The organism is Tepidiphilus sp. HLB4 (assembly GCF_054823945.1).
Genome location: NZ_JSYB01000014.1, coordinates 1 through 55,963 on the forward strand (window position 1 = coordinate 1; position 55,963 = coordinate 55,963).

At 66.5% G+C, this 55,963-nt stretch carries 51 protein-coding genes and 1 pseudogene (1 of these 52 cut by a window edge); 19 read left to right on the forward strand and 33 right to left on the reverse strand.

The annotated features are described in order from the left end of the window. Window positions 1-1,496: chromosome segregation SMC family protein (locus OA56_RS03450; protein ID WP_461583460.1), on the reverse strand; the 1,496-nt coding region annotated here is incomplete at its 3' end. Between the two features lie 90 nt (window positions 1,497-1,586). Between OA56_RS03450 and dapD the strand changes: the two genes are divergently transcribed. Genes dapD through prmB form a run of 4 tightly spaced genes read left to right on the forward strand, consistent with a single transcriptional unit; the run spans window position 1,587 to window position 5,670 of the window. Then, window positions 1,587-2,417, forward strand: a complete 831-nt coding sequence (dapD, locus tag OA56_RS03455) for a 2,3,4,5-tetrahydropyridine-2,6-dicarboxylate N-succinyltransferase (protein WP_461583462.1) — start codon at window positions 1,587-1,589, stop codon at window positions 2,415-2,417. Window positions 2,418-2,430: 13 nt separating this feature from the next. Then, window positions 2,431-3,609 carry a PilT/PilU family type 4a pilus ATPase gene (locus OA56_RS03460; protein WP_461583464.1) on the forward strand — a complete coding sequence of 393 codons (1,179 nt, stop codon included), beginning with the start codon at window positions 2,431-2,433 and terminating at the stop codon, window positions 3,607-3,609. Continuing rightward, window positions 3,606-4,757 carry a succinyl-diaminopimelate desuccinylase gene (gene dapE, locus OA56_RS03465; protein ID WP_461583466.1) on the forward strand — a complete coding sequence of 384 codons (1,152 nt, stop codon included), beginning with the start codon at window positions 3,606-3,608 and terminating at the stop codon, window positions 4,755-4,757. The genes OA56_RS03460 and dapE overlap by 4 nt, the downstream gene beginning before the upstream one ends. Continuing rightward, window positions 4,744-5,670, forward strand: a complete 927-nt coding sequence (prmB, locus tag OA56_RS03470; protein ID WP_461583468.1) for a 50S ribosomal protein L3 N(5)-glutamine methyltransferase — start codon at window positions 4,744-4,746, stop codon at window positions 5,668-5,670. The genes dapE and prmB overlap by 14 nt, the downstream gene beginning before the upstream one ends. A 55-nt stretch (window positions 5,671-5,725) precedes the next feature. Here prmB and OA56_RS03475 read toward each other — a convergent pair whose 3' ends face one another. From OA56_RS03475 to OA56_RS03510, 8 genes and pseudogenes are all read right to left on the reverse strand, one after another. Beyond that, window positions 5,726-6,049: a HesB/IscA family protein gene (locus tag OA56_RS03475; protein WP_055422756.1), complete on the reverse strand. Its 324-nt coding sequence runs from the start codon at window positions 6,047-6,049 to the stop codon at window positions 5,726-5,728. Between the two features lie 71 nt (window positions 6,050-6,120). Next, window positions 6,121-7,263 (reverse strand): annotated as a pseudogene (locus OA56_RS03480) (IscS subfamily cysteine desulfurase); the annotation flags it as partial. Between the two features lie 12 nt (window positions 7,264-7,275). Continuing rightward, complete coding sequence (locus OA56_RS03485) at window positions 7,276-8,439, reverse strand: cysteine desulfurase family protein (RefSeq protein WP_055422757.1); 1,164 nt, start codon at window positions 8,437-8,439, stop codon at window positions 7,276-7,278. A 4-nt stretch (window positions 8,440-8,443) separates the two neighbouring features. Beyond that, window positions 8,444-8,923: an Rrf2 family transcriptional regulator gene (locus OA56_RS03490; protein WP_055422758.1), complete on the reverse strand. Its 480-nt coding sequence runs from the start codon at window positions 8,921-8,923 to the stop codon at window positions 8,444-8,446. Between the two features lie 102 nt (window positions 8,924-9,025). After that, window positions 9,026-9,802 (reverse strand): serine O-acetyltransferase, encoded by a 777-nt coding sequence (gene cysE, locus OA56_RS03495; protein ID WP_461583471.1) that lies wholly within the window; start codon window positions 9,800-9,802, stop codon window positions 9,026-9,028. Between the two features lie 41 nt (window positions 9,803-9,843). Further along, window positions 9,844-10,587, reverse strand: a complete 744-nt coding sequence (locus tag OA56_RS03500) for an RNA methyltransferase (RefSeq protein ID WP_461583473.1) — start codon at window positions 10,585-10,587, stop codon at window positions 9,844-9,846. A gap of 31 nt (window positions 10,588-10,618) precedes the next feature. Next, window positions 10,619-10,897: a type II toxin-antitoxin system RelE/ParE family toxin gene (locus OA56_RS03505; RefSeq protein WP_461583475.1), complete on the reverse strand. Its 279-nt coding sequence runs from the start codon at window positions 10,895-10,897 to the stop codon at window positions 10,619-10,621. Next, window positions 10,894-11,169: a CopG family ribbon-helix-helix protein gene (locus tag OA56_RS03510; RefSeq protein ID WP_028874176.1), complete on the reverse strand. Its 276-nt coding sequence runs from the start codon at window positions 11,167-11,169 to the stop codon at window positions 10,894-10,896. Before OA56_RS03510 ends, OA56_RS03505 begins: the two co-directional genes overlap by 4 nt. Window positions 11,170-11,428: 259 nt before the next feature. On the opposite strand from OA56_RS03510, the gene OA56_RS03515 reads away from it, so the two are divergent. After that, window positions 11,429-12,232 (forward strand): inositol monophosphatase family protein, encoded by an 804-nt coding sequence (locus tag OA56_RS03515; protein WP_055422761.1) that lies wholly within the window; start codon window positions 11,429-11,431, stop codon window positions 12,230-12,232. A 14-nt stretch (window positions 12,233-12,246) separates the two neighbouring features. Beyond that, the gene (gene mutS / locus OA56_RS03520) at window positions 12,247-14,883 is read left to right on the forward strand and encodes a DNA mismatch repair protein MutS (RefSeq protein WP_461583478.1); all 2,637 of its coding nucleotides are present in this window, start codon (window positions 12,247-12,249) and stop codon (window positions 14,881-14,883) included. Here the strand turns inward: mutS and dnaQ are convergent. The 3 genes from dnaQ to OA56_RS03535 are packed head-to-tail and all read right to left on the reverse strand — an operon-like array spanning window position 14,873 to window position 16,770. Next, window positions 14,873-15,577: a DNA polymerase III subunit epsilon gene (dnaQ, locus tag OA56_RS03525; RefSeq protein WP_461583480.1), complete on the reverse strand. Its 705-nt coding sequence runs from the start codon at window positions 15,575-15,577 to the stop codon at window positions 14,873-14,875. The genes mutS and dnaQ overlap by 11 nt on opposite strands. 3 nt (window positions 15,578-15,580) lie before the next feature. Further along, window positions 15,581-16,051, reverse strand: coding sequence for a ribonuclease HI (rnhA, locus tag OA56_RS03530; RefSeq protein WP_055422764.1), 471 nt, complete (start codon window positions 16,049-16,051; stop codon window positions 15,581-15,583). Further along, complete coding sequence (locus tag OA56_RS03535; protein ID WP_055422765.1) at window positions 16,048-16,770, reverse strand: class I SAM-dependent methyltransferase; 723 nt, start codon at window positions 16,768-16,770, stop codon at window positions 16,048-16,050. The genes rnhA and OA56_RS03535 overlap by 4 nt, the downstream gene beginning before the upstream one ends. On the opposite strand from OA56_RS03535, the gene gloB reads away from it, so the two are divergent. Beyond that, entirely contained in the window at window positions 16,769-17,545 is a 777-nt protein-coding gene (gloB, locus tag OA56_RS03540) for a hydroxyacylglutathione hydrolase (protein WP_461583483.1), read from the forward strand. The two genes, OA56_RS03535 and gloB, sit on opposite strands and share 2 nt — an antisense overlap. Before the next feature lie 7 nt (window positions 17,546-17,552). On the opposite strand, the gene OA56_RS03545 is transcribed toward gloB, so the two are convergent. Beyond that, complete coding sequence (locus OA56_RS03545) at window positions 17,553-18,614, reverse strand: GGDEF domain-containing response regulator (protein ID WP_461583485.1); 1,062 nt, start codon at window positions 18,612-18,614, stop codon at window positions 17,553-17,555. Beyond that, window positions 18,577-19,056, reverse strand: a complete 480-nt coding sequence (locus tag OA56_RS03550; protein ID WP_055422767.1) for an FKBP-type peptidyl-prolyl cis-trans isomerase — start codon at window positions 19,054-19,056, stop codon at window positions 18,577-18,579. The genes OA56_RS03545 and OA56_RS03550 overlap by 38 nt, the downstream gene beginning before the upstream one ends. A 164-nt stretch (window positions 19,057-19,220) precedes the next feature. Between OA56_RS03550 and OA56_RS03555 the strand changes: the two genes are divergently transcribed. Continuing rightward, window positions 19,221-21,320, forward strand: a complete 2,100-nt coding sequence (locus OA56_RS03555; RefSeq protein WP_461583488.1) for a methyl-accepting chemotaxis protein — start codon at window positions 19,221-19,223, stop codon at window positions 21,318-21,320. A 19-nt stretch (window positions 21,321-21,339) separates the two neighbouring features. Here OA56_RS03555 and OA56_RS03560 read toward each other — a convergent pair whose 3' ends face one another. Then, window positions 21,340-23,112 (reverse strand): M61 family metallopeptidase, encoded by a 1,773-nt coding sequence (locus OA56_RS03560; protein ID WP_461583490.1) that lies wholly within the window; start codon window positions 23,110-23,112, stop codon window positions 21,340-21,342. Window positions 23,113-23,186: 74 nt separating this feature from the next. On the opposite strand from OA56_RS03560, the gene OA56_RS03565 reads away from it, so the two are divergent. After that, the gene (locus tag OA56_RS03565) at window positions 23,187-25,226 is read left to right on the forward strand and encodes a putative bifunctional diguanylate cyclase/phosphodiesterase (RefSeq protein ID WP_461583492.1); all 2,040 of its coding nucleotides are present in this window, start codon (window positions 23,187-23,189) and stop codon (window positions 25,224-25,226) included. On the opposite strand, the gene radA is transcribed toward OA56_RS03565, so the two are convergent. Genes radA through OA56_RS03615 form a run of 10 tightly spaced genes read right to left on the reverse strand, consistent with a single transcriptional unit; the run spans window position 25,220 to window position 33,690 of the window. Then, window positions 25,220-26,608 (reverse strand): DNA repair protein RadA, encoded by a 1,389-nt coding sequence (gene radA, locus OA56_RS03570; RefSeq protein ID WP_461583494.1) that lies wholly within the window; start codon window positions 26,606-26,608, stop codon window positions 25,220-25,222. The two genes, OA56_RS03565 and radA, sit on opposite strands and share 7 nt — an antisense overlap. Next, on the reverse strand, window positions 26,608-27,549 hold the full coding sequence (locus OA56_RS03575; RefSeq protein WP_141056565.1) for a LysR family transcriptional regulator: 942 nt from the start codon (window positions 27,547-27,549) through the stop codon (window positions 26,608-26,610). The genes radA and OA56_RS03575 overlap by 1 nt, the downstream gene beginning before the upstream one ends. A gap of 6 nt (window positions 27,550-27,555) precedes the next feature. Continuing rightward, window positions 27,556-28,467, reverse strand: coding sequence for a 23S rRNA pseudouridine(2605) synthase RluB (gene rluB / locus OA56_RS03580; RefSeq protein ID WP_461583496.1), 912 nt, complete (start codon window positions 28,465-28,467; stop codon window positions 27,556-27,558). Then, window positions 28,448-29,029, reverse strand: coding sequence for an SMC-Scp complex subunit ScpB (gene scpB, locus OA56_RS03585; protein ID WP_055422772.1), 582 nt, complete (start codon window positions 29,027-29,029; stop codon window positions 28,448-28,450). Before scpB ends, rluB begins: the two co-directional genes overlap by 20 nt. Then, window positions 29,026-29,853 carry a segregation and condensation protein A gene (locus OA56_RS03590; RefSeq protein ID WP_461583499.1) on the reverse strand — a complete coding sequence of 276 codons (828 nt, stop codon included), beginning with the start codon at window positions 29,851-29,853 and terminating at the stop codon, window positions 29,026-29,028. The genes scpB and OA56_RS03590 overlap by 4 nt, the downstream gene beginning before the upstream one ends. An 11-nt stretch (window positions 29,854-29,864) precedes the next feature. Further along, window positions 29,865-31,067 (reverse strand): tryptophan--tRNA ligase, encoded by a 1,203-nt coding sequence (locus OA56_RS03595; RefSeq protein ID WP_055422774.1) that lies wholly within the window; start codon window positions 31,065-31,067, stop codon window positions 29,865-29,867. 28 nt (window positions 31,068-31,095) lie between these two features. Continuing rightward, complete coding sequence (locus OA56_RS03600) at window positions 31,096-31,755, reverse strand: site-2 protease family protein (RefSeq protein ID WP_055422775.1); 660 nt, start codon at window positions 31,753-31,755, stop codon at window positions 31,096-31,098. Further along, a complete protein-coding gene (locus OA56_RS03605) occupies window positions 31,752-32,378 on the reverse strand; it encodes an L-threonylcarbamoyladenylate synthase (RefSeq protein ID WP_055422776.1) in 627 nt (208 codons plus the stop codon). Before OA56_RS03605 ends, OA56_RS03600 begins: the two co-directional genes overlap by 4 nt. A 9-nt stretch (window positions 32,379-32,387) precedes the next feature. After that, window positions 32,388-33,227, reverse strand: coding sequence for a 3',5'-nucleoside bisphosphate phosphatase (locus OA56_RS03610; RefSeq protein ID WP_141056568.1), 840 nt, complete (start codon window positions 33,225-33,227; stop codon window positions 32,388-32,390). 31 nt (window positions 33,228-33,258) lie between these two features. Then, window positions 33,259-33,690 carry an FKBP-type peptidyl-prolyl cis-trans isomerase gene (locus OA56_RS03615; RefSeq protein ID WP_055422778.1) on the reverse strand — a complete coding sequence of 144 codons (432 nt, stop codon included), beginning with the start codon at window positions 33,688-33,690 and terminating at the stop codon, window positions 33,259-33,261. A 167-nt stretch (window positions 33,691-33,857) separates the two neighbouring features. On the opposite strand from OA56_RS03615, the gene OA56_RS03620 reads away from it, so the two are divergent. Beyond that, on the forward strand, window positions 33,858-34,241 hold the full coding sequence (locus tag OA56_RS03620) for a glycine cleavage system protein H (RefSeq protein ID WP_141056570.1): 384 nt from the start codon (window positions 33,858-33,860) through the stop codon (window positions 34,239-34,241). A 3-nt stretch (window positions 34,242-34,244) separates the two neighbouring features. Beyond that, window positions 34,245-35,804: a glycoside hydrolase family 17 protein gene (locus tag OA56_RS03625; protein WP_072247889.1), complete on the forward strand. Its 1,560-nt coding sequence runs from the start codon at window positions 34,245-34,247 to the stop codon at window positions 35,802-35,804. Here OA56_RS03625 and OA56_RS03630 read toward each other — a convergent pair. After that, entirely contained in the window at window positions 35,725-36,129 is a 405-nt protein-coding gene (locus OA56_RS03630; RefSeq protein WP_055422780.1) for a hypothetical protein, read from the reverse strand. The two genes, OA56_RS03625 and OA56_RS03630, sit on opposite strands and share 80 nt — an antisense overlap. Before the next feature lie 176 nt (window positions 36,130-36,305). On the opposite strand from OA56_RS03630, the gene OA56_RS03635 reads away from it, so the two are divergent. From OA56_RS03635 to OA56_RS03645, 3 genes are all read left to right on the forward strand, one after another. Continuing rightward, window positions 36,306-38,954 (forward strand): glycosyltransferase, encoded by a 2,649-nt coding sequence (locus OA56_RS03635; protein WP_082438348.1) that lies wholly within the window; start codon window positions 36,306-36,308, stop codon window positions 38,952-38,954. Between the two features lie 22 nt (window positions 38,955-38,976). Next, window positions 38,977-40,641, forward strand: coding sequence for an energy-dependent translational throttle protein EttA (gene ettA, locus OA56_RS03640; RefSeq protein ID WP_055422782.1), 1,665 nt, complete (start codon window positions 38,977-38,979; stop codon window positions 40,639-40,641). 112 nt (window positions 40,642-40,753) lie between these two features. Further along, window positions 40,754-41,269: a hypothetical protein gene (locus tag OA56_RS03645; RefSeq protein ID WP_055422783.1), complete on the forward strand. Its 516-nt coding sequence runs from the start codon at window positions 40,754-40,756 to the stop codon at window positions 41,267-41,269. Here OA56_RS03645 and OA56_RS03650 read toward each other — a convergent pair. Next, window positions 41,264-42,520, reverse strand: a complete 1,257-nt coding sequence (locus tag OA56_RS03650) for a sensor histidine kinase (protein ID WP_461583505.1) — start codon at window positions 42,518-42,520, stop codon at window positions 41,264-41,266. The genes OA56_RS03645 and OA56_RS03650 overlap by 6 nt on opposite strands. Beyond that, window positions 42,498-43,190, reverse strand: coding sequence for a response regulator transcription factor (locus OA56_RS03655; RefSeq protein WP_055422785.1), 693 nt, complete (start codon window positions 43,188-43,190; stop codon window positions 42,498-42,500). Before OA56_RS03655 ends, OA56_RS03650 begins: the two co-directional genes overlap by 23 nt. Before the next feature lie 215 nt (window positions 43,191-43,405). Between OA56_RS03655 and OA56_RS03660 the strand changes: the two genes are divergently transcribed. From OA56_RS03660 to OA56_RS03670, 3 genes are read left to right on the forward strand one after another with little or no spacing between them, the layout of a single operon-like run. Next, a complete protein-coding gene (locus tag OA56_RS03660; protein ID WP_461583507.1) occupies window positions 43,406-45,013 on the forward strand; it encodes an ArnT family glycosyltransferase in 1,608 nt (535 codons plus the stop codon). Window positions 45,014-45,018: 5 nt separating this feature from the next. Continuing rightward, on the forward strand, window positions 45,019-45,747 hold the full coding sequence (locus OA56_RS03665; RefSeq protein WP_461583509.1) for a glycosyltransferase family 2 protein: 729 nt from the start codon (window positions 45,019-45,021) through the stop codon (window positions 45,745-45,747). After that, a complete protein-coding gene (locus tag OA56_RS03670) occupies window positions 45,744-46,043 on the forward strand; it encodes a lipid-A-disaccharide synthase N-terminal domain-containing protein (protein WP_055422788.1) in 300 nt (99 codons plus the stop codon). Before OA56_RS03665 ends, OA56_RS03670 begins: the two co-directional genes overlap by 4 nt. 26 nt (window positions 46,044-46,069) lie before the next feature. Here the strand turns inward: OA56_RS03670 and OA56_RS03675 are convergent, their stop codons facing one another. Both OA56_RS03675 and OA56_RS03680 read right to left on the reverse strand, forming a co-directional pair. After that, window positions 46,070-48,241 (reverse strand): putative bifunctional diguanylate cyclase/phosphodiesterase, encoded by a 2,172-nt coding sequence (locus tag OA56_RS03675; RefSeq protein WP_461583512.1) that lies wholly within the window; start codon window positions 48,239-48,241, stop codon window positions 46,070-46,072. Continuing rightward, entirely contained in the window at window positions 48,238-49,002 is a 765-nt protein-coding gene (locus tag OA56_RS03680) for an oxygen-binding di-iron domain-containing protein (RefSeq protein WP_055422790.1), read from the reverse strand. Before OA56_RS03680 ends, OA56_RS03675 begins: the two co-directional genes overlap by 4 nt. 171 nt (window positions 49,003-49,173) lie before the next feature. On the opposite strand from OA56_RS03680, the gene OA56_RS03685 reads away from it, so the two are divergent. Then, window positions 49,174-49,968, forward strand: coding sequence for a thymidylate synthase (locus OA56_RS03685; protein WP_461583514.1), 795 nt, complete (start codon window positions 49,174-49,176; stop codon window positions 49,966-49,968). Continuing rightward, window positions 49,965-50,459, forward strand: coding sequence for a dihydrofolate reductase (locus OA56_RS03690; RefSeq protein WP_461583516.1), 495 nt, complete (start codon window positions 49,965-49,967; stop codon window positions 50,457-50,459). Before OA56_RS03685 ends, OA56_RS03690 begins: the two co-directional genes overlap by 4 nt. Here the strand turns inward: OA56_RS03690 and OA56_RS03695 are convergent. The 3 genes in view from OA56_RS03695 to OA56_RS03705 are tightly spaced (at most 53 nt apart) and all read right to left on the reverse strand, a layout consistent with a single transcriptional unit that may run on beyond the window. Next, on the reverse strand, window positions 50,456-52,552 hold the full coding sequence (locus OA56_RS03695) for a putative bifunctional diguanylate cyclase/phosphodiesterase (protein WP_461583518.1): 2,097 nt from the start codon (window positions 52,550-52,552) through the stop codon (window positions 50,456-50,458). The two genes, OA56_RS03690 and OA56_RS03695, sit on opposite strands and share 4 nt — an antisense overlap. 10 nt (window positions 52,553-52,562) lie before the next feature. Further along, entirely contained in the window at window positions 52,563-53,882 is a 1,320-nt protein-coding gene (locus OA56_RS03700) for an ABC transporter substrate-binding protein (protein WP_461583520.1), read from the reverse strand. Between the two features lie 53 nt (window positions 53,883-53,935). Further along, window positions 53,936-55,963, reverse strand: partial view of an arginine/lysine/ornithine decarboxylase gene (locus tag OA56_RS03705; RefSeq protein WP_141056195.1) — the 3' portion only. Its footprint extends 207 nt past the window's final position; the window shows 2,028 of its 2,235 coding nt (coding positions 208-2,235); its start codon lies beyond the right edge, outside the window — the gene reads right to left on this strand; the stop codon is at window positions 53,936-53,938.

The window sequence follows — 55,963 nt, forward strand, 5'->3', positions numbered from 1 at the left end:
GTTTCGGCGAGCGCCCGGCGGCGTGCTTCGAGCCGACCGAGCTCGGTGTCGAGCCGGCGGAATTCGTCCTGGGATGCGTCATGCTGCGCCTGCGCCTCGCGCAGCCGGGTTTGCGCGGCCTCGAGCGCCTCGCGCAGCGCTTCGACCCGCCCGGCGAGCGTCTCTTGCCGCGCGTGCTCGCGCTCGAGCGCCTCCTCGTCGCCGCCAGCGAGCGACGAGGCTTCCTGCGCCAGGCGCTCGAGCCGGGCCTCGCCCGCCTGCAGCGAGCGCTCCAACGCGGCGATCCGGGCGCGTTCGACGGCGATCTGCCGCTGGGCGTCGTGCCGCTCGCGCTCGGCGATCGCCGCGCCGTGGCGGGCATCTTCCAGGGTGCGCTCGAGCGCTTCCAGCACCTCGTCGAGCGCTTCCAGCCGTTCCTGCAGCGTCTCGCGCCGAGCCTGGGCGAGCGCGTCGAGCTCGTCCCAGCGCGCCCGCTCGAGGCGGGCCTGATCGCCCTCTTCCTGCCAGCGTCCTGCCTCCTCGCCGATGCGCTCGAGCCGCTCGGCAAGGGCAGCGAGCGTCTCCTCGCGATGGCGCCGCTCGCCGATCACGCGTTCGAGCCGGGCGCTCGCCTCGAAATAGACCTGCTGGGCGGATTCGAGCGCCGCGGCGGCCGCTTGCGCCTCGGCACGGGCCGATTCGAGTGCCGCTTCGAGACTCGTTCGTTCCTGCCGCTGCCGTTCCAGCTCGGCTTCGAGCGCGGCGATGCGCTCGTCTCCGGCGGCAAGCGCCGCGGCCGCCTCGCGCCGCCGCAACGCCCAGGATTGCTGCCGCGCCAGGCGCAGGCGTTTTTCCAGCTCACGATAGCGCCGGGCACGTTCGGCCTGGACGGCAAGCGTCTCGGCCTGGGCGGCGAGCTCGGCGTGCAGGTCGGCCAGCCGCTCGAGGTTAGAACGCGCCTCCTTCAGCCGCGCCTCCGTCTCCTTGCGCCGTTCATGGTAGCGGGTGACGCCAGCCGCCTCTTCGAGGAAACGGCGCAGTTCCTCGGGCTTTGCCTCGACGATACGCGAGATCATCCCTTGCTCGATGATGGCGTAGGCGCGCGGCCCCAGTCCCGTGCCGAGGAAGAGATCGACCACGTCGCGGCGGCGCACGCGCTGCCCATTGAGGAAATAGCTGGATTCGCCGCCGCGGACGACCACGCGCTTGACCGAGATCTCGGAGAATCGCCCCCAGGGGCCGGGCACGCCGCCGTCGGCGTTGTCGAAGACGAGCTCGACGCTCGCGCGCGCCAGGGGCTTTCGCTTGTCCGAGCCGTTGAAGATCACGTCGGCCATCTGCTCGCCGCGCAGGGCGGAGGCGCGCATCTCGCCGAGCACCCAGCGCACGGCGTCGATCACGTTCGATTTGCCGCAGCCGTTGGGCCCGACGATGCCCACCAGCGCGCCCGGGAGCACGAGCGTGGTCGGCTCGACGAAGGTCTTGAAACCGGCCAGTTTGATCTTGATGAGTCGCACGGCGTGAAAGGAAGACCAATGAAGGCTTCGAGCCGCGCATGATACCATTTCGCGTTAGGTGAAACTGGAATCATCTCCACGGAGGATCTCATGGCCAACTGGCAAGGCATCGCATCGCTGATCGACGCCGCGTTCGAAGAGCGCACGCGCTTCTCCCCCGGCAACGCGCCCAAGGAGGTATTCGACGCAGTGGAGGCGGTGATCGACGGGCTCGATCGCGGCGCGATCCGCGTGGCCGAGAAACGCGAGGGCGATTGGCACGTCAATCAGTGGATCAAGAAAGCGGTGCTGCTCTCCTTCCGCCTGCGCGACAACCGCCTCATGGAAGGCGGCGAGACGCGCTATTTCGACAAGGTCGAGCCGAAGTTCGCCCGCTACGGCGAGGCGGATTTCCGCGAAGGCGGGTTTCGCGTGGTGCCGCCGGCGGCGGCGCGGCGCGGCTGCTACATCGCCAAGAACGTGGTGCTCATGCCTTCCTACGTAAACATCGGCGCCTACGTCGATGAGGGCACCATGGTCGATACCTGGGCCACGGTGGGCTCCTGCGCCCAGATCGGCAAGAACGTGCACCTCTCCGGCGGCGTGGGCATCGGCGGCGTGCTGGAACCGGTGCAGGCCGGGCCGGTGATCATCGAGGACAACGTCTTCGTCGGCGCGCGCTCCGAGATCGTCGAGGGCGTGATCGTGGAAGAGAACGCCGTGATCTCCATGGGGGTCTATCTGGGCATGAGCACCAAGATTTACGACCGCGAAAGCGGCGAGATCCTGTACGGGCGCGTGCCCTCCGGTGCCGTGGTCGTGCCCGGCAGCCTCCCCTCCCCCGACGGCAGATACAGCCTGTACTGCGCCGTGATCGTCAAGCGCGTGGATGCGCAGACGCGCGCCAAGACCGCGATCAACGAACTGCTGCGCGGAGCCTGAGGAGGCGACCATCATGCCCATCGTCACGCCGGTGCTGGAAAAGCTCTTTCGCGCGATGCACGATCGCAACGCCTCCGACATCTTCATCACGGCGGGGGCGCCGATCCACATCAAGATCAACGGGTTCGTGGCACCGATCAACCAGCAGGTGATGAAGCCCGAACAAGTGCGGCGGATCTTAGAAGAGGCCATCGCCAGCGAGGCGCTGTGGCAGCGCTACGTCGAACGCAAGGAGCTCAATTTCTCCCTGGGCTTGTCCGATGTCGGCAACTTCCGCATCAACGCCTTCTGGCAGCGCAACAGCCCGGCGGCGGTGATCCGCTACGTGAGCCGCGACATCCCCTCGTTCGAGGCCCTGGGGCTGCCGCCCGTGCTGGGCGAGATGGCTTTGGGCAAACGCGGGCTCATCCTGGTCGTCGGCCCCACCGGTTCGGGCAAATCGACCACGCTCGCGGCGATGATCGATCACCGCAACGCGAACCTGCCGGGGCACATCCTCACGGTGGAAGACCCGATCGAATACCTCTTCCGCCACAAGAAATCGCTCGTCAACCAGCGCGACGTGGGGATCGACACCCTCTCCTGGGGCGAGGCGCTCAAGAGCGCCATGCGCCAGGCACCGGACTGCATCCTCATCGGCGAGATCCGCGATCTGGAAACCATGCAGGCGGCGATCGCCTATGCGCTCACCGGACACCTGGTGCTCGCTTCGCTGCACGCGAACAACACCTATCACGCGCTCAACCGCATCGTGAATTTCTATCCGCTGGAGAGCCGGGGGCTGCTCTTCTCGGATCTGAGCGTGGCGCTGCGCGCCATCGTGGCCCAGCGCCTGGTGCGGCACGTGAAGGGGCAACGCATCCCGGCGGTCGAGATCCTCGTCAATTCGCGCCTTATCGCCGAGATGATCGAGAAAGGCAACCTCTCCATGATCAAGGACGCGATGGAGCGCTCGCTCTCCCCGGGTGTGCAGACTTTCGACCAGGATCTGGTGCGACTCTACCGCAGCGGTGCCATCACCCTGGAAGAGGCGATCGCCCAGGCCGATTCGCCCACCAACCTGCAGTGGGAACTGCAAAACGCAGGGGTGCAGACCACGATCCAGGATGGCGGCATTCCCACCGCCGACGTCGACCTGCCCTCGCAGATGACCGAAATCGAGTTTCCTTCGCTGGCCAGCACCAAGACATGAACGTCCTCGCACTCGCCCAGGCGCTCATCCGCCGCCCTTCCGTCACGCCCGCGGAAGCCGGCTGCTTGGCACTCCTCGGCGAGCGGCTCGCCGCGCTCGGCTTTACCCTGGAGCGGCTCGATGCGGGCGGCGTGGCCAACCTCTGGGCGCGGCGCGGGGAAGAGGGGCCGCTTTTCGTCTTCGCCGGACACGTCGACGTCGTGCCGCCCGGCCCCGAGGATCGCTGGCGCTTTCCGCCCTTTTCTGCCACGGTGGCCGAGGGCAGGCTCTACGGGCGCGGCGCCGCCGACATGAAGAGTTCGCTCGCCGCCATGGTGTGCGCGGTGGAAGCCTTCCTCGCGGGGTGCCCCGCGCATCGCGGCTCCATCGGCTTTCTGCTGACCTCCGACGAAGAAGGGCCGGCGGTGCACGGCACACGCCACGTGGTCGAGGTTCTGCGCTCGCGCGGCCTGCGCTTCGACTACGCCCTGGTGGGCGAGCCCACCTGCGAGCGCGTGCTCGGAGACACGATCAAGAACGGCCGGCGCGGTTCGCTCACTGGCCGGCTCACGGTGCATGGCAAGCAGGGTCACGTCGCCTATCCCCATCTGGTCGATAACCCGGTGCATCGCCTGGCGCCGGCGCTCGCCGAACTCGTGGCCACCGAATGGGATCGGGGCAACGAACATTTTCCGCCCACGTCGCTGCAGGTGACCGACCTGCACGCCGGGGTGGGTGCGACGAACGTGGTGCCCGGCGAATGCCGCATGACCTTCAATTTCCGCTTTTCCTCCGAGCAGACGCCGGAGGGCCTGCAGGAGTGGGTGGAGGCGATTTTGCACCGCCACGGCGTGCCCTTCTCCCTTTCCTGGGAGCTGGGCGGGCGCCCCTTCCTCACGCCCCGGGGCGAACTCGTCGCGGCGCTATCGGACGGCGTCGAAGCCGCCTGCGGGATCAGTCCGCGGCTCTCCACCAGCGGCGGCACCTCCGACGGACGCTTCATCGCCGCCATCTGTCCGCAGGTGGTGGAATTCGGACCGGTCAATGCCACCATCCACCAGATCGACGAATGCGTGGCGCTCGAAGAACTGGAGCCACTCGCCGCCGTCTATCGCGGCGTCCTGGAACGCTTGCTGCCCCCTGCCGGAGAAGCCCATGCACGAAGCTGAAGACGATCCGATGTTCGAAGCCCACGAGCACGACGAGACCGAGGCGCTCATCACGGTGCGCGACTGGGTACGCTACGCCGTCACCCGGCTCGAGAGCGAAGAGGCGTTCTACGGCCACGGTTGCGAGGACGTGCTCGATGAGGCGGTGTGGCTGGTGAGCGGCGCCTTGAAGCTGCCGCGCGAGCGCTTCGAGTGGTTTCTGGACGCAAGCCTCACCGAGTCCGAGCGCCAACGCCTGGCCGAGCTGGTGGCACGCCGCACCGTCGATAAAGTGCCGACGGCCTATCTGCTCAACGAAGCCTGGCTGGGACCGTTTCGCTTCTACGTGGACGAGCGCGTGATCGTGCCGCGCTCGTTTCTGGCCGAGCTGCTCGAAGAGCGCTTCTCGCCCTGGCTCGAGCAGCCGGAAAGAATACAGCGGGTGCTCGATCTGTGCACCGGCTCGGGCTGCCTCGCGATCATGGCCGCCTATGCTTTTCCCCAAGCGGAGATCGTGGCGGCCGATCTCTCGGACGAGGCGCTGGAAGTCGCGCGGATCAACGTCGAAGCCTATGACCTGCAGGATCGCGTACGGCTACTGCGCTCGGACGTATTCTCGGCGCTCGGAGGTGAAACGTTCGACTTGATCGTGAGCAACCCGCCCTACGTCACGGCGCAGGTCATGGCCGAATTGCCGCAGGAATACCGCCACGAGCCGGCGCTCGCGCTCGCCGCGGGAGAAGACGGGCTCGACGTGGTGCGGCGTATCCTCTCCGAAGCGAAGCGCCACCTCACGCCGCAGGGCTGGCTCGCCGTGGAAGTCGGGCACAACCGGGCACTGGTGGAAGCGGCCTTCCCCGAGCTCCCCTTCACCTGGCTCGCCACGGAGACGGCCGAGGACAAGGTGTTTCTCCTGCCCGCCTCGGCGCTATGAGCACCGCCCAACGACGCAATCGGACCGCGCAGTAGATTGATTCCCCGGCGCTCTCTCAGACGGCGAAACTCTCGCCACAGCCGCAGGTCGCCTTCACGTTGGGATTGTCGAACTTGAAGGATTCGTTCAAGCCTTCGCGGCGGTAGTCGATCACCGTGCCGTCGAGCTTGGGCAGATCCTCCTGCGCCACCACCACGTTCACGCCGTGGCTCTCGAACACGAGATCCTGTGGCCCCGCCGCGTCGGTCACGTCGAGCTTGTAGGCAAAGCCCGTGCAGCCGGAAGGGGTCACGCCCAGGCGCAGGCCCAGGCCGTGGCCACGTTTTTCCAGGATCCGCCGCACCTGGGCAGCGGCGCGTTCCGTCAGGGTGATCGTCATGGTCTTCGTTTCCTTTGCTTGCAGTAGATGAAATGACGCCGCTCGTGCGTCGGGGTTCCGCTTCAGCGCCCGCGCAGGGCAAGGATGCGCTCGCGCAGCAGGCGGATCGCCGTGTCGATCTCCTCGGCGGTGGTGAAGCGCCCCAGGGTGAGGCGCAATGCACTGCGGGCGAGCTCTGGCGAGCGGCCCAGCGCGCGCAGCACGTAGGAGGGTTCGAGGCTTGCCGAGGTGCAGGCCGAGCCGGCCGACACGGCCAGTTCCTCGCCCAACGACAGGAGCAGCGCATCGCCCTCGATGCCCTCGACCGAGACGTTCAAGTTGTGCGGCACGCGATGTTCGAGGTCGCCATTGAGGTGGATGCCCGGCAGTTCCTGCAAGGCGGCGAGCAGCCGGTCGCGCAGCGCCCGGATGCGCGGCAGCTCATCGGACATCTCCGCGCGCGCGAGGCGATAGGCTTCCCCCATGCCGACGATCTGGTGCGTGGGCAGCGTCCCCGAGCGAAAACCGCGTTCGTGCCCTCCTCCGTGCATCTGCGCTTCCAGCCGCACCCGCGGGCGACGGCGCACGTAGAGCGCGCCGATCCCTTTGGGGCCGTACGTCTTGTGGGCGGAAAAGGACATGAGCGAGACGTCGAGTTTTTGTAGGTCGATCGTCACCTTGCCGGTGGCCTGCGCCGCATCGACGTGAAAGAGGATGCCGCGCTCGCGGCACAGCGCCCCGATCTCCTCGATCGGCTGGATGACGCCGATCTCGCTGTTGACGAGCGCCACCGACACGAGCAGCGTGTCTGGCCGCAGGGCGCGTTCGAGTTCGTCCACGTCGACCAGACCGTTTTCCTGCACCGGCAGATAGGTGGCGGTGAAACCGCGCGCTTCCAGCGCCTTGACGCTGTCGAGCACCGCCTTGTGTTCGGTCTGCAGGGTGATGAGATGCCGTCCCTGGTCGCGGTAGAACTCGGCCACGCCCTTGATGGCGAGGTTGTCGGCCTCGGTCGCGCCCGAGGTCCACACGAGTTCGCGCGGTTCGCAGCCGACGAGCTCGGCCACACGGCTGCGCGCCTCTTCCACGGCTTTTTCCGCCTCCCAGCCGTAGGCGTGGGTGCGGCTCGCCGGGTTGCCGAAGCGCTCGGTGAGCCAGGGAATCATGGCATCGCGCACGCGGGGGTCCACCGGCGTGGTGGCGGCGTAGTCGAGATAGATCGGTCGTCGCTGCATGAAGGAATCCTTTCAATCGGCACACAGGGCCGCGAGGCGCCGCAGATCGCCTGCCGCCTGCGCGAGCGCGGCGAGAAACCCGTCGATGTCGGCTTCGGTCGTGCTGCTGCCGGTACTCACGCGCACGGCCCCACGGGCGAGCGCCTCGGGTACGCCCATGGCAAGAAGGCTGCGCGGTGCGCCAGGCTCACCGCTGGAACAGGCCGAGCCGGTCCCCACCGCGAAACCGGCGCGATCGAGCCGGCTGGCGAGCGCCGCCCCCTCCAGCCCGGGCAGCGCGAAAAAGGTGGTATTGGGTAGCCGCGTCGCCCCGGCGCCAAAGATCACCGCCCCCTGCGCCGCGAGCCCCGCTTCCAGCCGCTGCTGCAAGGAGCGCAGGCGGGCGTGCCAGGATTCTCTGGCTTCGAGCGCTTCGACGAGCGCCGCGGCCATGGCCATCGCGCCGGGCACGTTCTCCGTGCCCGAGCGCCGTCCCGCCTCCTGCCCGCCACCGGTGATGAGTGGCTCCAATGCCACCTCACGCGCGAGCACGAGGGCGCCGATTCCTGGCGGCGCGCCGAACTTGTGCCCCGACAGCGTGATCGCATGCACGCCCAGGCCGCGCCGCGACAACGGCATTTTTCCGGCCGCCTGCACCGCGTCGCAATGCACCAGAGCGCCGGCCTCGCGCGCTGCTCGGGCGAGCGCCGCCACGTCCTGGATCACGCCCGTTTCGTTGTGCGCCAACATCACCGAGACGATCGCCGGGCGCTCGCGCAGGATGCGCTCGAAGGCAAAAGGGTCGATTCGGCCTTCGGCATCGACGGGGATCTCGACCAGGCGCCAGCCGTGCGCGGCAAGGAGCCTTGCCGTTTCGTAGACGCTGGAGTGTTCGACGGCGCTCACGGCGATGAGGCCGGGTTCCAGGCGCGCCGCCGCCCCGCGCAGAAAAAGCGCGTTGGCCTCCGTGCCGCCACTCGTGAAGACGATCTCCTCCGGCGAGGACTCCAGGCATTCAGCCAAGGTACGCCGCGCCTCTTCGAGCAACGTACGGGCGCGGCGCCCTGCGGCGTGCAGGCTGGAGGGGTTACCGAGCCGCTCGTCATCGAGGCAGGCGTGCAGCGCGGCGCGCGCCGCCGCGGCGAGCGGCGCGGTGGCGTTCCAATCGAGATAGACGCCACCTGCGGCGAAGGTCATCGCCTCAGCACGCCTCGCAGGCGGTGAGCTCGCTCGCCTCGCCCGCCTTCTTGCGGGGACGGCGACGGGAGATGACACGCTTGATCTCGCCGCGCACCACCGCCCCCAGGGTGACGGAATCGAGATACTCCATCATGCGCACGTTGAGGTTGCTCCACAGGTGGTGCGTGGAGCAGATGTGGTCGTTCTGGCAGTTTTCCTTGCCGCCGCACTGGGTGGTATCGAGCGGCTCGTCCACCGCTTCGACGATCTCGGCGATGGTGATCTCGTCCATCGGCCGCCCGAGGCGGTAGCCGCCGCCGGGTCCGCGCACGCTCGACACTAGCCCCTCGCGCCGCAGGCGGCTGAAGAGCTGTTCGAGATAGGACAGAGAAATGTCCTGGCGCTCGGCGATGGTCGCCAGCGCCACCGGCCCCTTGTCCTGGTGCTTGGCCAGATCCACCATCGCGGTGACCGCGAATCGCCCTTTCGTCGTCAGTCGCATCGTCCATCCTCCCGCCGGGTCGTGGCCGACGTGCCGTAAGCAAGATAACTTACCCTACTGAAAAAGTCAACTATTCGGGCGATGCGTTTCTGCTATCCCGGGCTATTCCACCCAGCGCGAGACGCGCTGCGGGTCGAACTCTCGATCCTCGCCGGGCAGATCGGGCAAGGCGATGCCGGCCGCTTCCAGCCGGCGCACGAGTTCGGCGAAGCGCCGGTCGGATTCGACCGCGTGATCGAGCAGCGCATGCACCGCCTTGGCGAGCGGATCGTCGAGATCCTTGGTGAGCCCATAGGCGGTGAACCCGATCTCCTCGGCCTTGCGCCGACGGGCTTCGTCGCGCGACTCTTCTTTTTCCGGCTCGAGGATGCGCGCGAGCGTCCCCACCGCCGTGGCCCCAGCCGGAACCGGCTTGACGACGACCGCGTTCGAGCCGATTTTTGCCCCCGCTCCGACGGTAAAGCCACCCAGCACCTTGGCCCCGGCCCCCACCACGACGCCGGCTTCCAGGGTGGGATGGCGCTTGACGCCGCGATAGAGCGACGTGCCACCCAGCGTCACGCCTTGATAGATGGTGCAATCGTCGCCCACCTCGGCGGTCTCGCCGATCACCACCCCCATGCCGTGGTCGATGAACACGCGCCGGCCGATCGTCGCGCCAGGATGGATCTCGATGCCCGTGAGCCAGCGCGTGAGGTGGCTGAGGAAGCGCGCGAGCCAGCGCCAGCGCTTCGTCCACAAAAAATGCGCCAGCCGGTGCAGCCAGAGGGCGTGCAGGCCCGGATAGCAGGTGAGCACTTCCCAGCGCGAGCGCGCCGCCGGGTCGCGTTGCAGGATGCTGTCGATGTCTTCACGCAGGCGTTCCAGCCAGGAGGGCATGAAGGGGTTCCTTTCTCGGTTGCGCCGCAAGGCGGATCATTTTACGGGATTTTACGCGCCACCGCCTTGAGCATGCCACGCAGGATGTCGAGCTCGGCCCGTTCGAGCCGGGCGCGCGCAAGCAGCCGCCGCAGCCGCGCCTCCAGCCGTTTCGGCGAAGCTGGATCGTAAAAATCGAGCCGCTCGAGCACGGCGAGCCACTGCGCGAGCAGACCTTCGACCGCCTCGTGTGAAGCAGGCACGAAATCGGGCGCGTCCGCGATGGCGCCTGCCTGCGGCGCAAAGGCTTCGCAGGTGCGGGCGAGCACGTAACAGGCCACCTGCACCGCCGCCGCGAGGTTGAGCGAGGAATACGCGGGATTGGCGGGGATCGTCGCCGGGAAGGTGCATTGCCACACTTCCTCGTTCGCGAGGCCATTCGTCTCGTTGCCGAAGACGAGCGCAGCCTGGGTGTCGGGTGCGGCCTGCAGCGCCTGCAGCACTTCCCGGGCGCTCTCTTCCGGCGTGCGAAAAGGCTGAACGTAGGTGCGCGAGCGCGTGGTGAAGGCCACGCTCACGACGGTTCCGGCGAGCGCCTCGGCGAGGGTATCCACCACCATGGCGCGCTCGAGCACGTCGACCGCGCCCGAGGCGAGCGCCGTGGCCTGGGGATCGGGAAAACGCCGCGGTGCCACCAGCACGAGCCGGGACAGCCCCATCGTCTTCATCGCCCGGGCCGCCGCACCGATGTTGCCCGGATGCGAGGGGCGGCACAGCACGACGCGCACATGGGAAAGCAATCGCATGCCCTCGTGATCTAGCGTAAGCGACAACAATTCAGCGTTGCTCCCGTGTATGCCATATGCGCAAAACGAAGATACCCGAGTCACAGAGCTCGTATCGCATCTCGTAATCGCTTATGAGCAACCGACGAACCTCGCGCGGCGCGAACTGAAAAAGCTGCTCCCCGATCCGGGGATTCGTCACCAAGATATTCGGCGCCGAAATCAGGGTTTTCAGCACCCTCTTGGCCGCCTGCTCATTCTTCGGGGCAAGAAAAGCGTAGAGACGCTCCAAGTCGGACAAGCCCTTGCCCGTCCAGCGTATTTCCCTCATCGCGGCTCGGGCATCGGCAAGGGTTGATCGGTACCGATTCGTTCGACCCATTCCTGAACGACCCGATGCTCCACCACGTACCCCGCATCGACGTCTTCGAGTGCTTCCCTCGTGAGACGATCCTTTTCTTCCTCTTGGGCGATCCAGGCCGCAAGTGCCTGTTTCAAGATCCAGCCCCGCGACCGCTCCATGCGCCGGGCGAGATCATCGACTTTCTCGGCCAAAGGGACAGGCACGTGGACTGTCAGAACTCGAGTCTCGGTTTTCGACATCTGTAGTCTCTTCATGTTCTGAATCAATGTGATTCATTCTAAATCGCCATTGAGAAAAACTCAACGCACGGCAGAAGAACTGATGCTTGCCGCACATCAAGTCTGCCCCTTCTCCAATGCCGTGCACGGCAACATCGATGTGTGCGGGAGGACTGAAACGTACGACCTTGGCCGGTTTTCCGTCCGCCGGCTCCGTCGCCCTTTACGGTAAAATTCAAGGTTGGCCCGCAGGGGCGTTTCACCACCGAGGATTTCGCCGATGATCGTCCATCCTACCCTCAACATCGCCATCAAGGCCGCCCGGCGCGCCGCCGCCATCATCAACCGCGCGGCGTTGCAGCTCGAGCGGCTCACCATCGAAGCCAAGGCGTTCAACGACTTCGTCACCGAGGTCGACCGCGCGGCCGAAGAGGCGATCATCGAGACGATCCGCGAAGTGTACCCGGAACACGCCATCCTCGCCGAGGAATCGGGCGCACTGGCCGGGGAAGGGTTCGAGTGGATCATCGATCCGCTCGACGGCACGACGAACTTCATCCACGGCGTGCCGCAATACGCCATCTCCATCGCCGTGCGCAAGGACGGCGTCTTGGAGCACGCGGTGGTCTTCGATCCCCTACGCAACGAACTCTTCACCGCCTCGCGCGGCGGCGGAGCCTATCTCAACGAACGGCGCATCCGGGTGAGCCGCACGGTGAAGCTGCACCAGGCGCTCATCGGCACGGGCTTCCCGTTCCGCGAGTTTCGCCACATCGACACCTATCTAGCGATCTTCCGCGATCTGGCGCAAAAGACCGCCGGCATCCGCCGCCCGGGCGCGGCGGCGCTCGATCTGGCCTACGTGGCGTGCGGCCGCTTCGACGGTTTCTGGGAATTCGGTCTCAAGCCTTGGGACATGGCCGCCGGGGCCTTGCTGATCCTGGAGGCGGGCGGCCTGGTGAGCGACCTCTCCGGCGAGGGCGGCTTTCTCGAGAGCGGCAACGTCGTGGCCGGCACCCCCAAGGTTTTCGTGCCGCTGCTCGGCGTGGTGCGCGAGCATCTGCCGGCGGAGCTTCCCCGCTGAGGGCGGTTTGTGTCATGCCGGCCGTAGCCGATCTCTCCGCCCACACCCCCATGATGCAGCAGTACCTGCGCCTCAAGGCGCAGCATCCGGAGTGCCTGCTGCTCTTTCGCATGGGGGATTTCTACGAGCTCTTCTATGAGGACGCCGAAAAGGCGGCGCGGCTGCTCGATCTCACGCTCACCACCCGCGGCCAGTCGGCCGGAGCTCCTATTCCCATGGCTGGCATTCCGTTCCATGCCCTGGAGACCTACCTGGGGCGGCTGATACGCGCCGGGCTGGCGGTGGCCATCGCCGAGCAGCAGGGTGAGCCGGGCGCGCAAAAGGGACCGATGGAGCGGGTGGTGACCCGCATCGTCACGCCGGGCACGCTCGTCGATGCGGCGCTGCTCGACGAGCGCAGCGATGCGCCGCTTGTCGCCCTTTTTACCCGCAAAGGGAGGACGGGCGTGGCGACACTGACTTTGGCGAGCGGCGACTTTCGCCTGCTGGTGTGCGACACCGCCGAGCTGGAAGCCCAGCTCGAGCGCCTGCGCCCGGCCGAAGTGCTCGTGCCCGAGGAACTGCCCTTGCCGCCGGTGCTGGAGACGGGGCGTGCGCCGCTGCGCCGCCTGCCCGGCTGGCAGTTCGATGCGACGATCGCGCGGCGGCTGCTGACGGCCCATTTCGGAGTGCAGGATCTGGCCGCCTTCGGCGTGGAAGTGGCGCACGAGCCGGCGCTCGCCGCGGCCGCGGCGCTTTTCGAATACGTGCGCCAGACGCAGAAGAGCGAGCTCGCCCACGTGCGCACGCTGCGCCTCGAGCGCGACGACGACTATCTGTGGCTCGACGCCGCCACGCGCCGCAACCTCGAACTCACCGAGACGCTGCGCGGCGAATCCGCCCCTACCCTCTTCTCCACGCTCGATTTCACCCGCACGGCGATGGGCGCGCGCTGGCTGAAGCACGCCCTGCACCATCCGCGGCGCGATCCCGCAGCGGCGCGCGAGCGCCAGGCGGTGATCGGAACCTTGATCGCGCAACCGCGCACCTTCGCCGCGATCCTCGAGCGGCTCGACGGCCTGGGCGATCTGGAGCGGATCGCCGCGCGCATCGCACTCGGTACGGTGCGCCCCAGGGAACTGGCGGCGCTACGCACCTCGCTGCGCCGCCTGCCCGAGCTGCGGGCGCTGCTTGAACCGCACCGCGAGGTGCCGCGCCTCGCCGCGCTGAGCGACGCCCTGGCCGTGCCCCCCGAGGCACTCTCGCTCCTGGAGCGCACGCTCGCGGACGAACCGCCGACGCTGGTGCGCGACGGCGGCGTGATCGCCCCGGGGTTCGACGCCGAGCTCGACGAGCTTCGCGCCCTGCAAAACGACTGCGGCGCCTTCCTGCTCGAACTGGAAGCGCGCGAGCGGGAGCGCACCGGTATCGCGACGCTCAAGGTCGAATACAACAAGGTGCATGGCTTCTACATCGAGGTGAGCAAGGCGCACGCCGACAAGGTGCCGGCCGACTACCGCCGGCGCCAGACGATGAAGAACGCCGAGCGCTTCCTCACGCCCGAGCTCAAGGCCTTCGAAGACCGGGCGCTGTCGGCGGCCGAGCGGGCGCTCGCGCGGGAGCGTTTCCTCTATGAGGACCTGGTACGCCAGCTGCTCGCCTGGGTGCCGGCGCTGCAGCAGGCGGGGCGCGCGGCCGCCGAGCTCGACGGGCTTTCCTCGCTGGCGCAGGCCGCCGAGCGCTACGGTTACGTGGCACCGGAATTCGCCGAAACGCCGGGGCTCGCGATCGAGGGTGGGCGACACCCCGTGGTGGAGCGCCAGGTGGAGACGTTCGTAGCCAACGACGTGCGGCTCGACGGCGAAACGCGGCGGCTCTTGGTGATCACCGGCCCCAACATGGGCGGCAAATCCACCTTCATGCGCCAGACGGCGCTCATCGCCCTGCTCGCCTACGTCGGTGCCTGGGTGCCGGCGCGGCGCGCCGTCATCGGGCCGCTCGATGCCATCTACACCCGCATCGGCGCAAGCGACGATCTCGCCTCCGGCCGCTCCACCTTCATGGTGGAAATGACGGAGGCGGCCTACATCGTGCACCACGCGAGCGAACGCAGCCTCGTGCTGATGGACGAAATCGGCCGAGGTACCTCGACTTTCGACGGCATGGCGCTCGCCTGGGCGATCGCGCGCCAGCTGCATGGCAAGAATCGCGCCCTCACCCTCTTCTCGACGCACTATTTCGAGCTCACGCGCCTGGCCGAAGAGCTGCAAGCCTGCGCCAACGTGCACGTGGAAGCAGTGGAGCACGAGGGGCGGGTGGTCTTTCTCCACTCGGTACGCGAGGGGCCGGCAAGCCGCAGTTACGGCATCCACGTGGCCGCGCTCGCGGGCATGCCGCGCTCCGTGCTCACCCAAGCCCGCCGGGAACTGGCGCGACTGGAGGCCCGCGCGATGGAGGAAAGTCGCCAGCCGCAGCTCTTCGCCTGCGAACCGGGCGAGGACCTGCCGCCCGAACCCGAGCCGCAGTGCATCGAAGTGCTGCCGGCCTGGCTCGCGCCGCTCGCCGACGTCGATCCGCGCACCCTCACCCTGGGACAGGCGATCGAGTGGTTCGAGCGCCTGCGCGCGGCGCTGCGTGCAGCCGAAAACGAAGCGCCCCGCCTTACTCGGTGAGCGTGCGCCACAGCGTCTTGCCGCCGCTCGCTTGGTCGATCTCGGCGAGCACCGCTTCGTGGGCGACGAGTTCTTCCTCGCTCGCCCGCAGCACCCGCAGCGCCGGCCGAGGGGCGCCGTCGCGCCGCGCGCCACCTTGGACCCTCGCCGCGGGCGCTGCGTCCAGCATCAGGGTTTCCTGCCCCCGGGTCATCGCCAGATAGACTTCGGCGAGCAGTTCCGCGTCGAGCAGCGCGCCGTGCAGGGTACGGTGGCGGTTGTCGATGCCGTAGCACTCGCACAGCGCGTCGAGCGAGGCCTTCTTGCCCGGGGCGATCGTCTTGGCGAGCTTGAGGGTGTCGATCACGCCGCTGACCACCGTTTCGATCGGGTCCCGCCCCAGACGGGAGAGTTCGGCGTTGAGGAACCCCAGGTCGAAGGCGGCGTTGTGGATGATGAGTTCGGCCCCGCGCACGTAGTCGAGGAATTCGTCCACGATATCGGCAAAGCGCGGCGCATCGCGCAGCATCTCGTCGGTGATGCCATGCACCTCCACCGCCCCGGCGTCGATCGAACGCTCAGGATTGAGATAGCGGTGGAAGCGGTTATCGGTAAGGCGCCGCGCCAGCAGCTCGACGCAGCCGATCTCGATGATGCGATCCCCGTTCTTCCAATCGAGCCCCGTAGTCTCGGTATCGAGCACGATCTGATGCATGGCTCACTTCTCCTGCGTCTCGGCGGCTCCCCGCCGCACTTCCTCGATGCCGCGGCGCGCGAGCTCGTCGGCCCGCTCGTTGCCCTCGTCCCCGGAATGCCCGCGCACCCAGTGCCATTCGACGGGAAAACGCGCCGCGAGCGCATCGAGCTCCTGCCACAGATCCTGATTGGCCACGGGCTTGCCAGCAGCGGTGCGCCAGCCGCGGCGCTTCCACTGCGGCAGCCACTCGGTGATGCCCTTTTGCACGTACTGGCTGTCGGTGTAGATCGCCACCGGCACGGCCCGGCGCAGCGCGCGCAGCGCCTCGATCACCGCCCGCAGCTCCATGCGGTTGTTGGTGGTGGCGGGTTCGCCGCCCCACAGTTCCTTGCAGTGACCGTTCCAGCGCAGCACCGCCCCCCAGCCGCCGGGGCCGGGATTGCCGGAACAGGCCCCGTCGGTATGGATCTCTACCTTGCGCGTTTCGCTCACGATTCCCTTTTCAGCTTCGTGCACTCGGCGATCGCCGCGAGCCGCTCGGCGCGCTGTTTCTTGCGGTTTTGCCAGTCCGGCTGGATGATCCGCATGCCGGGCACGCGCTTGACCGCGTCGAGCACGTAGACGCCGCCAAAGAGCGGCCACCAGCGGTCCCCCGCCGCCTCGAACGCGCGACGCGCGCGCGGCAGCCGCTCGCCGGGCGGAGCGTACATGCCAAAACGCCCACCGCGCGGCTCGAATCCAAGCACGAGCAGCCGGTCCTTGAGGCGCGGTACCGTCATGCTGCCCGGCAGTCGCGGCCAGCGTTCGTGCCGTGACAGCAGCCGCCAAGGATACCAAGGGTTGAAGCCGAAGAACAGCGCATGCCCTTCCGGCACCAGCACGCGCTCGAGCTCGCGCAGCAGGGCGTGCGGATCGGCACTGCGATCGAGTGCAAACGGGGCCACCACCAGGTCGAGCGCGTTCGACTCGAACGGCAGCTCGTCCCAGGCGGCGCGTACTTCTCCCCCTTCGGGGTCGCAATGCCAGCGCCAGGGAATACGGCTGGAGGCGAGCAGATCGCGCTGCGGCAGGCCGAGCTGGATGGCGTAGAATCCGAAGACGTCGGCGACGAAACGCCCGACGACCTCCTCGCACCACGCCCAGACCCGCTCGCCGCCTGGAGAATCCAGCCAGGAGGAAAACGCCGATGCTTGCCTCTCAGGAGAAGTCATGACCCAAACGTTCCTCGAACCCATCGCCGCTTTGAGCGATAACTATATCTGGTTGTTGCACGATGGCCGCCACGCCGTGGTGGTCGACCCGGCCGAGGCCGCCCCGGTGCGCGCGGCGCTCGCCGCCCGCGGCCTGAACCTGGCCGCCCTCCTCGTCACGCACCATCACGCCGACCACACCGGCGGCGTGCCGGCCCTGCGCGCCGAATACGAAGTGCCTGCGTATGGGCCCGCCGCCGAGGACATCGCCTGCCTCACCCATCGGCTGCGCGAGGGCGAGGTGGTGGAAATTCCCCAGCTCGGCCTGAAACTCGCCGTGTGGGAAATCCCCGGCCACACCCGCGGGCACCTCGCCTATGTCGGCGCGGACTTCGCTTTTTGCGGCGATACCCTCTTCTCCGCCGGCTGTGGCCGCCTGTTCGAAGGAACACCGGCGCAGATGTACGCTTCGCTGCAGCGCCTCGCCGCGCTTCCCGAGACGACGCGCGTGTGCTGCGCCCACGAATATACCCTTGCCAACCTGCGTTTCGCCGCCGTGGTCGAGCCGGATAACGCCGATCGCATCGCCTACCAGGGCCGCTGCGAAGCAAAACGCGCCGCGGGCGAACCGACGCTGCCGAGCACGATCGGCCTCGAGCGCGCGGTCAACCCTTTTCTCAGGGTGCATACGCCGACGGTGGCTGCGGCGATTGCGCAGCACTACGGATACTGCCCCGCCGATCCGGTCGAGCGCTTCCGTCTGCTGCGTCAATGGAAGGACGGCTTTCGCGGTTGAACCCGGTTCAGGAAGAAGCACAGGGAGGCGCGGGCGAAGCAGGGTTAATGGCATCCGCATCACAGATGACGACCCGATTCCTGCCCGCTTTTTTCGCCTGATAAAGGGCGGCATCGGCAAAGTCGATGAGGCGGTTCGCCGGCATGGCAGGCAATTTTGCCGGATGCGCCACGGCACCGCCCACCGAGATCGTCACATGCTCCGCCGTGCCTTGGGCCGGGTGGGGAATGCGCAGTTTCTCTACGTTCTCGCGGATGCGCTCGGCGATGTGGCGCGCTCCGGCAAGGTCGGTGTTGGGCAGCACCACGGCGAACTCCTCGCCACCATAGCGCGCGGCCATGTCGCCGGGACGCTGCAGGGAGCCGGCGATGGTGGCAGCCACGATCTTCAAGGTGTCGTCGCCGGCCAGATGCCCGAGGCTGTCGTTGAACGCCTTGAAGTGATCCACGTCGATCATCAAGAGGGCAAGCGGCCGCTCCTCGCGGCGGCAGCGGGCCCACTCGCGCGCGAGCTTGTCGTCGAAGCCGCGGCGGTTGGCGATGCCGGTGAGACCGTCGAGATTGGTGAGCCGGCGCAGTTTCTGGTTGGCCTCGTCGAGCCGGCGGGTGAGCAGAAGCAGGTTCTGCTGGGCGTGCGCCAGGCGTAGCATGGCCCGCAGCTTGGCTGCCAGCACCACGAAAGAGACCGGCTTGGCGAGATAGTCGTCGCCGCCCGCCTCGATTCCCGCCTCGATGGCGCGATCGTCGCTGCGGGCGGTGAGAAAGATGATGGGGGTCCACTCGCCCGGGCGCTCGGACTGGCGGATGCGCCGGGCCACCTCGATGCCGTCGATGCCGGGCAAAATCACGTCGAGCAGTACGACATTGGGATTTTCCCGGAAAAAGAGCTCCAACCCTCCCTCGCCGTCGTGCGCGAGCAAGGGGGTGCAGCCCATTTTTTCGAGGTGGCGTGCGAGCACCGCGGCGCTGGTGACCGTATCCTCGATCACCAGCACCTTGGGCTCGCTACCGGGAAGCCTGCCGGTGGACGCCTCAGTGCGCGTGCCCGCCGGCTCCGTGAGGATGTCCATGGGCGATCTCTTCGGGCGTGGCGGGACGCACATCGGCGACTTCGAGCTCGAACACGAGCGCCATACCCGCGAGCGGGTGGTTGCCGTCGACCACCACCTTGCCTTCAGCGATGTCGGTGATGCGATAGAGGATGTCGTCCTCGCCGTCCTCACCCACGCGCTCGAAGGCCATGCCGACCTCGATGTTCTCGGGAAAGAGGCTGATGTCCTCGATGAAGACGAGCTCTTCGTCGTACTCGCCGAACGCTTCTTCCGGCTGCAGCTTCAGGCGCAGCGTGTCGCCCACGCTCTTGCCCTGCAGCGACTCCTCGATCTTGGGGAAGATCCCGTCGTAGCCGCCGTGCAGATAGACCAGGGGTTCCTTGCCGTCGTCGATCAATTCGCCATCGCTGTCGCGCACCGTGTAGCGCAGCGTGACCACCGTGTTTTTTGCCACTTCCATGGAACGAACTCCGTACAATCAAAGTAAGATGACACCGCCCGAGGACACCCCCGTCCGATGCCGAGCCATTGTAGCAGCATGACCGCCGGCACGGCAGGAGGTTCCTAAAGTTTTTGTCGCGCTCGCCGTAATCTTACGAAATCCATCGAGCAGAGAGTCCGACCATGCGGATCAACCAACCCGTGACGCAGCAAGAATACCCCGTGCGCGACGACGTGGTGATCGTCTCCCACACCGACAAGGAAGGCGTCATAAAATATGTGAATGACGACTTTTGCGAATACGCCGGGATGACGCGCGAAGAGCTCATCGGCCAGCCGCACAACGTCATCCGCCACCCCGACACGCCGCCCGAAGTGTTCCGCGACCTGTGGGAAACCATCCAAAGCGGTCATCCCTGGCAGGGCGTGGTCAAGAATCGGCGCAAAAACGGCGATCACTACTGGGTCAAGGCCACCGTGGCGCCGCTACCCGACGGCTCGGGCTACATGAGCATCCGGCTCAAGGCCTCGCCGGAAGAGATCGCCGCCGCCCAGGCGCTCTACGCCCGCCTGAACGCCGATCCCTCCCTGCGGCTCGAACGCGGACAGCTGCGCCCCCCGGCGCCGGTGCGCCTGCTGCGCCGCATCACCCTCAAGGCCCGCTTCTGGACCACGGTGGTCGTGGCGATGCTGCTCTTCACCGGCATGGGATATACCGCCGTGCAAACCCTGCAAAGCGAGATCGGCACGATGGGATCCATCTACCAGGATCGGGTGCTGCCGCTTGCCGACCTCGCCACGGTGAAGCACCTCATCGAGCGCAAGGGATCGATGCTCTACCGCGCGTTTGGCGAGGCAGCCACCCAGTACGGCAGCGGCGAGTATTACCGCGAAGAGTGGCAGGAGATGGACCGGGCAGCGGCCGAGATCGACCGGCGCATCGCCTCCTACCTCAAAAAAACCGACGATGCGGAAGAACGGGCGCTCTTCGAGAAATTCGAACGAAATCGAAGCGCCTACCATGAACTGCTGATGACGGCGCGCACCGCCCTGGAGCAGGCGCCCGATCGCGACACCGCTCTGGCAATCGCCGGAGGATTCCTGACCGCGATGGAAGATCGCGGCCGGGTGGTCCATGCCACACTCGACGAGCTCATCGCCTTCCAGCGCGCCCGTACCGATGCCGGCTTGCAGCGTGCCGCCAGCGAGGCCCGCGGTACCGAATACGCCCTGCTGGGGCTGGGCGTGGCCGGTTTCGTGCTGCTCGCCGTGCTGGCCGCCTGGGCAGGGCGGCGCATCGAGCGCGGCATGGCCAACATGCTCTCCATGGCGCGCTCCATCGCCCGGCTCGACCTGCGCACCGACGTGGACGACCCGCAGCGCGACGAGATCGGAGATCTGCTCGACGCGCTCAAGATCATGCGGGCGCGGTTCTACGAAGTGGTGATCACCCTGAGCCAGGTCGGACACAAGCTCAAGGACGCAGTGCAAGACGAGACCCAGCGTGCGCTGCAGACCTCCGATGCGGCGAGCAAGCAGGCCGAGGCGGCGCAGCGCATGGCGAGCAGCATCGAGGAGCTTTCCGCCACCATGGACGAAGTCGCCGCCAGCTCCGAACGCTCGGCGCAGCAGGTGGCCGAGGGCGTCGAGCGCAATCGCGCCGCCGCCGCCCGGGTGCGCGCGAGCGCCGAGAAGACCGAGCGGCTCGCCGACGAACTGAGCGCCTTCGCCGGCGAGGTACAGTCGCTCACCGAAGCGATGCAGTCGGTACGCTCGGTGGTCGAAGTCATCCGCGACATCGCCGAGCAGACGAACCTGCTGGCGCTCAACGCCGCGATCGAGGCGGCGCGCGCCGGCGAACAGGGACGCGGCTTCGCCGTGGTGGCCGACGAGATACGGAAACTGGCCGAACGCACGGCAAAATCCACGGTCGAGATCGGCGAGATGATCGGCCAGGTCGAACAAAAAGTGGAAGCGACGGTGACCCACATGGCCGAGGGCCAGCGCACCGTGGGCGAGACGGTGGAATCGGCCCGCGAAGCCGCGCAGGAAATCGCCCTCGTCGAACAGAGCATGGATCAGATCGGAACGCAGGCACTCGCGATCCGCGACAGCGTCCAGGAACAGGCCGCCGTGACGCGGCACGAAGCCGAGGAAGTGGGCCGCATCGCCGAGATGGCGGAATCCCTCGCGCGCCTGGCGCAGCAAGGGCGAGAACTCGCGCGAGAGCTCGATGCGATGACCCAGGCGATGGCCCAGATGCTGCGCCAGTTCCGCACCTGAGGTCAGTGCGAACGAGCGACTACGGCGCGGCGAGGCGCAGCCAGGAGTTCAAGCGCTTCCGCTGCTGCGCCGTGGGGCGCGGCGCAAGGGCGAGCTCCACCCGCTCCAGCGCGGGGGGCGCGAGTTCGAGCACCGCCTCATAGAGCCGCCCCTCGCGAAAAGCGTGCACCGGCACCCGCGCCCCCGCGCCGCGGCGACGCAAGACACTCTCCCACTGGGCCGGCGTGGCCTTGAGCCTGTCGATCGCCACGAGCTCGTCGCGCGGCGCGATGCCGGCACCCTCGGCCGGGCTCGCGCGGCGCACCGCTGCCACCCGCATCGAATCGCGCTCGAAGCGCAATCCCGTATCGGGCAAGGCGGCCGCGATCTCGCGCCACTGCACGCCGAAGCGGCGCAGCAACGCCGCCAGAGGCGGATCCTCGGTGCCCTGAACCATTCTTTCCAGCCAACGCGCGAGCCGCGATCCGGCCATTTCGTGGAGCACGGCAAACGGCGCCTCTTCCCCCATGCCCTCCCCGCTGCGGCCGTAGCGTTCCCATAGCGCGCGCAGCAGCGCATCGAGCGAAGCGCCGCGTTCGCGCAGCTGCAGATCGAGCGCCAAGGCGAGCAACGCCCCTTTGGCGTAGTAGCTCACGGTGGCGTTGGCGCTGTTCTCGTCCGGGCGGTAGAACTTGATCCAGGCATCGAACGAGGCTTCCGCCAGGCTCTGGCGCAGCCTCCCCGGAGTCGTCAGCACCTGGGTAGCCGTCTTTGCCAGCAGACCCAGGTAACGGTCCGCATCGATCACCCCGGCGCGCACCAGCAGTAGATCGTCGTAGTACGACGTCCAGCCCTCGAAGAGCCACAGCAGGCGCGTGTAGTTTTCGGCGAAGAGATCGTAGGGGGTAAAGGCAGCGGGCTTCAAGCGCTTCACCACCCAGGCGTGGAAATACTCATGGCTGAAGAGCCCCAGCAAGCGCACGTACTCGTCCGAGGGTGCGCCCATGCCCGGCCAGGGCAGATCGCGCCGCGCCGCAAGGAGCGCCGCGCTCTCACCGTGCTCCAGGCCCCCATAGCCCTCGTCGGTGAGCGTCAACAGGAAGAGATAGCGCGCGAAGGGGACTTCGCCGAAGAGTTCCTGGGCCGAGGTGCAGATCGCCGTCAGGTCGGCCGCCAGGCGCACCCAGTCGAAAGGCTCGGCGTGCCCGATGAGCGCCACCGTGTGCGGCACGCCCCCGGCGCGGAATTCGACGAATTCGAGCGGCCCCATCAAGACGGGAGCATCGATGAGCGCATCGTAGTCGGGCGCACGATAATCCCCGAAGCTCCAGAAGGCCGTTCCCTCGGCGGGCTCGAGCGCGGTGGCCACTTTCCATCCGGCACAGCGGGGATCGGACGGCGGAAGGAGTCGAACCCGATGTTCCTCGCCGCTTCGCCCCTCGAGGCGCAGAAAGAGGCTCGTGCCGTTGAAAAACCCCCTGCCCGTGTCGAGCCAGGCTTCGCGCACCGACGCGTCGAAGGCCCACACGCGGTAGCGGCAGCGCAGCGCGCAAGCCCCGCGCGGCGGTACGATCCTCCACGAGCACTTGTCGATTTTGGTCGCGGCGAGGGGCCGCGGCGACCCATCGGCCAGCACCGCCTCGGCCTCGAACTCGAGCAGGTGACGGGCAAACTCGCGGATCAGATAGGAGCCCGGGATCCAGGTTGGCAGACGCAGCACAAGCGCCTCCTCTCCGGCCAGAGGGGCTTCCATCTCGACCAGGAATTCGTGGGCCGCGGGATCGTCGCAGCGGACGGTGTATTCTATCGACATTGAACTTCTCCTCGTTCCGGCAGCGAAGGCTCGGCGATGAGCCTATAATGCCTCAAAATCCCCCGTGCGCCCCCATGACCGAATCCCTCGCCCTCGTCCTGTGCCCTTCACCGACCGAACGGGCCACGTTGCTCGCCGTGCTCGCATCCTTGGGCTACGAAACGCTGACGGCGGAGACGCCCGAAGGAGCCATCGCCCTCTTCGAACGGCGCCATCCGGACCTTGTGGCGATCGTCGACGGCGAGGAACTGCCCTGTCTCCTGGAGGAACTGCGGCGCCGGCGCCGCCACGAGGTCGAATTCTTCGTGATGACGCATGCGGACGAGGACGCCGTGCGCGCCCTGAAAGCGGGCGCGAGCGAGGTCACGACCGGCCCGCTGCACCCGGCCTTGCTGCGCCACCGGCTGCAGCGTCTGCACGCCGAACGCCTGCTGCAGCGCCATTTCCACGGCCTGCGGCAACTGTGCGCCACCGCTTCGCGCATCGCCGGCATCCTCGGCTGGGGCTGGCGCCCCGACGAGGACCGCTTCCAATGGCCCGACGGCGCCGAGACCTGGTGGCACGGCGAACCGCCGCGGCAGCGCTCGGAGCTGCTCGCGCGTGTGCACGATGAAGACCGATTCCGCGTCGAGACGGCTTTCGAGCATCTTCGGCTGATTCGCCGCCAGACCGAAGTCGAATTCCGCCTCAAGGAAGAGGCGGTGCGTTTCGTGCGGCTGGTGGCCGAGCCCTGCGCCGAAGACGAAGATCTGATCCTGGGCGTACTCGTGGATGTAACCCAGGCAAGGCGTTTCGAGGCCGCTCTGGCGCATCTATCGCATTACGACGAACTCACCGGCATTCCCAACCGCAAGCATTTCCTGCGCGCGGCGCGCGAAATACTGCCCTATGCAACCCTCGATCGGCCCCAGCTCCTCCTCTACCTCGACGTCGCAGGACTGGCGGGCATCAACGACGCCTACGGCGACCGGGCCGGGGACACCGTGCTGCGCACCCTCGCCCAGCGTCTCGCCCACTGGAGCACACGCTACGGCGGCATCGCCTGCCGCGTGGGAGGGGACGAGTTCGCCGCCCTCATCATCCCGGGTTCCGAGAGCCATGAGACGGAAGCGCTGGAGGAACTCCTGGAAACGCTCGAGCAGCCATTGCCCCTCCTGGGCCGAGATGATCGAAGCGAGGAACTACGGCCCCGCGTGACGATCGGCGGCGTCTGGATTCCGGCCGCCGGCAACGAGCTCGAAGCGCTCATCCGGCTTGCCCAGCGACAGCAACGCCACGCCCTCGCCTCAGGGCGCCGTTTCTCCCTCACGGCGGAGCCTTCAGCGGACGATGCGCCGACGGTGCAGCTCGAAGCAGCGCTGCATCAAGCGTTGGCGCGGCAGGAATTCTTCCTCCTCTACCAGCCCCAGCTCGAGCTCGAGACGCGCCGGATCGTCGGCGCCGAAGCCCTGCTGCGCTGGCGCCATCCCCAGCGCGGCGTGCTGCCCCCCATCCAGTTCATCCCGCTACTGGAAGAAACGGGGCTGATCCTGGAAGCAGGCCGCTGGATCATCGAGGAAGCGGCAACCCAGCTCGGCGCATGGAACGACGCGGGGATTCCCCTTCGCCTCGCGGTCAATCTCTCTGCGCGCCAGATTCTGGACGACGGGCTGGTCGATCACATCGCGGAATGCCTGCGCCGCCACCGCTTGCCCCCGCCGCAGCTCGAATTCGAGATCACCGAAACGCTCGCCATCCGCGACCCCGAACGGGCCCGCGCCATGATCGCTGCCATCCGCTCGCTGGGCTGCCCCGTGGCGCTCGACGACTTCGGTGTAGGCTACGCCTCGCTCGAATACCTGCTGCAGTTTCCCTTCGACGCGATCAAGCTCGACATGTCCTTCGTCCATCGCCTGGTAGAGACGCCGGTCGATCGCGCCATCGTGCGCGGCGTCGTCACCATGGCCGACGCCTTGGGAAAGCGCGTCATCGCCGAAGGCGTAGAGACGGCGCGGCAGGCCGATTACCTGCACGCGATGGGCGTCGACGAAATCCAGGGCTGGCACGTGGGCAAGCCGATGGCACCGGCCGCGCTCGCCGAGCGGCTGCGCGAAGACGGCCACGGCCCTCAGTGACGCAGGCGCTCGAGCGCTGCCTCGATGCGATCGACCCCGATCACCTCCAACCCCGGAATGGGCTGCCTGGGGACGTTGGCGCGCGGGACGATCGCCTGGGTGAATCCCAGCTTGGCCGCCTCGCGCAAGCGCTCCTGCCCGCGCGGTGCCGGCCGGATCTCGCCGGCAAGCCCCACTTCCCCGAAAACCGCCAGACGCAGCGGCAGCGCCCGGTTCTTGAGCGAAGAGACGATGGCCAGCGCCATCGCCAGATCGGAAGCCGGCTCGGTGATGCGCACCCCGCCCACCGCATTGACGAACACGTCCTGGTCGAAACACGACACCCCGGCGTGGCGGTGCAGCACGGCGAGCAGCATCGCCAGGCGGTTGGGCTCGAGCCCCACCGTCAGGCGCCGCGGCGAGGGGCTTGCCGAACCGTCGACGAGCGCCTGAATCTCCACGAGCAGCGGCCTCGTGCCTTCGAGGGTGACGAGGATGGCGCTGCCGGGCACGTCGGCGCGGTGCTCGGAGAGAAAGATCGCCGACGGGTTGCTCACCGCCTTGAGCCCCCGGTCGGTCATGGCGAACACGCCCAGTTCGTTGGCCGCGCCGAAGCGGTTCTTCACCGCCCGCACCAGACGAAAGCTCGAATGCGCGTCCCCCTCGAAATAGAGCACGGTATCGACGATGTGTTCGAGCACGCGCGGCCCGGCCAGGCTCCCTTCCTTGGTCACGTGCCCCACGAGCAGCACCGCCGTGCCGCTTCCCTTGGCGTAGCGCGTGAGCTGGGCCGCGCATTCGCGCACCTGCGCCACCGACCCCGGCGCGGAGGTGAGCGCCTCGGTGTACATCGTCTGGATGGAGTCGATCACCATCACGCGCGGCGCGAGCCCCTGCGCCGCGGCGAGCACCCGCTCGAGCTGGATCTCGGGCAGCAGCGGCAGGGGCAAGCCCGCCAGTCCCAGGCGCTCGGCGCGCAGCGCCACCTGCTCGGCCGACTCCTCCCCCGTGACGTAGAGCACGGGACCGGCCCCGGCGGATTCCAGCCGAGCGAGCGCCTGCAGCAGCAAGGTGGATTTGCCGATGCCCGGATCCCCGCCCAGCAGCACCACGGCGCCGGGGACGATGCCTCCGCCCAGCACCCGGTCGAACTCCTCGATGCCCGTGGCCTGACGCTGGAGGGGGCGGCGCTCGATGCGATCGAGCGTGACCAGGCCCGAGCCCGCGTCGACCGCGAGCGCCGCAGGACGTTGGATGGCCCGATGCAAGGTCGGCCCCGAGTCATCCGCCTCGCGCGTTTCCTCCAGTGTGTTCCACTCCTGGCACTGGCTGCACCGTCCCTGCCAGCGTGGGAAACGCGCGCCGCACTCGCGGCAGACGAAGACGGTGCGTGCCTTGGCCATCAGCGCCCGAAGAAGAATTCAGCCGAAGGCAGCTGCTGTTCCATGGCCCGGATGCGCTCCTGCAAAAAATCGACGAACGTCATGATCAGCCGTGAACGGAAACGATCCTTGGGCGCGATGAGCTCGAAAGGCGTATATTGCGGCGGATCGAGCGGCGCAGCCGCCAGCTGCCCCGTGCGCAACTCTTCGAGCAGCGCCGCGCGCGACGCGATGGCCACGCCGATGCCGGCCGCGGCGAGGTGTTTCACCCCCTGCAAAGTTCCCATCTCGGCGGCGATGGTCAGCGATTCGGGCTCGATGCCGGCCGCCTCGAAGAAGGCTTCGGCGATCTCGCGGATGCCGTTTCCCGGATCGCGTTGGATGAAAGGATAGGCCGCGAGCTCCTTGGCGCGCACGGGCTTGCCCTTGCGTTGCGCCAAGGGATGGCCGGGCGCAAAGATCGCCCACAGCTCGTCCCGGCCGATCTGCTTCTGATCGAGTCCCGGCTCGTCGGGCGCGATCTCGATGATGCCCAGGTCGAGCTCGCGCTCGAGCACCCGCTGCTGGGTGAGCTGCGAAGTCCCCACCACCAGCCGCGGGATCACCCGCGGATGGGCCCGCTTGAACTCCTCGATCACGCGCGGCATCCAGTACGTCGCCAGCGTGGTCGAAGCCCCGATGGAGAGCAGCCCCGCGAGCTCGCTGGTGAGCTCGGCCACCCGCGTCTCGAGTTCCTCGTCGAGCGAGAGCATCTTTTCCGCGTAGGCGAAGACGATCTCTCCGGCCGGGGTGAGTTTGAGCTTGCCGTGGCCGCGCTCCAGCAGGCGCGTGTTGAAGTGCTCCTCTAGCTGCTTGATCTGGAAAGTGACGGCGGGCTGGGTCATGAAGAGCCGCTCCGCCGCCTTGGTGAAGGATCCCGCCTTGACGACGGTGTAGAAGACCTGTAGCCGACGATCAGCCATCGAAAATCACCTCTTCGAACGATGAGTGGGGGAAGGGCGCGGCGTGGCGCGCGGACGCGGGGCTTTGCCGTTTGCGGCAGGAACGCTTGCCTTCGCCGGCGGCGTCAGCCCGAAGGTCTGCACCACCGCCTCCGGCGGCAGCTCCATCCACATGCCGCGCCGGAGCCGCGGCGGCAGCGCCACGGGGCCGTAGCGCACGCGGATGAGCCGGCTCACGGTGAGCCCCAGCGCCTCGAACATGCGCCGCACCTCGCGGTTGCGCCCCTCCTTGATCGTGACGCGGTACCAGTGATTCGCCCCTTCGCCTCCCGCATCGACGAGGGACTCGAAACGCGCCGGGCCGTCTTCCAGGGTGATGCCACCGGTGAGCTCCTCGATCTGCTGCGGCGTGAGCTCGCCGATGAGGCGCACGGCGTATTCCCGCTCCAGCTCGTAGCGCGGGTGCATCAGGCGGTTGGCAAGCTCCCCGTCGTCGGTGAAAATCAGCAGCCCAGAGGTGTTGAAGTCGAGCCGTCCCACCGCGATCCAGCGCCCTTTGCGCAGTGCCGGCAAGCGATCGAACACCGAGGGGCGTCCTTGCGGGTCTTCGCGCGAGACGATTTCCCCTTCGGGCTTGTGATAGAGCAGCACGCGCGGCACGCCGTGCCCCGGCCGCCAGGCGAGGAGCTTCCCGTCGACCTTGATCCGGTCCCCCGGCCCTACCCGGTCGCCGAGCTGCGCTGGCCGATCGTTGATCGCCACCCGCCCCTGCACGATCCACTCCTCGATGGTGCGGCGCGAGGCAAGTCCCATGCGCGCGAGTACCTTCTGCACCCGCTCGCGGGCCGCTTCGGTCGCAGCAGCCGATGCCGGCGCATCCTTGCGCGCACGGGTACGACGTGGCGCCCCGCGGGGCGTTTCAACTTCCTTGGTTTTCATCTTCATCCTTGTCGTGCGCTTCCTGCAGGGGTTCGAGCATCGCTTCGAGCTCGGCGAGCGGAGGCAGTTCCCTGACGTGGCGTAAGCCCAAATCGTCGAGAAAGCGTTGCGTGGTGGCATAGAGCGCGGGGCGTCCGGGGCCGTCGCGATGCCCCACGATTTCGATCCAGCCCCGTCCCTCCAGTGTGCGCAGCACCTGCGTCGAGACCGTCACGCCGCGGATCGCTTCGATGTCGCCGCGCGTGACCGGCTGACGGTAGGCGATGACGGCCAGCGTCTCCCACACCGCCCGGCTGTAGGCGGGCGCGCGTTGGGTCCGCAGCCGGTCGAGCCAGGGCTGGATCTCGGCCCGCGTGCGAAAACGCCAGCCTCCCGCCGTGCACACCAGCTCCACCGCTTTCCCGCTCCACTCCTGCTGCAATTCGGCGAGCACGGAGGCGAGGATGTCCGCCCCCGGATCGGGCTCGAAGAGCCGGCGCAGCGCGTCCAGCGTCAGGGGCTCGTCGCTTGCCAGCAGCGCCGCCTCCACGATGCGCTTGGTCGAAAATTGCCCGCTCGTCATGACCCGGCCGCCAAAGGTTCGGTGTGCGGCTCGGCTTCGACCGGACGCACCCACAGCGTGCCGAACGGCTCGCGCTGCTCCAGGTGCAAGGCGCTTTCCTTGCACAGTTCCAGCACTGCCACGAAGGTGACGGCCACGCCCAATCGCCCCTGCTCCGGTTCGATCAGGGAGGCGAAGGCGAGCGCCCCGGCGGCGTGGCGCAGCCGGCGCAGCACCCGGCTCATGGCTTCGCGCACCGAAACGGCCTCGGCGGCGACTTCGTGCCGGCGCTCGAGCCGCAGGCGCTGCAGGATGCCCGTCCACGCCTCGAGGAGCCGATCCAGGCTCGCCTCCGGCTGGGGCCGCTGCGGCGTGTGCCCCCACTCGATCGGCCCGGCCCAGAGAAAATCCCGTCCCGCCCGCGGATGCTCGCCCAAGACGCGCGCCGCGCGTTTGATGCGCTCGTATTCCAGCAGGCGGCGCATGAGCTCGGCCCGCGGATCGCTTTCCCCCTCTTCCGGCAGCACCGAAGGGGCGCGCGGCAGCAGCGAGCGCGATTTGATCTCCAGCAGCATGGCCGCCATCAGCAGATAGTCCGCCGCCAGATCGAGGTCGAAGCGGCGCATCGCCTCCACATAGGCGAGATACTGCTCGGTGAGCCGCGCCACCGGGATGTCGCGCACGTCGAGCCGGTTCTTCTGGATGAGATACCACAAGAGGTCGAGCGGCCCCTCGAAGGTTTCGAGGAAGACGCGCAGCGCCTCCGGCGGAATGAAGAGATCCTCCGGCACGGCGGTGAGCGGCTCGCCATAGACGCGCGCGATCGGCGCCTCAGTGGCCAGCATTCCATCTCCGCTCACGTGTACTCCAGGCCCATCGCTTCGCGCACGTCGCGCATGGTCGCCTGGGCGAGCTTGCGCGCCTGCTCGCAACCGTCGGCGACCACGTTGCGCACGAGACTGGGGTTCTCCACGTAGGGCTGCGCCCGCTCGCGCATCGCCTCCTGTTCCTTGAGGATGGCTTCGAGCACGGGCTGCTTGCATTCCAGGCAACCGATCTTGGCGCTGCGGCAGCCCTCCTGCACCCACTGGTGGACCTCTGCATCGGTGTAGATCTTGTGGAACTGCCATACTGGGCAGCGTTCCGGATCGCCGGGGTCGGTGCGGCGTACCCGGGCCGGATCGGTCTGCATGGTGCGCACCTTGCGCGTGATCGATTCGGGGTCTTCGCGCAGGTAGATGGTGTTGCCGTAGCTCTTCGACATCTTCTGACCGTCGAGACCGGGCATGCGGGAGGCCTCGGTGAGCAGCACCTGGGGCTCCACCAGAATGTGCTTGCTATAGCCTTCGAGATAGCCGTAGAGCCGCTCCCGGTCGCCCAGCGACAGGCTCTGGGCTTCGTCGATGAGGGCGCGGGCCTGCGCCAGCGCCTCGTCGTCGCCCTCCTGCTGGAAACGGGTGCGCAATTCGAGGTAGAGCCGGGCGCGCTTGCTGCCGAGCTTCTTCACCGCCTCTTTGGCGTTTTCCTCGAAATTGGGCTCGCGGCCGTAGAAATGGTTGAAGCGGCGCGCCACCTCGCGCGTGAATTCCACGTGCGGGATCTGGTCCTCGCCCACCGGCACGAGGTTGGCGCGGTAGATGAGGATGTCGGCCGCCTGCAGCAGCGGGTAGCCGAGAAAGCCGTAGGTGGTGAGGTCCTTGTGCGAAAGTTTTTCGAGCTGGTCCTTGTAGGTCGGCACCCGTTCGAGCCACCCCAGCGGCGTGATCATGGACAGCAGCAGATGCAGCTCGGCGTGCTCGAGCACCCGCGACTGGATGAAGAGCGTGGCCTGGTTCGGGTCGATGCCCGCCGCCAGCCAGTCGATGAGCATCTCCCAGGTGGCCTGCGAGATCACCTCGGGCTTGTCGTAGGTGGTGGTGAGCGCGTGCCAGTCGGCCACGAAGAAGAGGCAGGGATATTCGTATTGCAGACGGGCCCAGTTCTTCAGCACGCCGTGGTAATGCCCCAGATGCAGGCGCCCGGTGGGACGCATTCCCGAAAGTACCCTTTCAGCATACATGGTTCTTCGCCTTTTCCGGTTCGAGGAGCTAAAAGCCGATCGTCGCGAGGATGGTGCTGCGCACCGCGACGAACATCGGCCACAGGATCGAGGAAGCCGCGCCGCTCAGCATGGCCACGAGCAAGATGGCGATGCCGTAGGGTTCCACCTGCGACAGGGCCCAGGCCGGACGCGGCGGCAGCAGGCTCACCAGCATGCGGCCGCCGTCGAGCGGCGGCAGCGGCAGCAGGTTCAGCACCATGAGCGCGACGTTGACCGAAATGCCGGCGTCGGCCATGCGCGCGAGCGGCACCGCCCAGAAAGGCGGCAGAAAAGTGAGCGCGAGCTTGAACAAGAGCGCCCAGCCGAGCGCCATCGCCAGGTTGATGCCTGGCCCGGCGCCTGCCACCCAGAACATGTCGCGCTTGGGATGGCGCAGGCGCGAGGGGTCGATCGGCACCGGCTTCGCCCAGCCGAAGAGCAGCGCCCCGGCGCCGGTGAGTAGCGACAGCAGGAGGATGCCGGCCGGCACGAGGAGGGTACCCACGGGGTCGACATGGCGCAGGGGGTTGAGCGAGATGCGCCCGGCACGCTCGGCGGTGGGATCGCCGAAGGCGCGTGCGACGTAGCCGTGCGCCGCCTCGTGCAAGGTGATGGCCAGCAGTGCCGGCAGGGCCCACACGGCGAGATCGGCAAGGAAGGCGTTCATTCGACGAGAAACGGCGTGGGGTCGCCCGCCCCGACACGCACGATGCGCGGCGTCTCGCCCGTGAGATCGACCACGGTGGTGAGCTCGCGGCAGGTCTCGCCGGTGTCGACGATCACGTCGATGAGCTTGCCGATACGCTCGGACACGGTCTCGGCATCGGGCAGGGGTTCTTCCTCGCCCGGCAGGATGAGGCTCGTGCTCAGCAGCGGTTCGCCCAGCGCTTCCAGAATCGCCTGCACCACGCGGTGCTGCGGCACGCGAAGCCCAATGGTGCGCCGCTTGGGATGCAGGATGCGTCGGGGCAGATCGTGCGTGCCTTCGAGGATGAAGACGTAGGGGCCGGGGGTGTTGGCCTTCAGCAGGCGAAAGACGCGGTTATCCACGCGGGCGTAGTTGCCCAACTCGGAGAGGTCGCGGCACAGCAGCGTGAAAGGCTGTGACTCGTCCATGTCGCGGATGCGGCGGATGCGGCGGATCGCCTCGACGTCACCGAGATGGCAGGTGAGGGCGTAGCTCGAATCGGTGGGCATGGCCACGACCGCGCCTTCCCGCAATTGGCGGGCGACGAGGTCGACGAGACGTTTTTGCGGATCGACCGGATGAATGGAGAGGATTTGCGCCATAATCAAACATTATAGCGCGCATTCGAGCAGCTGCCACACCGGCGTGAGGTCGGGCGGCAAGGGATGCGCTGCCCCCAGGTCGACCGGCGATTCGGCCGGGGCATGGAAGTCGGAGCCTATCGAGGCGGCAAAGCCCCAGTGACGCGCAACGTGCGCCCAGCGGCGCATGTCGTCGGGCCCGTGGGAACCAGAGCTCACTTCGACGGCCGCGCCCCCCGCCTCATCGAAGCGCCGCAGCAGCTCTTCGAACTGCGCCGCCGAGAGACGATAGCGCGCCGGATGCGCCAGCACCGCCACGCCGCCTGCGCCGCGAATCCAGGAAATCGCCTCTTCGAGCACGGCCCACTCGTGCGCGACGTAGCCGGGTTTGCCCTTGGCGAGATAGTATTGGAACACCTCCGAGACCGAGCGCATCAAGCCGAGCGAGACGATATGGCGGGCGAAATGCGCGCGGCTCACCAGGGCTGGATTCTTCGCCAAGCGCATGGCGCCTTCCCAGGCCCCGTGGATGCCGTGGCGCTCGAGCTCCTCGGCGATACGCCGGGCCCGCGCGTCGCGCCCCGAGCGCACCCGCTGCAAGCCTTCGCTCAGGGCGGCATCATCGGGGTCGACGCCCAGGCCGACCACATGGATCGTCTCGTCGGCGAACGACACCGAGATCTCCACCCCCGGCACGAACGAGATCCCCCACGCGCGCGCCTCTGCCTCGGCCGCAGCGCAGCCGGCGGTCTCGTCGTGATCGGTGAGGGAAAGCAGCGCCACGCCGTTCGCGGCAGCGTGACGCACCACCTCGGCCGGGTCGAGCACCCCGTCCGAGACGAGCGAATGGCAATGCAGATCGACTTTCATCACGCCCTGCCCTTCGCCCGGAGCCTTTCGTTCAGTGAACGGAAACGAGCTCGATCTCGAAAGTGAGGTCGCGCCCGGCAAGTGGATGGTTCGCGTCGATGGTGATCGAATCCTCGGTCACCTCCACGACGACGATGGGGATCTGCCGACCGTCGCGCGACTGCATCACCAGCTGCTGCCCCACTTCCGGTTCGAGATCCGGCGGCAGCTGCTCGCGCGGCACCTGCAGCACCGCCTCGGCCACGCGCTCGCCGTAGGCCTCGGCCGAGGGAATGGTAACGGTCTTCGTCTGCCCCACGGCCATGCCTTCCACGGCCTGTTCGAAGCCGGGAATCACCTGCCCTGCGCCGACGGTGAATTCGAGCGGGTCGCGCCCGGCGGAGCTGTCGAACACCGAGCCGTCGTCGAGCTTGCCGGTGTAATGGACCTGGACGGTATCGCCCGCTTTTGCTGCCTGATTCATGATCTTTCCTTTCCGCTGTCGAAATGGTACACGTCGGCACAGACCGGCGCGCCCGTCACCTTACCCGGTTTCTCCCGCTTTGGCTAGACGTCCACGGAAAAATTCCCTTGCCCGTTTCGGCGCTTGATGCTAATTTGGCGCCCCTGCCGTCTGCCACGGAGCCTGCGATGAATCCCACGCCCCACGACCGATTCTACCTGCCCTCGCACCAATGGCTGCGCCGCGAAGACGGCGGCGCTTTCACGCTGGGCATCACCGATCACGCCCAGCGCGAGCTCGGCGACATCGTCTATGTACAACTGCCCGAGCCCGGTCAACACCTGGAAGCCGGCGACGTGCTCGCGGTGGTCGAATCGGTCAAGGTCGCCTCCGAGATCCTCTGCCCCTTTCCCGCCACCGTGGTCGCGGTGAATGAAGAAGCCCGCGAGCGGCCCGAGCGGCTCAACGAAGCCCCCTACGAAGTCTGGCTCGTGCAACTGCTGCCCGACGACGGCGCCTCCATGCCGGCGCTGCTGGATGCGCGCTCCTACGACGAACTCCTCTGCGCCTGAAGCATGCCTGCCCCTTCCTCTGCCCCCTCGAGGCTGCTCTTCGTTCTGACGGCGCTCGTGCTCCTGGCGATGCTCGGCTGGTACTGGCGCGAGAGCCGTCCCGTGGAACTTCCCTCCTCGCCGCTCGCCGACCCGCGCATGCAGTGCGTCTCCTACGCCCCTTACTACCGCGACGGCTACACCCCGTTCAAGGAAGACCTGCGTCTCACCCGGGAAGAGATCGCCACCGATCTGCGCGCCCTCGCCGCCGTGACGCGCTGCGTGCGCACCTACTCGGTCGACCAGGGGCTGGATCAGGTTCCCGAAGTGGCGCGCGAACTCGGGCTCACCGTGCTCCTCGGGGCCTGGATCGGGCGCGACGACGAGAAGAACCGCCGCGAGCTCGAGCGCGCACTGGACGTAGCCAACGCCAACACCGACGTCGTCACGATGCTCATCGTCGGCAACGAGGTGCTGCTGCGCCGCGAGCAAAGCCCGGAGGCGATGGGGCGATGGCTGGAAGAAGCCCATGCGCGCAGCCGCGTACCGGTGACCTACGCCGACGTCTGGGAATTCTGGTTGCGTCATCGCGCTGCGCTCGAACCGCACGTCGACCGCGCCACCATCCACATCCTTCCTTACTGGGAAGACCGGCCGCAGCCGATCGAAGCGGCGATCGATCATCTCGTGCGCATCAGGATGCTCGCCCGCACCCTGCTCACCAAGCCGGTGGTGATCGGCGAGACCGGCTGGCCCAGCGCCGGGCGCCAGCGCGAAGGGGCGATTCCTTCGCGCGTCAACCAGGCGCGCTACGTGCGCGAGTTCCTGGCACTGGCGGAGCGCCGCGGCTGGCAGTACAACTTCATCGAAGCGGTCGACCAGCCCTGGAAGCGCTGGCTCGAAGGCACCGTGGGCGGTCACTGGGGCATGCTCGACACGTCGCTCGCGCCCAAATTCCCCCTCACCGGGCCGATCGCCGAGCGTGAATCCTTCTGGCCGGTGCTCGCCTGGGCGGGCATGGGTGCCGCGCTGCTGCTCCTCCTGGCCGCGCCAAGGGCTGTGAGCGGACGCGAGCACGCATGGCATGCGCTCGCGGGCGCCGTGCTGGGGCTCATCGCGATGTGGCAGTGGGAACACGCCCTGCTCGCCTACCGCGACGCCGTGGAATGGGCGGTACTGGGGGCGATCGGGATCGCCTCGATCCTCGTCGCCGCGCGGCTTGCCGTGGCGCCGCGTCTTCCCTCCAAAACCACCGCGTCCAAGTCCGTCGCGCTCGCGCTGCGGCTCGTGCTTTTTGGCGCCGCCGTGGCCTCGGTCTGGCTCGTGGTCGACGGCCGCTACCGCGACTTCCCCACCGCGCTCTACCTGCCGCTCGCGCTCTTTGCCTGGCGCCGCGCCTGGCCCGTCTCCGCCGAAGAGCGCCTCTGGGCCTGGATCCTCTTCGCCTTCGGCCTCTACCGCTGGCTGGAAGAACCGGGCAACGGCCAGGCGCTGCTGTGGGGCCTCACAGCGATGACGTTTGCGCGCGCCATCCACGCGGCGCATCGAACCACAGCCGCGGCAAGACCCATAGCGCCGCGATGACCCCCGGCGTGGCGGCATAGAAGACCGTGGCCGCCACGCCGAGCCACAGCGCCGCCACCGCCCAGCGCCGCGACCCATAGACCTGGGCGAGCGCCGCGCACAGCACCGCCACCCAGCCGATGCGCTCCTCGAGAAAAGCCTGAACCAGCAGGAACTTGGCCGCGCAGGCAAAGCCCCCGCCGGGCACCCACGTCCCGCCGCAGGCCGCCGGTGCGAGCTGCGCCTCGAGCCAGCCGAAGCGCACCCACAGGCAGGCGAGTCCCAGCAGGATCGCCCCCACGAACCAGCCGCGCGCCAGCGCACGCCATCTGCTCTTCTTCGTCATCCCGTTCGTCTTTCGCATTCGCCAGGAAACAAACATTTTCTCATCGTCTCGGCCAATTCCGCACGGGAAGCCGTAAAATTCGCCGTTATCCTCCCGTACGACGGACCGGTGCAGTGAGCGCAAAACTCCATCTCTTCTGGCGGGGGCTCGTCGCCCTCTTCCTCACCCTGCTCGTGATGTTCGGCACCTTCAAGCTGTGGCAATGGCAGGTGCGCGTCGACACCATGCCCGGCGTCTCGGGCGAGATCGGCGGCTTTGCCTACACCCCCTTCCGTCGCGACCAGTCACCCCTGGAGAAGAAATACCCCACGCCCGAGCAGGTGGCCGAAGACCTCGACATCCTGAGCAACTACACCCACCGCATCCGTACCTACGGCGTCACCGACGTCCCCGCCATCTATCCTCTGGCCGAAGAGAAAGGCTTCAAGGTGGCCATGGGCCTGTGGGTGTCGGCCGACAAGGAACTCTCCGAGCGCGAGATCGCCACTGGGCTCGCTCTCCTCAAGAAACACAAGAACATCGAACGCATCGTGGTGGGCAACGAAGCCCTGCTGCGCAAGGAAATGACGGTCCAGGAAATGGCCGCCCATCTCGACCGCGTGCGCGCCGACATCCGCCGCCAGTTCCGCAAGGGGCAACGTCCGCCGGTCTCCACCGCCGAGCCCTGGCACGTCTGGCTCGCCAACCCCGAGCTGGTCGACCACGTCGACTACCTCATGGTGCACCTGCTGCCCTACCACGAAGGCATCTCCTCGGCCCGCGCGCTCGAATACGCCTTCAGCCGTTACGAAGAGCTGCGGCAGAAGTTCCCCAAAAAACCCATCGTGATTGGCGAGATCGGCTGGCCCACCAGGGGCGAGGTGATGCCCAACCTCATGGGCGGCGACGAATACGCGCGTGCCGCCTCAGAAGACGCCGCCCGCTTCGTGCGCGGCTTCCTTGCCGACCCGCGCTCCGCCTTCCTCGACTACTACATCATGGAAGCGTTCGACCAGCCGTGGAAAGTGGCCGTCGAAGGCTGGGCCGGCGCCTACTGGGGCGTGTTCGACGCCGACCGCCATCTCAAGTACCCCCTCGACGGCCTCATCGTGCGCGACGTGCGCTGGAAAGAAAAGGCGCGCCTGGCGGTGGCGATCGCGGCCGTTCCCATGTTCCTCATCGCCTTTGCCCTCGGCAGTTGGAACGTGCTCGGGCGCCTGTGGCTCATGGGGCTGGTGCAGCTCTCCGCGGCCGTGCTCGTAGTCGGCGTCTATCTGCCCAAGGATTATTACCTCTCGCGCGGCGACCTCGTCGGCCTCGTCTTTCTCATCGTCGCCACCCTCATGACCATCGCCGTGCTGCTGTCACACGGGTTCGAGTTCGGCGAGGTGCTCTTCAAGCGGCAATGGCGCCGGCGCTTCACCCCCCGTGAGCCGCTGCCGCCCGAGCAGCAGCCTTTCGTCTCCATTCACCTCGCCTGCTACAACGAACCGCCCGAGATGGTGATCGCCACCATCGACTCGCTCGCCCGGCTCGATTACGCCAACTACGAGGTGATCGTCGTCGACAACAACACCACTGACGAAGCCCTATGGAAGCCGGTGGAAGCGCACTGCGCCACGCTCGGGCCGCGGTTTCGCTTCTTCCACCTGCCGAAGTGGCCCGGGTTCAAGGCCGGGGCGCTCAATTTCGCCCTCAAGCAGACGGATCCGCGTGCCGAGATCGTCGGCGTGGTCGATGCCGACTACGTCGTCGAACCCGACTGGCTCGCCCGCCTCGTGCCGCACTTCCTCGACAGCCCCCAGGTGGCCGTGGTGCAAGCCCCGCAGGCGCACCGCGACTTCGAGCACAGCTTCTTCCAGCGCATGTGCAACTGGGAGTTCGAAGGGTTCTTCCGCATCGGCATGCACCACCGCAACGAGCGCAACGCCTTGATCCAGCACGGCACGATGACGCTCATCCGCCGCCGGGCACTGGAGGAAGTCGGCGGCTGGTCGGAATGGTGCATCTGCGAGGATACCGAACTCGGCCTGCGCCTGATCGAGCTCGGCTACGAAACCCGCTATGTCGATCACATCTTCGGTCGCGGGCTCACGCCGTCGGACTTCGCCGCCATCAAGTCGCAGCGCTTCCGCTGGGCGTTCGGTGCGATGCAGATCCTCAAGGCCCACCTGCCCAAGCTCCTGGGGCTACAGCCCTCGAAGCTGAACTTCGCCCAGCGCTACCACTTCCTCACCGGCTGGTTCGCCTGGTTTGGCGACGCGCTGCACCTCGTCTTCGCGCTCGCCTCCATCTACTGGACGCTGGGCATGATCCACTTTCCCAAGACCTTTGCCCTGCCGGTGGCCTCGCTCGCCATGCCCGTACTCGGATTCATGGCCTTCAAGACCGCCCTCGGGCCCGTCCTCTATCGCCGCACCATGCACACGCGCTGGATCGACATCCTAGGCGCTTCCATCCTCTCCGTGGGACTCGCGCACACCATCGCGCGCGGCGTCTTCGCCGGGCTCTTCCAGAAGAAAGGCACCTTCGTGCGCACTCCCAAAGGCTGGCGCGCCAAGGGAACCTTCGCCTTCTTCGGTCCCATCCGCGAGGAACTCGGCCTGCTCGCGGCGATCCTAATCGGCGCGGCCGTACTCGTGGCCAAGCGGGGACTGCTCGACCTGGAAGTCAAGCTCTGGCTCTCCATCCTCATGCTGCAAGCGATTCCCTACCTGGCCGCAGTCCTGTGCCAGATCATCGCCTATCTGCCCGACAACGCCCCGCCCGAGGAACAGGCCGCCAAGCCGGCTGTACCGAGTGTTGCGGAAACCCCCGCCGGCGTTTCGGGTACAATGGCCCATTGAACCGTAATTTCGTAGGAGTGTCATGGCTCAGTATGTCATGTCCATGCTTCGGGTGAACAAGGTCGTCCCCCCGAAGCGCCACATCATCAAGGACATCTCCCTTTCCTTCTTCCCCGGGGCCAAGATCGGCCTGCTGGGCCTCAACGGCGCGGGCAAATCCACCGTGCTGCGCATCATGGCCGGCGTCGACAAGGAATACGACGGCGAAGTGCAATGGCAGCCCGGCATCCGCATCGGCTACCTGCCGCAGGAACCCCAGCTCGACCCGGAAAAGACCGTGCGCGAGGAAGTCGAAGAAGGGCTGGGTGAGCTCGTCGAGGCGCGGCGAAAGCTCGAGGAAATCTACGCCGCCTATGCCGAGCCCGACGCCGACTTCGAGAAACTCGCCGAAGAGCAGGCCAAATACGAGGCCATCCTCGCCAGCGCCGGCACCGACCTCGAAAACCAGATGGAGATCGCCGCCGACGCGCTGCGCCTGCCGCCGTGGGACGCCAAGATCGCGAACCTCTCCGGCGGCGAAAAACGGCGCGTGGCGCTGTGCAAGCTCCTGCTCTCCAAGCCCGACATGCTGCTGCTCGACGAACCCACCAACCACCTCGACGCAGAATCGGTCGAGTGGCTCGAGCAGTACCTCGTGCGCTTCCCCGGCACGGTGGTGGCCGTCACGCACGATCGCTACTTCCTCGACAACGCCGCCGAATGGATCCTCGAACTCGACCGCGGCGAGGGCATCCCCTGGAAAGGCAACTACAGTTCGTGGCTGGAACAGAAAGAAAAGCGCCTCGAGCAGGAAGCCAAGGCGGAAGCCGCCCGCCTCAAGGCGATGAAGCAAGAACTCGAATGGGTGCGCCAGAACCCCAAAGGGCGGCAGGCGAAATCCAAGGCGCGTCTGGCGCGCTACGAGGAACTCTCCTCCATCGAATACCAGCGCCGCAACGAGACGCAGGAGATCTTCATCCCACCCGGCGAGCGGCTCGGCGACAAGGTGATCGAATTCCACCACGTGAGCAAAGGCTTCGGGGATCGGCTCCTCATCGACGATCTCTCCTTCTCTGTGCCCAAGGGAGCGATCGTGGGCATCATCGGCCCCAACGGCGCGGGCAAATCCACCCTCTTTCGCATGATCCTTGGCAAGGAACAGCCCGATTCCGGCACCATCGAGATCGGTCCGACGGTGAAGATCGCCGCCGTGGATCAGTCCCGCGAAGGGCTAGACCCCAACAAGACGGTATGGGAGGAAGTCTCCGGGGGGCTCGACATCCTCAAGGTCGGCGCCTTCGAGATGCCCAGCCGCGCCTACCTCGGCCGCTTCAACTTCAAGGGAGCGGACCAGCAAAAGCCCGTAGGCAAGCTCTCGGGCGGCGAGCGCGGGCGGCTGCATCTGGCCAAGACGCTCATCCAGGGCGGCAACGTGCTGCTGCTCGACGAACCCTCCAACGACCTCGACGTGGAAACGCTGCGTGCCCTGGAAGAAGCGCTGCTCGAATTCCCCGGCTGCGCGCTCGTCATCAGCCACGACCGCTGGTTCCTCGACCGCATCTGCACCCACATCCTCGCGGCCGAGGGCGACTCGCAGTGGACCTTCTTCGAAGGCAACTTCCACGAGTACGAAGAGGACAAGAAAAAGCGTCTCGGCGAAGACGCCGCCCGTCCGCGGCGCGTGCGCTACAAACCGATTTCGCGCTGAGTCTTCGTTTTTTACGATCGAAGCCCCTGCCATGACAGGGGCTTTTTCTTGCCTATGTTTTTGGTTTTGGTTAAGATGAATCATGATGATTCAACCATAAGAGAATTTCCCTATGCCCAGCAGAGCCGTTTTCCGCAAGACGCCCAAAGGGGTAGATGAAGTTCAGCACCGTTCGGGAAAATTGACGCCGCGCCAGCGTCGTATTCTCATCATGGTCGACGGCAAGCGGACCGTGGAAGAGCTGCGCGAACTCGCGTCGACCGACGATCTCTCCAACGTCCTCGGTCACCTCGAAGAAGAAGGCTACATCGAGCTCGTCGGCCTCAAAGGCGAAAACGAGGCAATCACCCGCCAAGACAGACTCCCCTCCCTCACCGATTTCCGTCCGCTTCCAGAACCGCGTAACCCCGAAGAACTGGACATGGCGCGTCATTTCATGATCAACACCATCAAGGCCTTTTGCCGCGGCCCAATCATCCATCTCTCGCTCATCGACGAGATTGCCGCAGCCCAATCGCACGAAGAGCTGCGCGCGCTCTATGGACAATGGTTTCGGCTGATCCAGGAAAGCGCGGAAGGAAGAAGAAGGGCGGAACAGCTGCGCGCCGATCTGCTCAAGGTTCTATGATGAACGAGGTTCATCGGCAAAGGGCCTGAAAAAGACCACCTCGATTTTCGTTCCCCGACCGTCGGCCTCGCGAGCGCTCGAGCGCAGCTCCCACCCTTCCCGTTCGCACAGCCGGCGCACCATCACCAGGCCGCGACCACCGCTCGCCCCATCCGCGGTTTGCGGCATGCCGATCCCGTCATCCTCGACGCACAGCCGGTCCGGTTCGATGCGCACCGTGATGCGGTGGCACTGCGCATGCTGGATCGCGTTGCGCACGAGATTGGCGACGATGACGGAGAGCGCCGCCGGGGATCCATGGACGAGAGGATGGGCCAAGACGAGCAGCTCCAAGGTGATCTCCGATCCTTCGGCGAAGAATTCGATGTGCGCCAGCGCCTCACGGGCCACGTCGACGACGTCGAACTCCTCTTTGGTCGCTTCCGGTTCGCGCGCGAGCATCAGCAGCGTCTCGATCGTCTCGGCCATCCGTGCACTCGCATGTTCGATGCGCACCAAGGCACGGCGCGAACGCTCGGACAGCGCCGCATCTTCGGCGAGAAGCTCCGCCGCCTGACGGATCACGGTAAGCGGCGTGCGCAGCTCGTGGCTTGCGTCGGCGGAAAATTCCCGCTCTCGGGCCAGCAGCTCGGACATGCGCCAGCGATACTCGTCGAGCGCTCGCGCCAGCACCAGCACCTCTTCGTCCAGCCCTTCTTCGGCGAGCCGCACCTCGGCGGCGAGATCGTTCGCCTCGCCCAGGCGCCCGGCGAGCCGGGTGAGCGGCGCGAGCAGCCGGCGTGAAAAGTAGAAACCGAACCACAGCGCGACATAGCCGGAAAAAGCCGCGCCGCCGAGCACGATGAACACGCTCACCCATTCGCGCCGTTCGATGCTGGAGATGTCCTCGAGCACGGCGTAACGCCGCCCGTCGCCGAGGCTCGCCAGCCCGACGATCCAGGCCCGGTGCCCCAGTTCGAATTCATGGATTCCGTCGGCGCGGGAAAAAATGCGATCCGGCACGCCCTCGAGTTCGAACGAGGACAAAACATAGACCTTGGGATGGCGGGGATGCTCGCGCAGGACGTAATGCTCCGGGGTGCTCAAGAGGTGCTGCAACCGCTCCTGCACCGTCGCCTTTACCGCTTCCTCTTCCAGGGTATAGCTCACCCAGAGCATGGCGCCCGACACCAGGGGCCCCAAGGCTACGCCAAGAAAGACGAAGGCGGCGATGAGCCGCAGGCGCAGGCTAGGAGGACGTTTCTGCTTCATCGGGCACGGCCAGCCGGTAGCCCACGTGCGGCACCGTGTGCAGCAAGGGGACGTCGAAGGGACGGTCGATCGCCAGCCGCAGGCGGTGGATGTGGGCGCGCAAGGCGTCACTGTCGGGCGGATCATCCCCCCACAGCAGGGATTCCAGGCGCTCGCGCGGCAGCACGGCGGGTGAGGCACGCATCAGCAGGCGCAGCAATTGATAATCCAAAGGTGCCAGCGCGATCCGGCGCCCCTGTCGCGATACCTGCCGGGTGCGCTCGTCGAGCAGCAGATCTCCCACTTGCAAGCGTTGCTGCTCCAACCCTCCGGCGGCGCGGCGCACTTGCGCACGCAAGCGCGCTTCGAGCTCGCGCAGCGACAGCGGCTTGACGAGGTAATCGTCGGCCCCGGCTTCGAGGCCGAGCACCTTGTCATCGAGCTCACCACGGGCGGTGAGCATGAGGATGGGGGTGGCAAGGCCTTCCTCGCGCAGGCGCCGGCACAGCTCGACGCCGTCGATGCCGGGCAAGCCCAGATCGAGCACGATGGCGTCGAACGCCTTGCTGGCGGCAAAATGCAGGCCGCTGAGGCCATCGCGCGCCAGATCGACGCGGTGTCCTCGCGATTCGAGATAATCTACGATATTACCCGCCAGATCGGGATTGTCTTCGATGAGCAAAACGTCCATGGCGACTCATTATAGGAGAGTTGTCGATCGAGGGCACAGGAGGGCTCCGTTCCCTCGACACCTTCACACCGCGTTGACGTGGCTGCGCCTATCATGGCGCCTCCACGAACGCCTCCCTACGCAGCATGCCCGCTTCCCCGACGATCTTTCCCTGCGGTCCTCTCGAAAAACCATCGCCAGCGGCTGCAGCAGGCCATTCGATCCCTTTTTATGTTTTGACCTGGCTCGCCGGCATCGGTTTGCTCACCTTCGCCTTTCTCTACGCCTTGCCATTCATTCCCATCGACGAGACGCGCTACCTCGGCGTGGCCTGGGAGATGTTCGCCCGCGGCGACTTCCTCGTACCCTATTTGAACGGACACCCCTATCACCACAAGCCGCCGCTGCTCTTCTGGATACTCCACGCAGGCTGGGCCATTTTCGGGGTGAACGACTGGTGGCCGCGGGTGGCGAGCGCCAGCCTCTCCTTTGCCGGAGTGCTCCTCACCGCCCGTCTCGCCCGCCGCCTGTGGCCGGAGACGCCGGCGCTCGGTGGATGGGCCGGTACGATCCTGCTCGGAACGGGACTGTGGGCTGTGTTCACGGCGGCCGTGATGTTCGACACCTTGCTCGCCGCCTGCGTGCTGCTGGCGATGAACGGCCTATGGGATGCCGCTCGAGGCCAGAGACGTGCTTGGCTATGGGTGGGCGCCGGCATCGGTCTGGGCGTACTCGCCAAAGGGCCGGTGGTGCTGCTGCACGTGCTGCCGGCGGCACTGCTGTGGCCCTGGTGGCGGCCGGAAGCGGGGCTGCCCGGTCGCTGGTACCGACGTTTGGCGCTCGCCGCCCTGGGTGGCGCGGCCATCGCCCTCACCTGGGCGGTGCCGGCGGCGATCCGCGGCGGCCCGGAGTATGCCCACATGATCTTCTGGGGGCAAAGCGCCGGGCGCATCGTCGAATCCTTCGCCCACCGCCGCTCTTGGTGGTGGTACCTGCCGCTCTTGCCGCTCCTGCTCGCACCTTGGACGCTGTGGCCGAGCGCCTGGCGTGCGCTCGCGCGTCTGCGCCCCCTGCGCGAGCCGGCGCTGCGTTTTCTCCTGGCGTGGGCAGGAATTTCTTTCCTCGCCTTCTGCGCCATCAGCGGCAAGCAGGCACATTATCTCCTGCCGCTCTTCCCCGCCGTGTCCCTGCTGCTTGCGCGGGCACTCGCCGTGCACGGCGAGCACCCCAGCCGCCTCGATCGCCTGCCTGTTCTGCTGCCGCTCGCGGCGGCCGCCGCCCTCGTCTTCTTGCGCCTGCACCCGCCAGCGCATCTGCCGCCTTTCCTGGCCAACCTTCCTTCCTGGCCAGCGGCGGCGCTTGCCACCCTGGCGATCACCGGTTGGCTCCTGCCTTGGCGCACGCGTTCGGCCTGGCTGCCAACCTTTGCTCTCGGCACGGGGCTCTTCCTCACGATCCTCGCCCTGGGATTGGGCCGGGCCGCCGCCCCCTATTACGACGTACGCCCGGCGAGCCGCTTCATCGCCCAAGCCCAGGCCGAAGGGCGTCCGGTGGCGTTCGTGGGTCAATATCACGATCAATTCCACTTCTACGGCCGTTTGAATCAACCGATCGAGGAAATCTCCTGGTCGGAGCTGCATGTTTGGGCCAAGGAATATCCCGAAGGGATCCTCATCGATACGTTCAAGGGCATGCCGCCCCCCGAGTTCGCGGCGCCCCTCTTGCAGCAACCCTATCGCGGACAAATCCTCTTCATCGCCTCCGCCCGCGAAATCGCGGCGCTTTCCCATCCTTCATCCCCCACCCTTCAACCCAACGACGACGTCGACGACGCGTCGGAGTGAACTTCATGGACCTCTCCATCGTCATTCCTGTACATAATGAACGCGACAACGTCGCCACCCTCGCCGACGAAATCCAAGCCGCGCTCGGCGGCAAGCTCGAGTTCGAGGTGATCTTCGTCGACGACGCGAGCACCGATGACACGTTTGCCGTGCTGCAAGACCTCTGCGCCCAGAAGGGGCCGAACTGGCACGTAGTGCGCCATGAGCGCAATGCCGGTCAGAGCGCGGCGCTGCTCACCGGGGCGCTCGCTGCACAAGGAGCATGGATCGGCACGCTCGACGGCGACGGTCAGAACGATCCGGCCGACCTGTGGCGTTTCTGGACCCTGGTGCAGCAGGAGTCAGACCCACCGGACATGGTCATCGGCCACCGCGTCGATCGCCACGACACGTGGATTCGACGGCTATCCTCGCGCATCGCCAATGCGGTCCGTTCGGCGCTATTGCACGACGGCGTGCCGGACAGCGGCTGCGGCGTAAAGCTCATCCGGCGCGAGCTCTTCCTGCGCCTGCCTTACTTCGACCACTTCCACCGCTTCCTGCCGGCGCTGGTGCGACGCGAAGGAGGACGCGTCGTCTCGATGCCGGTGCATCACCGCCCCAGGCGGCACGGCACGTCGAAATACGGCATCGGCAACCGCCTCTGGGTCGGTCTGGTCGATCTCTTCGGTGTGTGGTGGCTGCTGCACCGTCGCCGCTTGCCCTACCCTTCACGGCACGGAGAACAAAGATGAACCCCGACCTCATCTGGCTCGGCATCGGCCTGACCGGTCAGGCGCTTTTCTCGATGCGTTTTCTCGTCCAGTGGCTCGCGAGCGAACGCCAGCGGCGAAGCGTTATGCCAATAGCATTTTGGTACTTCAGCCTCGCTGGCGGGGCGACGCTGCTTGCCTACGCCATCTATCGCGCCGATCCCGTCTTCATCATCGGCCAGCTCACGGGCCTTTTCATCTACGCCCGCAACCTGCATCTCATCTGGCGCGAGCGCAAGCGTCACGCCCGGGACGGCGCCTCCGAGGTCTCGGCCTGAAGCGCAGCTGATTTCTTCACGAGCGCTCAGCGCCCGACGGTCTTGTCCGCGAAAAGCAGAATGTCGGGTCTAGGCAAACCGATGTAATACCCCTGGGCGTGCGTCACTCCAAGGGCACGCAGGTGCTCAAGCAGGCTCTGGCTCTCGACGAATTCGGCCACCGTCTGGATGCCGAGATCGTGGCACAGGCGGGCGAGGTTGCGCACCAGCGCTTCGTCGGTCTTCGAGTGCTCGATGCCGCGGATGAAGGCACCGTCGATCTTGACGAAATCGAATTCCAGCTCGCGCAGGTAGTGGAAGGAGTTGTAGCCGCTGCCGAAATCGTCGAGGGCGAAACGAAACCCTTTCTTGCGCAAGGTGGAGAGGAAAAGGCGGATCTTCTCCATGTCGGAGATGGCATCGCGCTCCAGCAGTTCGAAGACGATGCGATGAGGGTCGATCTCCCACTGATAACAAAGGCGGGAGGCAAAGGTCAGTACGTTGCGGTTCTGGATCTCCTGCACCGAGAGATTGAGAAAGAGCAGCGGGGCCGAATCGTTTGCCGTCGGCGGCAAACGGCGCAGGGCATCGAGCGCGGCGGCAATCATGCGACGATCGAGCTCCCGGCCCATGCCGTACTTTTCGATGGCGTCGATGAAGCGGGCGGCGGAGACGATCTCGCCATCATCGGCGATGAGACGCGCGAGCACCTCGTAGGCGACGACCCGGCCACTTCCCGTTTCGATGATGGGCTGGAAATAGGGGACGATGCGCCCCTTGCGTAAAGCGGCACGCACGACCTCCGCTTCCTGGCGACGGTGCTGGGCGATGCGCTGCACTTCCTCGCCGCGGTCGATGTCGCTGTAGTGAAAGACGCCGTCCTTGCCCCGTTTCTTCGCTTCATAGGCGGCGAAGTCGAGCCGGGTCATCAGATCGTTTTGATTGGCTCCGTCGGCGGGATAGGTGACGATGCCAATGGAGGCCGTGAGATGGAATTCAAGCTGGGAAGCGTGGACGGGATGCTCGCGCAGACGGTCACGGATGGTACGGGCAAGGCGTTTGGCTTCTTCTTTGCCCGTCTCCGGCAAGAGGATGACGAACTCATCCCCGCCGATACGGCAGATGAGATCGCCCGGCCGCACACAGGTCTTGAGGTGACTTGCGACCTGGCACAAGGCTTCGTCGCCCACGGGATGGCCGAAGGTGTCGTTGACGTCCTTGAAATCGTCGAGATCGACCATCAGCAGAGAGAATTCGTGCTGGTGGCGCTCGCTGCGCGTGATCTCGTACTGCAGCATGGAGAGAAAATGCCGCCGGTTGTAGAGGTTGGTGAGGGGATCGTGCAGCGAATAGTATTCGAGCTCGGCGAGCGACTGCCCCAACGCGCGGCTGGAGCCGACCACGATGACGACGATCGCCAGAAGCGAGCGGATCACTGCCTCTTCCTGCGGCGAGAGCTTCTCATGCACGCCGAAGGCCGCCCCGAGGATGCCGGCGAGCTTGGTGTGCCGCTCCGGCACCCGCTCGGTGATCAACATCATCGATTCAACCGGCTTCGCCTCGGCGGGTTGGGTCGTGAGGAAATGCTCTTCGATGTCAAACGCCGCATCGGGAGGCTGACCCAGGGAAGCGAGGACGTGCTGCGAGACGCGATGCAAGAGCTGCTCTCGCATGGCCGATTCCAGCGCCGCAGGGTGGAAGACCTTGAGCGTCAGCCCGTGCTTCTCGGCAAAAGCGACGAAGAACGCATCGAACGGAAAGATCTGGTAAAAATCGGTGAGGATCTCCTTGAGGAACTCCATCCATTGGGAGATGCGCTCGTAGGAAAAGATGATGCGTTCGAGCACGGCGCGCTGCCGGTCGATGAGCTCCTTCTCCACCAGGGTCTGGGTGAGTTCGGCGCTGGCTGCTTCAAAGTGGTGCAGCAAGGAGACGATGGCCTCGGTCTGGGCCCGCCCATCCTGGTCGAGGAGCTCGTGGAGCAGACCGACCATACGGTCGAGGCGGGCAAGCTGGGAGCGGGGAGATTCCGCCTCGGCCGTTCCTTCGGCCGGCGGATGCTCGAGCGTCGCCGCCAGACGGCGATGGGCGCGCTCGAGTGCAGCCGCCATGGCCGAAAACCCGAGACGGAAACGGGTCTCATGCTCGAGGATACCGGTGATCGCTCGCAGGCTATCGCGCCGCAGACGCAAGAGATCGGGGGGAATGAAACGGTTCATCGCCGAAACACTCCCCCGGGCTGCAGGAGATCGACGCCGCATTCGAGCCCCTCGAGCCAGCCGAGGAACTGGCCAACGGCAGCGCCGCGATAGACCGGCCCGTGCTGTGGCGCCAGCAGCTCGACCGGCCGCTCGCCCAAGGTTTCCCTCCACGCTTTGATGGCGCGGTTGCTCGCCATGTAGCGGCGATGGAACCCCTCGATGCGGGGCAGATGCGGCGCCAGATCCTCGATGAAGGTCTGCGTCTCGGCACCGCTCAGTTCCGAAGCCCCCACGTCGCCGGAAAAGAGGATCTTCGCCCGCGGATCGTAGACCTGGAAGTTGCCCTCGGAATGCAGGAAGTGCGCCGGAATCAGGTCGAGAACGGCGGAGGTTCCAAGATCGATCTGGGCGCCGGTATCGGGGATGGCGACGATACGATCGGTGTTCGGAAGGCCATAATGAGGGATGAAACGCGTCCACAGGCGCGAGATGAGCACGGTGGCGCGCGTGAGTTCGAGCCAGGAGGCAAGGCCGCCCACGATGTCCGGGTCTTGGTGCGACAAGACGATGTAGCGGATCTGCTCCGGCTCGCAGTAGGCGAGCATGGCATCGAGCACGTCGGGCATCACCCCGAAGCCGCCGGGATCGAGCAGGACGCCGAACTCCTGATGCAGGATGAGGAACTGGTTGGAGTGGATGCCGCCCTCATCGAGCTCCTCGCTTTCGTTGAGCAGCACGCACAGATGGGCATCGTCCCGGTAGAGCTCTACGTTGTGCATGGATGTTCCGCCTCCACTGGCCCGGCGGGCGCCTGGGCGGCATCGCCGAAGAAAAGGGGCTGATGGCACCGCAGGTGCGCCCGCAAACGTTGCAATGATAACAAATCTCCTTTCTCTGCACCCTTCTTCCTTCCTGTTAAAATGAGATTCCCTTTCGCAGCACGGCAAACGATGCGACCCTACCTCGATCTCCTGCGCCACATCCTGGAGCACGGCACCCGCAAGGCGGACCGCACCGGAACCGGCACCCTGTCGGTCTTCGGCTGGCAGATGCGCTTCGATCTGCGCCAAGGCTTTCCGCTGCTCACCACCAAGAAACTGCACGTCAAATCGATCATCCACGAACTGCTGTGGTTTCTGCGCGGCGACACCAACGTGGCGTACCTGCGCGAGCACGGCGTGACGATCTGGGACGAGTGGGCCGACGAGCACGGCGAGCTGGGGCCGGTCTATGGCAAGCAATGGCGGCGCTGGGAGGCGCCGGACGGTCGCAGCATCGACCAGATCGCCCGCCTCGTCGAAGGGCTGAAGACGAATCCGGATTCGCGCCGCCACCTGGTCGTGGCCTGGAATCCGGCCGAGGTGGACCAGATGGCGCTACCGCCCTGCCACGCGCTCTTCCAGTTCTACGTCGCCGAGGGCAGGCTCTCCTGCCAGCTCTACCAGCGCAGCGCCGACGTCTTTCTCGGCGTGCCGTTCAACATCGCCTCCTATGCGCTGCTCACCCTGATGGTGGCCCAGATCTGCGGCTATGAGGCGCACGAGTTCATCTGGACGGGGGGAGATTGCCATCTCTACCTCAACCACCTGGAGCAGGCCCGGCTGCAGCTTGGCCGCGAGCCGCGGCCGCTACCCAAGATGAAGCTCAACCCGGAAGTGACCGATCTCTTCGCTTTCCGCTACGAGGATTTCACGCTGGAAGGCTACGATCCGCACCCCCACATCCCGGCACCGGTGGCGGTATGAGCGAGTGGGTGATCGTCGCCGCGGTGGCGCGAAATGGCGTGATCGGTCGCGGCGGGGCGCTGCCGTGGCGGCTGAAATCCGACTTGCGGCACTTCCGCCGACTTACCACCGGGCACGCGGTGCTCATGGGGCGCAAGACCTGGGAATCGCTCGGCCGGTCGCTGCCCCATCGCCGCAACGTGGTGGTGAGCCACGATCCCTCTTTCACGGCCCCCGGCGCGGAAGTCTATCCCTCGCTCGAAGCCGCGCGGGCGGCGCTCGAGGCTGAGCCGGTGGTCTTCGTGATCGGCGGAGCGCAGATCTATCGCCAGACACTGCCGTTTGCCGATCGCCTGGTGATCACAGAAGTGGACGCCGAGCCTCAGGGGGATGCGTTCTTCCCTGAATGGGACCGGAGGCGCTTCGCCGAAGTCGGCCGCGAACGCCCCGAGGCGGATCCTGACGACGAATACCCTTACCAGATCGTCACCTACCGCCACAGCGACGCTTAGCGCCCCGAATCCGTCGGTAGTCCAATTTCCCGCTGGACGAGAAGGAACCCGCGCAAGGTCTCCTCGAAACGCTCGATCGGCACGGGTCGCGCGAAATAATAACCCTGGTAGGCGGGGCATCCTAGCTCGGCCAGGAACTTCCATTGCTCGGGCGTCTCCACCCCCTCGGCGATCACCTCCAGCCCCAGGCTGTGGGCGAGCGCCACGATGGTGCGTGCGATGGCCGCATCGTTGGAGTCGGTGAGCACGTCGCGCACGAAGGACTGATCGATCTTCAACTCGTCGAGCGGCAGGCGCTTGAGGTAGGTGAGCGAGGAATACCCCGTGCCGAAGTCGTCCAGGGCGAAGCCAATGCCTTTCTGTTTGAGAAGACGCATCTTCTCGATGACGCCAGCAATGTCGGAGGCCAAGGTGCTCTCGGTGAGCTCCAGTTTGAGGCGGCGCGGATCCGCACCGCTCTTTTCGACCACCTCCAGCACCTGATCGACGAAATCCGGCTGATAGATCTGGCGGGCGCTGACGTTGACCGAGAGGGTCAGCTGGGCCGTCTCCGGCGTGCTTGCCCAAGAAACCAGCTGCCGGCAGGCCGTCTCCAGCACCCAGCGCCCGAGAGGGACGATGAGGCCGGTTTCCTCGGCAAGCGGAATGAACTCGGCCGGCGAGATCATGCCGCGCTCGGGATGCGGCCAGCGGATGAGCGCCTCGGCGCCCACGGCCTGATGGGGGCCACGCACCTGCAGCTGGTAATACAGGACGAACTGGCCGGCCTCGATCGCCTGCTCCAGATCCCGCTCGAGCTCGGCGCGGTGACGCACGGCGCGCGCCATCTCTTCATCGAAGAAACACAAGCGGTTACGGCCGCTGGCCTTTGCGTGGTACATCGCCAGTTCGGCGCGCTTGAGGAGCTCGTCGAGCCCGACCTGCGCCCCGTGAAACAGGGCGGCGCCGCAGCTGGCGGTGGTGCGCATCTGCGCGTGTCCGATGCGACAGGGTTGAACGAGCAAGGTGCGCAAGCGTTCGAAGAGCGCCTCGATGCGGCCTCTGGCCTCGGCTTCGTCCTCGTCGAGCCCGGTAAGGACGACGAGGAACTCATCGCCACCGGCACGCGCGACTTGCGCTTCGCCTCCCAATCCATCGCGCAAACGCTCGGCCACCTCGCGCAACAGCTCGTCGCCGGCTTCGTGGCCCAAGGTCTCGTTGAGCGTTTTGAAGTCGTCGAGATCGAAGAGCAGCAGCGCCCCATGACTTCCGCCATCGTTGCTCAGAACCTCCCGGAGGTATTCGAGAATGGCTACTCGGTTCGGCAAGCCGGTGAGCTGGTCATAGAAAGCGAGCTGGCGGATACGCGCCTGCGCCTGCTTCTGTTCGGCGATGGTGGCGGCGAGCTTTTCCGTCATCGAATTGATGCCCTGCTGCAAGTCGCCCAATTCGTCGGTGGCGGTGATGGAGATGCGCATCTCCAGGGCTCCGTCCTCGATCTGCTTGAGCGCGCGCAGGGTATGCTGCACCCGGCGCGTGATGAGGCGGTGCGCCACGAAGACGATGGCAAACGACGTGAAGAGGAGGAAGGCCAAAGACAGCGCCGCGCCCCAGGCAATCACCTCACGGGTGGCGGCACGCAGCTCGGCGGTGTCGAAGGTGAGCACCACGGTATAGAGAGGAGCGGAGGACTCCGGCCCTCGCACGTGCAAGACGGCGGTGAGCCGTTCGGGCGCGAAGAATGCTTCGAACTCTGGCCGCACGGAGGCATTCAACCAGGAAGGGTCGAATCCTGGCACTTCATCGGCTTTTTTTCCCAACAGCAGGGGGTCGCTTGCGACGATCACCCGGCCGCTGCCGCCCAAGACGAATCCTCCCTGGTAGCCGAGGCCGATCAGATCGGACATGAGGCAAGGGGTGGCCACCGCGTTGAGCGGCAGGTTTTCTTCCTGCAGCATGCGGCCGACGCGCTGCAGCTGCGTCTCGATGCGCCGCTCCATCAGGGTGCGCGAGCGGTCGAGATACACGGCCGTGAGCGCTCCGAAGGCGAGCGCCTCGATCGCCAGGACCAGCCAGGCGATGCGGGCGATGAGACCGAAGCGGGGACGGTGCATGCCTGGCCTCTCAAGGCGTATAGGAAGGAGTTTCCTCGAAGGATTCGAGGCGGGTGGCGTCTTCCCCCTCGTAGCGTGCCTCCTCGGGGCTCAGGTGCCCGAGGATTTTGATGCCGGCAGCGGGGTTGGCGGGATCATGGCGCCAGGTGGCGGTATAGACGGATTGCTGCAGGTGATGGCTTGCCGGATCCAGGTAGGCGTCGTCGTGCTGCATGCGCTCGCGCGCGCTCCAGCGCATCGTCTCGAGCGTGCGGATCACGGCATGGTTGTGCGTCGTACCGGCGCGTTCGATCGCCTGCAGCAGCGCCCGCATGGCCAGATAGGCGGCGTGCGTCACGTCGCCGGGATAATCGAGCACCGTGTTGCCGTAGCGCTGCCGGTAGCGTGCCACGAACTCGGCCGTGCCGGGCGTGTCGAGGTTCCACGCCCAGGTGGTGCCGAAGAGCGGCCGCGGCGTACCGGGCGCCGGATAGAGTTCTTCCCAATCGACCTCCCCCACCACCCACGACTGCCGCTCGAAGAGCGCGGGGTCGATCTGGGCGAAGAGCCGGATCTGGTTGTTGCCGCTCAGGTTCACGGCGACGACGTCGATGTCCATGGCGGCGATGCGCGCGGCAAGCCCCGCCGGATCGGGCAGCGAGACGGGCACGACGACCTCCTCGACCACGCTGCCACCGTAGCGCTCGATGTAGCCGCGCGAGGCCGCCGCGTTGCTGTGCCCCCAGACGTTGTCCTCGGTGAGCAGGATGGCGCGCTTGCGCGGATGCCGATCGAGGGCGTATTTCAGGAGCGCCTTGTTGAAGTTGGCTCCGTTGGCGTCGAACACGAACTTGGTGCGATGTGCGTTCTCCACCGCCTCCGAGGGCGAGGAGGAGTTGGTGTTGATGAAGATCACGCCGTATTTCTGACATACCGCCGACATGGCAGCGGCCACGCCCGAGTCGATCGCCCCGACCATGAAGGCGATGTGGTTCTGTGTGATGAGCGACTCGGCGATCTTGGCCGCCTGCGCCGGATCGGTGGTGGCGTTGCGTGTGAGCAGAACCAGGTCTCGCCCCAGGATTTTGCCGCCGAAATCCTCGATCGCCATCTCCACGCCGCGCCGGTCGGCCTCGGCGTGTAGGGCGAAACGGCCCGTGGTGGGCATCACGTGGGCGATGAGCAGCGGCGGCAGGGTCTGGGCGAAGGAGATGCTGCTCAGGAAAAGGAAGGGTAGAAAGCAGGCCCCTGCCTTGCGCCAAGAACAAGAAGAGCGGAAATGCCCCAGGCGCAGCAGGCAAAAGACGAAAAACCTCGCCGCCGCTGGCAGATACCTTCCGAAACGCTGCATGTCGCCCCCCTTTGTCGTCGCTAGCGTGTACGGCGGCGCGCCGCGTTCAGCCGCTACGAACGCACGCAGTCGACATGATAGTTCCCTTCAGAGTCCTTGACCAGACCATGGATATCGGTCTCGAAACCGGGAAAGCGCCGGTTGAAGTCGCGGGCGAACTGGAGATAGCGCACGATGGTGGCGTTGAAGCGCTCGCCGGGGATCAGCAACGGAATACCGGGAGGATAAGGCGTGACGAGCATGGCGGTGATCCGGCCTTCGAGCTCGTCGATGGGGACGCGGTCGATCTTGCGGTGCGCCATCATGGCGAAGGCGTCGGACGGGCGCATCGCCGGCACCATCTCGGAGGTGTACATCTCGGTGGTGAGCCTAGCCACGTCGTGCGCCTTGTAGAAGGCGTGGATGCGCTGGCACAGGTCGCGCAGCCCCCAGTCCTCGTACTGCGGGTGTTTGGCGACGAATTCGGGCATCACCCGCCACAGCTTGCGGTTGCCGTCGTAGTCGTCCTTGAACTGCTGCAGCTCGGTGACCATGGTATTCCAGCGGCCCTTGGTGATGCCGATGGTAAACATGATGAAAAAAGAATAAAGGCCCGTTTTCTCGACCACGATGCCGTGCTCGGCAAGGTAACGCGTCACCACGCCGGCCGGAATGCCCCATTCGTCGAATTCGCCTTCGACGTCCAGCCCCGGGGTAATGATGGTGGCCTTGATCGGATCGAGGATGTTGAACCCTTCGGCCACGGCGCCGAAGCCGTGCCAGCGGTCGTTGGGGCGCAGCAGCCAGTCTTCGCGCTGGCCCACCCCTTCTTCGGCGAGGTAATCCGGACCCCACACCTTGAACCACCAATCCCCGAGTTCGGCTTCCACGTCGCGCATGGCGCGGCGGAATTCCGCCGCTTCCATGAGGGATTCCTCCACGAGCGCCGTGCCGCCGGGCGGCTCCATCATGGCGGCAGCGATGTCGCACGAGGCGATGATGGCGTACTGGGGCGAGGTGGAGGAGTGCATGAGGTAGGATTCGTTGAACACGTCGCGGTCGAGCTTGCGCGTGCGCGATTCCTGCACCAGGATCTGCGAGGCTTGGGACAAGCCCGCGAGCAGCTTGTGCGTCGATTGAGTGGAAAAGATGAGCGAGTGCTCGCAACGCGGGCGATCCTCGCCGATGGCGTGATAGTCGCCATAGAAATCGTGGAAGGCGGCGTGCGGCAGCCAGGCCTCGTCGAAGTGCAGCGTGTCGATGTAGCCGTCGAGCTTCTGCTTGATGGTCTCGACGTTGTAGGCAATGCCGTCGTAGGTCGACTGCGTGATCGTCAGGATGCGCGGCGTGCGGCTGTTGGCCTGATCGATGAAGGGGTGCGCATCGATCTTGGCTTGGATCGAGGCCGGTTCGAACTCTTCGAGCGGAATCGGGCCGATGATGCCGTAGTGGTTGCGCGTGGGCGGCAGGAAGACGGGAATCGCCCCTGTCATGATGATGGCGTGGAGGATCGACTTGTGGCAGTTGCGGTCGACCACCACGATGTCGTTGGGTGCCACCGTGGAGTGCCACACCATCTTGTTCGAGGTGGAGGTGCCGTTGGTGACGAAATAAAGGTGGTCGCAGTGGAAGATGCGCGCGGCGTTGCGCTCGGAGGCCGCCACCGGTCCGGTGTGATCGAGCAACTGCCCGAGTTCCTCGACGGCGTTGCAGACGTCGGCGCGCAACAGGTTCTCGCCGAAGAACTGGTGGAACATCTGTCCCACCGGGCTCTTCAAGAAAGCCACCCCCCCCGAGTGCCCAGGGCAGTGCCAGGAGTAGGAGCCGTCGGCGGCGTAATGGGTGAGCGCGCGGAAGAAGGGCGGCGGCAGGCTCTCCAGGTAATTGCGCGCCTCGCGCACGACATAGCGGGCGATGAACTCGGGCGTGTCCTCGAACATGTGGATGAAGCCGTGCATCTCGCGCAGCACGTCGTTGGGGATATGGCGGCTGGTGCGCGTCTCGCCATAGAGGAAAATGGGGATGTCGTGGTTGCGAAAGCGCACGGCGCGCACGAAGCCGCGCAGCCGGGCGATGGCGCGTGCGGCATCTTCCGGCGCCTG

Excerpts from the sequence above, each read along its gene's own strand:
- dapD (WP_461583462.1), top strand. The coding sequence starts at position 1,587 with ATGGCCAACTGGCAAGGCATCGCATCGCTGATCGACGCCGCGTTCGAA.
- OA56_RS03460 (WP_461583464.1), top strand. The coding sequence starts at position 2,431 with ATGCCCATCGTCACGCCGGTGCTGGAAAAGCTCTTTCGCGCGATGCAC.
- dapE (WP_461583466.1), top strand. The coding sequence starts at position 3,606 with ATGAACGTCCTCGCACTCGCCCAGGCGCTCATCCGCCGCCCTTCCGTC.
- prmB (WP_461583468.1), top strand. The coding sequence starts at position 4,744 with ATGCACGAAGCTGAAGACGATCCGATGTTCGAAGCCCACGAGCACGAC.
- OA56_RS03475 (WP_055422756.1), bottom strand. The coding sequence starts at position 6,049 with ATGACGATCACCCTGACGGAACGCGCCGCTGCCCAGGTGCGGCGGATC.
- OA56_RS03485 (WP_055422757.1), bottom strand. The coding sequence starts at position 8,439 with ATGACCTTCGCCGCAGGTGGCGTCTATCTCGATTGGAACGCCACCGCG.
- OA56_RS03490 (WP_055422758.1), bottom strand. The coding sequence starts at position 8,923 with ATGCGACTGACGACGAAAGGGCGATTCGCGGTCACCGCGATGGTGGAT.
- cysE (WP_461583471.1), bottom strand. The coding sequence starts at position 9,802 with ATGCCCTCCTGGCTGGAACGCCTGCGTGAAGACATCGACAGCATCCTG.
- OA56_RS03500 (WP_461583473.1), bottom strand. The coding sequence starts at position 10,587 with ATGCGATTGCTTTCCCATGTGCGCGTCGTGCTGTGCCGCCCCTCGCAT.
- OA56_RS03505 (WP_461583475.1), bottom strand. The coding sequence starts at position 10,897 with ATGAGGGAAATACGCTGGACGGGCAAGGGCTTGTCCGACTTGGAGCGT.
- OA56_RS03510 (WP_028874176.1), bottom strand. The coding sequence starts at position 11,169 with ATGTCGAAAACCGAGACTCGAGTTCTGACAGTCCACGTGCCTGTCCCT.
- OA56_RS03515 (WP_055422761.1), top strand. The coding sequence starts at position 11,429 with ATGATCGTCCATCCTACCCTCAACATCGCCATCAAGGCCGCCCGGCGC.
- mutS (WP_461583478.1), top strand. The coding sequence starts at position 12,247 with ATGCCGGCCGTAGCCGATCTCTCCGCCCACACCCCCATGATGCAGCAG.
- dnaQ (WP_461583480.1), bottom strand. The coding sequence starts at position 15,577 with ATGCATCAGATCGTGCTCGATACCGAGACTACGGGGCTCGATTGGAAG.
- gloB (WP_461583483.1), top strand. The coding sequence starts at position 16,769 with ATGACCCAAACGTTCCTCGAACCCATCGCCGCTTTGAGCGATAACTAT.
- OA56_RS03535 (WP_055422765.1), bottom strand. The coding sequence starts at position 16,770 with ATGACTTCTCCTGAGAGGCAAGCATCGGCGTTTTCCTCCTGGCTGGAT.
- OA56_RS03545 (WP_461583485.1), bottom strand. The coding sequence starts at position 18,614 with ATGGACATCCTCACGGAGCCGGCGGGCACGCGCACTGAGGCGTCCACC.
- OA56_RS03550 (WP_055422767.1), bottom strand. The coding sequence starts at position 19,056 with ATGGAAGTGGCAAAAAACACGGTGGTCACGCTGCGCTACACGGTGCGC.
- OA56_RS03555 (WP_461583488.1), top strand. The coding sequence starts at position 19,221 with ATGCGGATCAACCAACCCGTGACGCAGCAAGAATACCCCGTGCGCGAC.
- OA56_RS03560 (WP_461583490.1), bottom strand. The coding sequence starts at position 23,112 with ATGTCGATAGAATACACCGTCCGCTGCGACGATCCCGCGGCCCACGAA.
- OA56_RS03565 (WP_461583492.1), top strand. The coding sequence starts at position 23,187 with ATGACCGAATCCCTCGCCCTCGTCCTGTGCCCTTCACCGACCGAACGG.
- radA (WP_461583494.1), bottom strand. The coding sequence starts at position 26,608 with ATGGCCAAGGCACGCACCGTCTTCGTCTGCCGCGAGTGCGGCGCGCGT.
- OA56_RS03575 (WP_141056565.1), bottom strand. The coding sequence starts at position 27,549 with ATGGCTGATCGTCGGCTACAGGTCTTCTACACCGTCGTCAAGGCGGGA.
- rluB (WP_461583496.1), bottom strand. The coding sequence starts at position 28,467 with ATGAAAACCAAGGAAGTTGAAACGCCCCGCGGGGCGCCACGTCGTACC.
- scpB (WP_055422772.1), bottom strand. The coding sequence starts at position 29,029 with ATGACGAGCGGGCAATTTTCGACCAAGCGCATCGTGGAGGCGGCGCTG.
- OA56_RS03590 (WP_461583499.1), bottom strand. The coding sequence starts at position 29,853 with ATGCTGGCCACTGAGGCGCCGATCGCGCGCGTCTATGGCGAGCCGCTC.
- OA56_RS03595 (WP_055422774.1), bottom strand. The coding sequence starts at position 31,067 with ATGTATGCTGAAAGGGTACTTTCGGGAATGCGTCCCACCGGGCGCCTG.
- OA56_RS03600 (WP_055422775.1), bottom strand. The coding sequence starts at position 31,755 with ATGAACGCCTTCCTTGCCGATCTCGCCGTGTGGGCCCTGCCGGCACTG.
- OA56_RS03605 (WP_055422776.1), bottom strand. The coding sequence starts at position 32,378 with ATGGCGCAAATCCTCTCCATTCATCCGGTCGATCCGCAAAAACGTCTC.
- OA56_RS03610 (WP_141056568.1), bottom strand. The coding sequence starts at position 33,227 with ATGAAAGTCGATCTGCATTGCCATTCGCTCGTCTCGGACGGGGTGCTC.
- OA56_RS03615 (WP_055422778.1), bottom strand. The coding sequence starts at position 33,690 with ATGAATCAGGCAGCAAAAGCGGGCGATACCGTCCAGGTCCATTACACC.
- OA56_RS03620 (WP_141056570.1), top strand. The coding sequence starts at position 33,858 with ATGAATCCCACGCCCCACGACCGATTCTACCTGCCCTCGCACCAATGG.
- OA56_RS03625 (WP_072247889.1), top strand. The coding sequence starts at position 34,245 with ATGCCTGCCCCTTCCTCTGCCCCCTCGAGGCTGCTCTTCGTTCTGACG.
- OA56_RS03630 (WP_055422780.1), bottom strand. The coding sequence starts at position 36,129 with ATGACGAAGAAGAGCAGATGGCGTGCGCTGGCGCGCGGCTGGTTCGTG.
- OA56_RS03635 (WP_082438348.1), top strand. The coding sequence starts at position 36,306 with ATGTTCGGCACCTTCAAGCTGTGGCAATGGCAGGTGCGCGTCGACACC.
- ettA (WP_055422782.1), top strand. The coding sequence starts at position 38,977 with ATGGCTCAGTATGTCATGTCCATGCTTCGGGTGAACAAGGTCGTCCCC.
- OA56_RS03645 (WP_055422783.1), top strand. The coding sequence starts at position 40,754 with ATGCCCAGCAGAGCCGTTTTCCGCAAGACGCCCAAAGGGGTAGATGAA.
- OA56_RS03650 (WP_461583505.1), bottom strand. The coding sequence starts at position 42,520 with ATGAAGCAGAAACGTCCTCCTAGCCTGCGCCTGCGGCTCATCGCCGCC.
- OA56_RS03655 (WP_055422785.1), bottom strand. The coding sequence starts at position 43,190 with ATGGACGTTTTGCTCATCGAAGACAATCCCGATCTGGCGGGTAATATC.
- OA56_RS03665 (WP_461583509.1), top strand. The coding sequence starts at position 45,019 with ATGGACCTCTCCATCGTCATTCCTGTACATAATGAACGCGACAACGTC.
- OA56_RS03670 (WP_055422788.1), top strand. The coding sequence starts at position 45,744 with ATGAACCCCGACCTCATCTGGCTCGGCATCGGCCTGACCGGTCAGGCG.
- OA56_RS03675 (WP_461583512.1), bottom strand. The coding sequence starts at position 48,241 with ATGAACCGTTTCATTCCCCCCGATCTCTTGCGTCTGCGGCGCGATAGC.
- OA56_RS03680 (WP_055422790.1), bottom strand. The coding sequence starts at position 49,002 with ATGCACAACGTAGAGCTCTACCGGGACGATGCCCATCTGTGCGTGCTG.
- OA56_RS03685 (WP_461583514.1), top strand. The coding sequence starts at position 49,174 with ATGCGACCCTACCTCGATCTCCTGCGCCACATCCTGGAGCACGGCACC.
- OA56_RS03690 (WP_461583516.1), top strand. The coding sequence starts at position 49,965 with ATGAGCGAGTGGGTGATCGTCGCCGCGGTGGCGCGAAATGGCGTGATC.
- OA56_RS03695 (WP_461583518.1), bottom strand. The coding sequence starts at position 52,552 with ATGCACCGTCCCCGCTTCGGTCTCATCGCCCGCATCGCCTGGCTGGTC.
- OA56_RS03700 (WP_461583520.1), bottom strand. The coding sequence starts at position 53,882 with ATGCAGCGTTTCGGAAGGTATCTGCCAGCGGCGGCGAGGTTTTTCGTC.